This window comes from Flavobacterium sp. GNP011 (assembly GCF_056428925.1).
Genome location: NZ_JBWJVJ010000023.1, coordinates 1 through 47,962, shown reverse-complemented (window position 1 = coordinate 47,962; position 47,962 = coordinate 1). Strand labels below are relative to the sequence as shown.

Genomic DNA, 47,962 nt, shown 5'->3' with positions numbered 1-47,962 from the left:
ATGGGCAGTCGGTGATCTAAGCCATAGGCGCCCGGTTCATCGAGCACGAATCGATCTTTTGCAATTAAATCTTTAACCGATGATACGCTTAAAGATTTAATTGCAAAAGAGGAAAAAGTGGTAGTGCAATTTTCTGCTTCTTGGTGTGGAAACTGTCGTATCATGAAGCCTAAGTTCAAAAAATTAGCTTCAGAAAATGAAACTATAACTTTCGCTCTTGTTGATGCTGAAAACTTTCCAGAATCAAGAAAACTAGCTAATGTGAGCAATTTACCAACGTTTGCAACATTTGTAAATGGACAATTGGTAAACGAAACTCAGACCAATAAAGCTGAAGTTTTAATAGAATTGGTAAACGAAATAGTGTAATTATTTTTTTTAGTTTAAAGTTTAAAGTTGCTATACTTTGTAAATAAGTTTAATGTAAATGCAATTCAAAACCTTAAACTGTTAAAAACCTAAACTTTAAACTTAAAACAAATGAAACTACCTGTAATAAAGCATTTAACTCAGTTTATTGAAGAAAATGACGAAGACTTTATAATTGAAACTATTGACGTTCTTGAGTCAATGACCGAAATTCCATCTTTGAAAGATGAAGAACTGGATGTAATTGGTGAGCTAATATCAAATATGTATGGTGCACTTGAAGTAAACAAATTAGTGAAAAATGGTACTGAGAAAAAAGAAGCTTTAAACTCCTTTATGAAACGAGTTTTAGGTTCTATTGATAAATAATCAGTATAACAATAAGAATATAACGCACGCTTTTTAGGGTGCGTTTTTTTTTGTTTTTTAGTCAAAAAAGCATAGTACTATAAAATTTTAATCTGCCTGTGTTTATTTTAAATTTTATAAATAAATCTAGGTTCAGAAAGAGAGTTTTAAGATTTCTTTGAATTAAAAAAAACATCAATTTTAGAACGGTTGTTACCTCATTATTCTTAAATAAATTTCATACTTTTGAACTTCATAAAAAAAAATAAACATGGCTACAATAACATTAGGGGGAAATCCAATACACACTTCGGGCGAATTACCAACTATAGGAAGTAAAATCGCTGATTTTAAATTAATTAAAACTGATTTATCAGTTGTATCATTACAAGATTTTGCAGGTAAAAAATTAGTTTTAAACATTTTTCCAAGTATTGATACAGGAACTTGTGCAGCATCTGTTAGAAAATTTAATGAAAGTGCAAGTGCTTTAGATAATACAATAGTTTTGTGCATTTCTAGAGATTTACCATTTGCGCAAAATCGTTTTTGTGGTGCTGAAGGTTTAGAAAATGTAGTAAATTTGTCTGACTTTGTTGAAGGAAACTTTGGTAAAACAAACGGCTTAGAAATCACAGATGGCCCACTTGCAGGATTACACTCAAGAGTTGTAATTGTTGTAGATGAAAATGGTGTTATTACCCATACAGAACAAGTAGCTGAGATTGCTGATGAACCTAATTATGAAGCAGCTTTAAGCGTTCTATAAAATTAATTTAATGGAGTTCAAAAAAGACAATACTTTTTTTACAGGGCGATTAAAAAGTTTTCGTTTTGCTTTTAATGGCGCAATCAAATTAATACGAACAGAACACAGCATTATGGTGCAATGTTTCCTTGGAAGCATTGTAACCATTGCTGGTTTTTATTTTGGTATATCAAAAACAGAATGGTTAATACAAACTTTAGCTATTGGCATGGTTATAAGCATTGAAGGGTTAAACACTGCAGTAGAAAAAATTGCTGATTTTATTCATCCTAATTTTCATGAAAAAATTGGGTTTATCAAAGATATTGCTGCTGGCGCTGTTTTCTTTGCAGCAATCACAGCAATTGTTATTGGGCTAATTATTTACATCCCATTCTTTTCTAGGTAATTTACAAATACATCAATGGCAAAAAAAACAAAAGCCCCTATCAATAATAAGAAGGACACTTCTTCTAGCAATCAAAAAATCCAAATCTCTAAACAACAGAAAATAGTTATTGGCACTATGCTTGTTCTTTTTTCTGTAGCCTTGTTATTAGCATTCATTTCTTTTTTTATCTATGGACAACAAGATCAAAGTGCAGTTCAAGAGATAACGAATAGAGAAGAACTTGTTCAAAACTGGCTTGGTAAATTTGGAGCATTATTAGCAGACACTTTTGTTTACAAAGGTTTTGGGGCAGCTTCTTTTATATTTGTGCGATTATTTTTCTTATCGGGTTTGTATCTTGTCGTAGGGATTCCGGTTAAGAGATTGAAGAATATTTGGTTTTGGGACTTATTTGCAATTATTATACTTTCAATTTTATTTGGTTTTTTTGCCACTTCATTACCAGAATTAGGAGGAATTGTTGGATATGAACTCAATTTATTCTTACAAGATTATTTGGGTAAAACAGGAACCTTTTTGGCCTTACTTTTCGGATTAGTGATTTATATCATTTTCAAAATGAAACTTTCACCAGAAACCATTCAATCCTTTTTTAATAGATCTAAAGAAAGCACACTAGACTCAATAAATACTTCAACAAAAAATGAAACTAACAGTAATTACAACTTGGAGGAATTTGCTGTTGACGAAGAGGAAAAAGATGATATTCATTTAAAAACCAATGGAAATCAATTTGAAATTAATAAAGAAGCGCTTAAACCTACTATCAACAATGCATCTGATCTAATAAGAGAACCTGTAACAAAACCACTTTCAATGGTTGTTTCGCCTCAAAGAGAACCTGAAATCATTAAAAATACCGAAGATACTTTTGTGATTGAAAAAGCTGCTGAAGAAGATATCATTGAAGAGAATCTTGCTTCAAGACTAGTGGCTGATTTTGGGTTATTTGATCCAACTCTTGATTTATCAAATTATAAATTTCCTGTAATTGATTTACTAAAAGAATATTCAACAGGAGGAATTACAATCAACCAAGCAGAGCTTGAGGAAAATAAAAATAAAATTGTTGACACTTTACGCAATTATAAAATAGAAATTGCACAAATAAAAGCTACCGTAGGTCCATCGGTTACATTATATGAAATTGTACCTGAGGCTGGAATTAGAATTTCAAAAATCAAAAGTCTTGAAGACGATATCGCCTTGTCTTTATCCGCTTTAGGAATACGTATTATTGCTCCTATCCCAGGAAAAGGAACTATTGGTATTGAAGTACCAAATAAGAACCCTACCATGGTTTCTATGAAAAGTGTCATTGGCTCAGCCAAATTTCAAGAGGCTGAAATGGAATTGCCTATCGCACTTGGAAAAACAATTTCTAATGAAACTTTTGTTGTGGATTTAGCCAAAATGCCGCACTTATTGATGGCAGGTGCCACAGGACAAGGAAAATCAGTTGGGCTAAATGCAGTTTTAACATCATTACTGTACAAGAAACATCCAGCAGAAGTAAAATTTGTGTTGGTTGATCCAAAAAAAGTAGAACTTACTCTTTTTAATAAAATAGAAAGACATTATTTAGCAAAACTCCCAGATATGGATGATGCTATTATCACCGATAATGCTAAAGTTGTTAATACATTAAACTCTCTCTGTGTAGAAATGGATAATCGTTATTCCTTACTTAAGGATGCGATGGTGAGAAATATCAAAGAATATAACGATAAGTTCAAGGCTAGAAAATTGAATCCAGAAAATGGACACCGTTTTTTACCTTATATTGTTCTTGTAGTAGATGAATTTGCCGATTTGATCATGACTGCAGGAAAAGAAGTTGAGGTCCCTATTGCACGACTGGCTCAATTAGCACGAGCTATTGGTATACATTTAATTATAGCAACTCAGCGTCCATCGGTAAATGTAATCACCGGTTTAATAAAAGCCAATTTCCCTGCGAGAATTGCATTTAGAGTAACTTCAAAAATTGATTCAAGAACAATTTTGGATACGCAAGGAGCTGATCAGTTGATTGGACGTGGAGATATGTTATACACAAATGGTAATGATGTAGTTCGTGTACAATGTGCTTTTATTGACACTCCTGAAGTAGAAAAAATAACTGAATTTATAGGCGCTCAAAAAGCCTATGCTACTGCTTATTTACTTCCTGAGTTTGTAGGAGAAGAAAGTGGCATTAATCTTGATGTAGATATTTCTGAAAGAGATACACTTTTCAGGGAAGCTGCAGAGATTATTGTTAATGCGCAACAAGGTTCGGCTTCACTACTTCAACGAAAATTAAAATTAGGATACAACAGAGCAGGTAGACTTATTGATCAATTAGAAGCTGCTGGTATAGTTGGACCATTTGAAGGTAGTAAAGCACGAAGCGTAAACATACTTGATATGAGTTCTCTAGATCAATTTTTCAATAATGAACAAAATAATTAAACCATGAAATTAAACGCTTTGAAAACAAAAAAGATTGAGATGAAAACTTTTAGTTCAACAATTATTACTTTTAGTTTACTTTTTTTACTCACACTTTCAGTTAATGCTCAGGATAAAAAAGCCAAAGATTTACTAGATCAAGTTACTGCTAAAGTTAAAAGTTACAATAATATCGCTATTGATTTTAAATATTCATTAAATAATGCAAAAGAAAATATCAACCAGGATAGTAAAGGAAATGTTACCATGAAAGGGAACCAATACGTTCTAAATTTCATGGGAGTAACTAAAATATTTGACGGAAAAAAAACATACACCATTGTCCCAGAGGACGAAGAAATTACCATTTCAAATCTTAATGAAAAAGATGATAATGCCATCACTCCGTCAAAAATGTTGACTTTTTTTAATTCTGGATACAAATACACAATGGATATTGTTCAAAATGTTAAGGGTAGAAAAATTCAATATATAAAATTAGTACCTGTAAGTACAAAAGATCAAAGAAAAGAGGTTTTATTAGGCATTGACATTCAAACAAAACACATCTATAATCTCATTGAAATTGGAAAAAAAGGAACAAAAACCACATTAACCGTTAATTCTTTTAAAACCAATCAACCTTTGTCAAAAAATCAATTTACATTTGCGTCAAGTAAATATCCAAATTACTACATCAACAAATTAGATTAATGCACTAGGTGAAAATTCTTGACAAATACTTATTAAAAACGTTCCTGACTACATTTACCACGGTATTTGTAATCTTATTTTTTATTTTCATTTTACAAACCGTTTGGTTATTTATATCAGAATTAGCGGGTAAAGATTTAGACCTAGTAATGGTTATTAAATTTTTAGCCTTTGCAATGCCGCGTATAGTTCCGCTAGTATTACCATTATCTATTTTACTAGCTTCCATAATGACTTTTGGGAATCTTGCTGAAAATTATGAATTTGCAGCCATGAAATCCTCTGGAATATCACTACAAAGAGCCATGAGAATGCTGACAATTTTTATAATATTGTTAAGTGTCATGGCCTTTTTCTTTGCAAACAATGTAATTCCGTATGCTGAATATAAGTTTATTAATTTCCGTAAAAATATTGCTCAAGTAAAACCCGCACTTGCTATTGCTGAAGGACAATTTAATGACGTAGGGTTTTACAACATTAAAGTCAACAAAAAGTCAGGAAAAGAAGGTAATGAACTTACTGGCATTACCATTCACAAAAAATCTAATATTGGTGATGGAAGTAAAACAGTAATAAAAGCCAAAAACGGTTCGTTGAATAGTAGTGAAGAATCTAGTATTCTACAATTAGTTTTAAACGATGGGTATTATTATGAAGATATTGTTCCAAAAAAATATGAAGATAGAAGCAAAATGCCTTTTGCTAAAAGTTCATTTAAAAAACAAATTATAAACATTGATTTAACAGAGTTGAATAAAACTGACGTTAACGATGCATCGGTAACCAATACTAATACGATGTTAACGATAAATGAACTATCTTACACACTTGATTCTTTAAACAAAAATATCAAAACAGATATCAAAAGTTTTACAGACAACCCTTCTGCAAGGATTAATTTTCCAAGCGCTAAAGTTTTTACTAAATCTAAAGTTAAAAAAGCTTTACCAAATGATATTTTGAGTTTGTATACCAATCAACAAAAATCAGAAATTTTAAAAATAGCTAGTAGCAACATTACCAACACCTCCTACTCTATTGAATCAATAAGAAATGAAATTCTAAATAAACAAAAAAACATCAATAAACACTTAATTGCATTTTACGACAAATTTGTAATTGTTTTTGCTTGTTTTTTAATGTTTTTTATTGGTGCACCCCTAGGAGCAATAATTAGAAAAGGTGGTTTAGGATTGCCTATTGTTTTTGCTGTACTTATTTTTATAACTTACCATTTCATTAATACTTTTGGAAAAAGACTTGCTCAAGAAGATGGGATGACACCTTTCCTTGGAGCTTGGCTATCTTCTATTATACTAACGCCTTTTGCTATATTATTAACCTATCGAGCAACTAACGACATAGGTCTTATTAATATGGATGTCATTCTTTTACCTTTTCAAAAGTTATTTAAAAAATTATTTCCAACAACACAAAACTAACACACACATGAGTTCAAATACAATACAACTTAACACTATTGAAGAAGCAATAGAAGACATTAGACAAGGTAAAGTAATTATAGTTGTTGATGATGAAGATCGTGAAAACGAAGGTGATTTTTTGGCAGCAGCCGAAATGGTAACACCCGAAATGATAAATTTTATGGCTACTCACGGTCGTGGATTGATATGTGCACCACTTACAGAAAACCGTTGTAAAGAATTAGGCCTTCATGTTATGGTAAGTAATAATACGGATCCCATGGAAACTGCTTTTACAGTTTCGGTTGACTTGCGCGGGAACGGAGTTACAACTGGAATATCAGCTTCAGATAGAGCCAAAACAATACTTTCCTTAGTAGATCAAAACACAAAACCACATGACCTAGCTAGACCAGGACATATTTTTCCGCTAATAGCCAAACAAGGTGGTGTATTGAGAAGAACAGGTCATACAGAGGCTGCAATTGATTTTGCAAGACTTGCAGGATTTAAACCTGCTGGTGTTATTGTAGAAATAATGAATGAAGATGGAACCATGGCTCGTCTACCTCAATTAGTAGAAGTTGCCAAGAAATTCAATTTAAAATTAGTCTCTATTGAAGCCCTAGTAGCTTATAGAATGCAACATGATAGTTTAATTGTAAAAAAAGAAGATTTCAATATAGAAACTCGTTTTGGTACTTTTAGACTGAGAGCTTACCAGCAAACTACTAATAAACAAATTCATATTTCCTTAACTAAAGGAACTTGGAATTTAGGTGATTCTATACTCACGCGAATTAACTCATCATTAGTGAATAATGATTTATTGGGGACCTTAACAAATAATGCCGACCAACAATTAGATGACATGTTTAAGGTGATTAATGAAGAAGGAAAAGGGGCATTAATTTTCATAAATCAAGACATACAATCTTTAAATTTCTTAAATAGGTTGACTGAGTTAAAAATTTTGCAGCAAAATGGAACTCTAAAAGCACCAAAAATCATTATTGATAGCAAAGATTTTGGTATCGGAGCTCAAATATTACATGATATTGACATTTCGAAAATAAGATTAGTAACCAATACCGAAGGCACAAAACGCGTGGGAATGATTGGTTATGGATTAGAAATAACAGAACACGTAAGGTATTAGTTTGTTTTGAAAAAAAGTAAAAATAAATTTATTTGTAACCATAAGATTATGAATATTTTATAAAATAAATCAAAATTATCTTTATTTTTTTTCAAAAATACACTTGCATAACCCAAAAAGAGCCTTACATTTGCAGTCGAAATCAGCTAATGAGATCGACTTACTGGAGAAATGGCAGAGCGGTCGAATGCGGCAGTCTTGAAAACTGTTGACTGTAACAGGTCCGGGGGTTCGAATCCCTCTTTCTCCGCAAGGAAAGCCCGAAACGCAAGTTTTGGGCTTTTTTATTTCATGAAAGCCTTAAAAATTATCTGTTACAAATGTTTTCGATTTCATTACAACACTACAATTCTGGAATCTCGTTGGCAATTCTGTATTCTTAGCTAAGTATAAAGACACAAAATTTGTGTTGTATTTTGTCTTAAAAAATTGATCTATATTCTAATTTTTTTTTTAAGATTCTTTTTTTTGTAAAACATCAAAAGAATATTGTAGATTCGAAAAAACTTGTTATATTTGCACTCGCAATCAGATAATGAAAGTGAAATACTGGAGAAATGGCAGAGCGGTCGAATGCGGCAGTCTTGAAAACTGTTGACTGTAACAGGTCCGGGGGTTCGAATCCCTCTTTCTCCGCCAGCTGGAAAGCAAATTGAATTAAAACCCTTAAAATCGTATGATTTTAAGGGTTTTTTTTATCACATATAAAATATTCATTCTTGAACCTAAAGGAATAAAATCGGTTACCCTAAACAATCCATATTTTGGGTAACCGATTTTTATTTCAGACTATTATTCACACGGTTTTCAGCCAGTTCAACAACCAGTTTAAAAATTGTACATCTTGTGGATTAGTCATATTGAAGTTAAATTTAATAACAGCTAAAAGGTCAACACAATGAAAATAAAAGTTTCAATTCTCTTTTATGCAAAGAAAGCGAAAGCAGCTGCAAACGGTTTAGTTCCTATCTACACCAGAAATACAATCAACGAAAAAGGTATCGAATTAAGTACAAACCGATTTGTAGAAATATCTAAATGGTCTACAGAAGAAAGTAAAATGAAAGGTACTTCAGAAGAAGCTCGTTCAATAAATAACTATCTTGATATACTGAAAAGTCAAATAAAAGATACTGAAATGGAATTAATCCATAAAAAGATAGTTGTAACTACCGAAACAATTAAGGCAAACTATTAGGAGTTGATGAATGAACAAGAATGCTAGTCCCTATCTTCCAAGACAACAACAACAAAATAAAAGAGCTTGTTGGAAAAGAATACTCTCCAGAAACATTAGAACGATATACAACTTCGTTGAAACATACTATTGAATTCATGCAATGGAAATACAATGTTTCATATATCGATATTACAAAGATTGATCATGCCTTTATAACCGATTACGAATTTTGGTTACAAAGCGTTAAAAATTGTGCTAATAACACAGCTGTTAAATATCTAAAAAAACTTAAATAAAATAATCAAGCTTTGCTTGGCCATTGATTGGTTAGATAAAAATCCATTTGCAAACTATAAATCCAAAGTCAAAGATGTGGAACGAGTTTATTTATCTGAGGTTGAAATTCAAAACATCATCAATAAGCATTTCAAGACAGAGCGACTGAGACTAGTACGCGATATTTTCCTTTTCAGCTGCTTTACCGGCTTGGCATACATTGCTGTCAAAAACTAACAAAATCGCATATAAGTATTGGGATTGATGTAGAAATAGATATTTACCCACAGACAAAAAAAAATCAGTTTCAAAGATTCCCATCCTTCCCGATACACTAATGATCATCGACAAATATGAACAACATACTGATTATATCAACCAAAACAAATTGATTCCTATTCTAAGAAATCAAAAAATGAATGCCTATCTAAAAGAAATTACTGCCGTTTGCGAGATTGAAAAAGAATTAACCTTTCAAATTGACCGTTACACATTTGCAACAATTGTAACACTCAAAAAAGCTATACCTGTTGAAATTAAAATTCTAATAAATAAAACTTACAAAATACAAAGTGTTATTGCAAATGCCTCCTAAATCATTAAAATATTTTAACATGAAATTATCTGAAAAAATACACTTAATCTATTAGTTGATTATTCAGTACTTTTAGGTTAATCCTCAGAATACTTTCCTATACATAAATAAAACAATCACTACTAGTATTTATTGAAATAATAATGGGTAGTTTCCATTTCCACTTAATTCATTCAAGATATCCATAAGGAGGATTGCAATATTCAGCCTAAAGTTATGCAAAAAGACAAAACCCGCTAGTTATAATTAAAAGAAAACACCCTCAATGCATTAATAAAATCACAAACTATTTTTTATGCTTTGTTTCTTAATTTTCATGTAATCATTTATTTCCTTTTCTGAAATCTGAGGATTAGCTCCTTCTTGTCCAGCTACTAAAGCGCCAATAGCACAAGCAAAATTTAACGCTTTTTGAGGTGATTTTCCTCTTAATAATCGTACTATTAATGTAGCTAAAAAGGAATCCCCTGCACCTACAGTATCAACTACTTTTATAAAATAACCGCTGTTATAATAAAATTTATCATTGTAATACAAGACCGCTCCAAAAGCACCTTTTGTTACACAAACATGTTTTGTATTTGTCTTTTCAGCGATAAATTTAATATTCTGTTCAAAGGAATTATAAGGTGATTCCAATTGCTGACTTATCTCAATTAATTCTTCATCATTGAGCTTAATAAAATCAGCTTTTAACATCAGCTCAGTAAGTACGTCTTTGGTGTAATAAGGAGCTCTTAGATTTGCATCCAAAACTTTATATTTAGCTTTATCCAAAAGGCCATACAAAGTAGATCTGGAAACTTCATCACGACATATTAAACTCCCGAAAACAAAAACATCTGATTCCGAAACTTTCTCATCCATTTTTTTTGTGGGTACAATTTTGTCCCAGGAAGACGGGTAATGAATATCATAGGAAGCATTTCCCTTTTCATTAATCATCACATTAACCACGCCTGTTTTATAATCTTCCCCTATTTGGATAGAATCTGAACTTACATCCTGATTATTTATAAAAGATATAATTTCCTTCCCATCTTCGTCCATACCGACACGACTAATAATTGTTGTTTCTACTCCAAAAGAATTCATTCGTAAAGCGACATTTAATGGAGCTCCTCCAATTTTTTTATGTGTTGGAAAAATATCCCATAAAACTTCCCCAAAACATACTGCACTAAAAGCGTATTTTGCATTCATAATAAGTTTTGCTTAAAATTAATAATTAGGTAGAAAAAAACCTATTCAATAAAAACAACTATAATTCTTATATTTTAGACCAATACAGAAAAAAACTACCCCATCAGGATTAAGTAAAGAATAATTTTATGTTTTATAATTTAGTTAGTTTAGTTAAAATTTAGTTGGTTAATAATTAAGTTTTCAATTGTATACTCCGTATTAGCTTTAGAAACTGAAAAATATTCCATTGGTTTATCAGGGAAAAATATTTCTGTCATGACTGTTTTTCCATTGTTATAAAAAATTTCTATTGAAGTTTTATCTACAATTATTCGTACATCCATTTTATCAAAGTCACCCTTAAAAGGAGCCTTTGAAATATTTTTTGCAAAAAGGTCAGAGAAAGTTATTTTTCCAGATTTTGATCTATCAATAAAAAAGTAATTTTCCTTTTTATTGATTCCAAATTGAATTGTATTCTTAGCATCATTAGATAAAGAAAAGGTATAAATATCTTTTTTAAGATTCTTTAAAGAAAAGTGAATGTCCAATTTAGTTAAATCGACTACTTTTTTATCTACCAAAATCGTTTCCTTATCTATTTTAAGAGATTCTTTTTTAATGGTTTTAGCAATATAATTTTGTAATTCTTTTACAGGTTTAGAAGACACAATATAGTGACCGTTATCTTTAACAAGTACTAATTCTCTAGGTATAGTCATACTGCTTCTCCATGTTTCTGTTGGTACTTTTTGTGCATAATCCCAATTTGACATCCACCCAATAAATAATTTTCTACCATCCACCTCAGAAATATTAGCCCAAGTAACGCCTGCATAATTATCTCTACCATAGTCAATCCAAAGCCCTTTTTGTTGTTTTACATCTTTTGAAAAAGCTTCATCAATGGTGAATTTTTTTTCGTCAAAATCACCTACGAAGTATTGTGTAGCTGAACCACCATTAGGTCCTCCAGGATTAATACTTGATAACATAACCCATTTGTACTCATCAGTTCCTTCAACTAGCATAGGAAAAAAATCCGGGCATTCCCAAACCCCTCCATGGACTCCAGTATCTTTGCCAAAATCTGAAAGCAGTGACCAATCTTTCAAATTTTTAGAACCATAAAACATCGTTTTATCCCCAGCTGCCAGTACCATTAACCATTGTTGGTGAATCGCATCCCAAGTCATTTTTGGGTCTCTAAAATCTTTAATATTTGGATTTTTAATAATTGGATTAGCCTCATATTTTGTCCAAGTCAGCCCTTCATTTAAGGAATAGGCAATTCCTTGTGACTGATACTTGATCTCACCAGCTTTCTCTTTTTTCATATCATGATACGTAAACATGGCAACCATTGGAGGATTTTTTAAGCTCCCAAATCCTGAAGTATTTTTTACATCAACCACTGCACTTCCTGAAAAAATATATCCTTTTTCATCTGGATAAAGTGCAATGGGTTTTTCAACCCAAGTTATAAGATCAGTACTGATAGCGTGACCCCAATGCATAGGCCCCCAAACATTTGAATCCGGATAATATTGGTAAAAAAGGTGGTAATATCCGTTATAGTAAAACATCCCGTTAGGATCATTCATCCAACCCTTTTTAGGAGTGAAATGAAAATTTGGTTTGTATAATTCTGATTCTGTATAGCTCTTCTGTTCTTCAAATACAGATTGTTTACATCCAACTAAGGTCACTACAACTAAGATGAAACACAAGATCTTGAAAAATTCTTTTTTAATTATTGTCTTCATTCCTATTCTTTTATTAATTTTTTACTTAATTCTTCTAAAGAAATACCTTTAGTTTCCGGCATCATAAATGCAACAAACAAAAGTTGAAAAACCATCATCACTGCAAAAAACAAGAATACAACTCCCGGTCCTACTGTAGAGAATAGATATGGAATTAATGATGGAATAATAGCAGCCAGAACCCAATGTGTAGTACTCCCAAAGGATTGACCTGATGCCCTTAAATGATTGGGGAAAATTTCTGAAATAAAAACCCAAATTACAGCACCTTGTCCTATTGCATGTGCAGCAATAAATAAGAACAAGAAAATGGGAACAGCCATTCCTTCCCAATGAAAAAAGAAAGCCATTGCAACAAGTGATAGTGATATGATATACCCTACAGAACCAATGTACATTAATATTTTACGCCCTAATTTATCGATTAAGAAAACGCCCAATAGTGTGAAAAGTAAATTCACCACTCCTATTCCAATACTACTTAATAAAGCGGTACTTTCACCAAGACCCGCCTCTTGAAATATTCTGCTGGAATAATATAAAAAAGCATTAATTCCAGATAATTGATTGAAAAAAGCCATTAAAAAGGCCAATACTAAAGGCGTTCTGTATTTCTTTAAAAATATAGTATCATAAATCTTAGATGCATCGTTATTATCTTTATCTATCTCTTCTTTTATTTTTTCATAATCAGCTTGTTGCCCCATTAATTGCAACACTCTTCTAGCTTCGTCATTCTTGAGTTTAGACAATAACCATCTTGGGCTTTCAGGAATCGAAATAATTAATAAAATATAAATTACAGATGGAATTGCTTGTACTCCCATCATCCATCTCCACGAATTTTCACCCACATCGTTTAAAAGATAATTAGACAAAAAAGCCATAAGAATTCCTAAAACAATATTGAATTGATAAAAAGCAACTAGCTTGCCTCTATCTTTTGCAGGAGCTATTTCTGATATATATGCTGGCGCTGCAATTGTTGATGCCCCAACACCCAAACCTCCAATAAATCTAAATACGGCAAATACAAATGGATTATTTGCAAAAGCAGATCCAACTGCAGAGAACAAGAATAAAATACCTATCCATAATAAAGTATTCTTTCTCCCTATCTTATTAGTAGGAATCCCTCCAAATATTGCTCCAAGAACGGTTCCCCATAATGCCATTCCCATAACTACTGTGCCATGAAATGTATCAGACGAATTCCAAAGAACTTGCAGCTTTTTATCAGCTCCAGAAATAACAACTGTATCGAAACCAAATAGGAAACCTGCTAATGAAGCAATCAAAGCCCAAACAACTATTTTTTTCATTATCAAAAAATATTAAATTAGATTGCTAAGATACCCACTTAAATTTTGCTTTGATTTAGAGGATGTTACGATTACATTTAATACTGTTTCCATTTAGCAAATAAATCATAAGGTATTTATTATCAGCTAATTAAAATTTAAAACAAATAGATAACTACTTCGTTGTAGTTCGATTATGTTACACGTACTACAATCATGTTACACGCATTTTAAAAAAAATAGATATTCAGGAATAAAAAAGTTACTTGATGAATTTATTCGATTCATAAAATTTTAAATTTATTTTTGGAAGAAGTTTAAAAATAATCGATAAAAAAAATGAATTTATTAAGCAATTCATAAATGATTTATTAAAGTTTTAAAAAAATCAAACTATTAATTATCAACACATTAAATGCATTAAAAAAAAGTAACTATCTTGTTGCAGTTGCTCTTATACTTATTAAAGTACAATTATGTTACGCTATTTTGTTAGGAAAAAATTGTTGCATTGAGAATAATCTACTTTTTACTTTTATATTCTTTAGGTGTAACCCCAAATTTATTTTTAAAGGAAGTTGAAAAATAATTTGGCGAAGAAAATCCTAATGCATAGGCAATTTCCGAAATAATTAGATTAGAATTTAAAAGAAGTTCTTTTGACTTTTCTAATCGAATATTGTTAATATAATCACTAACACTAATTCCCAAAATTGCTTTTACTTTTCGATACAATTGCACTCGAGAAATATTTAAGTCTTTGGCCAATTCTTCAACAGAATATAAAGATTTATCGATGTTTTTTTCTATCAAATGATTTAATTTTCTAAGAAAATCTTGTTCAGAAATGCCAAAATTAACATCTACATTAGTAACAATATTTTTAATATTATTTGTATAATAAAAGCGAACCTTCTCTCTGTTAAAAAGCAAACACTTTATGGATTGTGATAATGATTTTATACTAAAAGGTTTCGATAGAAATAGATCCGCTCCACTCCCCAATGCTTTAGAAAAAGATTCCGGATCATCAGAAGCCGTTAGTATAATTATAGGAATGTGGGATGTCCTTAAATCATTCTTAAGTAGCTCGCAAATTTCGAAGCCGTTTTTATCCGGTAAATTTAAATCACATATAATAACATCTGGTATTAACTCTATTGCGCTTTCAATGGCATTAGTTCCGTCTGAAGTATAGATGGAGTATTCTATTGAAAGCTTAAGAGAAACAAAATCCAATAATTCTTTGTTGTCCTCTATGTAAAGAACGGAGAATTTATCTTCGGTGTTTTGGGGTTTTGCCCCTTGAATATCCTCAGAATCTATATAATCTGGATGATGATCATAAACTAATACAGAATCTTTTATGATTTCTTTTTCTTCTAGATGCTCTTTCCCTAATAGAAGTGTAATTATAAATTCTGCGCCGTTTTTTGAATTAATTTCTACACGTCCTTTATGCAACTCTATGAAAGATTTTGAAAGATGAAGCCCAATTCCGGAACTATTTCTATAATTATTTGAACCTTGATAAAAAGCATTAAAAACTTCCTTCAATTCTTTCTCTGGAATCCCAATACCCGAATCTTTAAAATAAATTTTAACGATTTTATTGAGTTTATCTTCTTTTATTACAATCGAAATTTTACCCTTTTCAGCAGTGAATTTGAAGGCATTTGACAACAAATTAAAATAGACTTTATCCATAAGATTTCGATCCATATAGACTTCTAATTCTGGATTGTTAGTTGTCAATGAAAAATAAATATTTCTCTTTTTAGCCTCCCGTTCAAAATCTGCAATTATATTCTTTGAAAAGTCTAAAATATTAGTTTTTGAAGCTCTTAATACAAACTTTTTATCTTCGGCTTTTCTATAATCCAATAATTGATTGATTAAGCGTAGTAATCTCTTGGAATTATTATACATCAGGCTAATTTCATTATTTACAAAAATCCCTTTATTCTTAAGTTCAATACTCAAAGATTCGACAGAACTTAAAATTAAAGTCAAAGGCGTTTTAAATTCATGAGACAGACCTGTAAAAAAATTAACTCTTGCTTCATTACTTAGTTTTAATTCTTCAGAAAATTTTTCAATTTCATTTCTTTGGCTAACAATTTTTTTATTTGTCTCTTCCAATTCTATCTTTTTACGGCTTATTGCTATACGAGAATAAATACTGAAGAAAGCTAAACCTAGCGCCAACATAAATAGAAAAAACAAAAGCTTTAAAAGGTTACTTTGAGTAGCATATTTCTCTTCTTGACTTCTAATAACATTCTGCTGTTGCTCAATATCGGATTGTTGATTCGTTATTTTATCAAATTGATTGCTCATTATATCTGCATTAAGTGAGTCAATCAATATCGTGTTCAATTTATTATTTTTAGGTACAATCTCTTTATTAGCTATTTTCAATGCTAATTTAATAGCTTCACTACCTCCTGTAGGATATAAAACAGTTGCTTCTAAAATTTTGTCTTGAACATATTGAATTCCTCCGAATGGTCCATTTAGTCCATCAACCCCTATAAATTTTATTTTTTTGTCTAACCCTTTTTTCTTGGCAATTTTCCATGCGTTATAGGCAATTAAATCATTAAAGGCATATACGTAATCAATATTAGACAGACTATCTAATAACTTTACATAATTTGTTTTTGGATTTCCAAAATCATCAGAATCTAAATCAAAAACTTTAATATCTGGATATTGTTTAATAATTTGTTTAAAACCCAAACTTCTCTCTAAACCAGGCGATGTATTTAAATCCCCATAAATTTGAATCACATTGGCATGTCCTTTAGAAATTGAAACAAGATGTTTGCCTGCTAATCGTCCCACTTCAATATTGTCTGCACCTAAATATGCTGTATAATTAGTCGTATTTACTTTTCTGTCTACTACAATTACCGGAATTCCTTTAGTCTTTGCTTTTTCTATAACTGGGACAATAGAATCTGACTCAAATGGAGAAACAATAATAACATCCACTTTATCAGCTATAAATTTTTCTATATCACTGATCTGCTTTTTTGGTTGTCGATTCGCATTATTAATGGTCAAATTGACCTCTGGATGAAGTGAAGCTTCAACTTCCATTGCATGATTCATCGATGTTCTCCAAATATCCTGATCTACACTTTGTGAAAATCCAATTGAAATATTTTTTTTACTATTATCAATTGAATTACAAGAAAATAGCATAGTTAGCACCAATAATATATAAATTCTTCTTAAAATAAAATTTGAGGTATTCATAAAATTTTTATTGAGTATGCTAAGAATTAATTTTCACTAAGAAAAACTTAATTTTCTTATAAATTATTTTATTAGTTGATTTAATGAGTTAAATATGGAGTCAAGTAAAAGTAATTATTTTTAAAATAAATAAACAATATCATATTTAATTCTTTGTTCTTTTCAACTCATAAGCACAACAAACTTAGTATTAAGAGTTTCAATAGAACTAAGGTAATTGAATTTTCTAAAAGGTATATTATTTTTATAATTCTACTTTTTAAATTCTTTTACTATTTACATTTCGAAAATCTGTTTTTTTTGGAAAAAAGCTCGTAATAATACCGATTATATTTTCTACTGTGTCTGTTTCTTGCGAAGTGTATAATTTTGTTAAATAGGCTTTTAAATTTAAAATGTTCGCGATTTAAGTATGTCCAGCGAACTCTTTTCCCATGTTAAATTGATTTTTTTTATTTAGCAGGAGTTAAAATCCAGTTAATATGTTTTGAATCCCATATCCATTTATAGATTGTTTCATAATAAACTCTTAACCTGTTTTCTAGTTTCCAACGTTTTAATATTAAGTCTGTATGCCATTTATCAGATGTCATTTTATTAAATATAGCTTACTTTAAATCACGCAAAATACAAGTGTTTTTAATTTATCAATTACACTTTTAACTTGAATTTTACGTGTGAAATTTTTACTTCAATAATATAATTAAATGAATACAATTTCCTTAATTCTGTAGTAAAGGAGGTGAATAGTTTTTCATGCTTCATTTCCCATTGATTGTTGAGTTATTGTGGGATGAAATTTTTTCACTAAATAACTATCAATGAAACTATTATCTTTATCTACTATCAAACTTTGATAAAAAGTCATTACCAGTTTTTTGCTAGATTCTTCTTTTGTTACTTCTCGATTTGTTTCCTTTTTATCGAAAAAACTAATAAAAGGTAAATAATGGAATAACTAGTAAGGAATTTACAATTATTTTTTTCATGATAGCTTTATTTCATTGCATCATTTACCGGCTGGCTGTCTACAAACTGCTCAAAACTTATTATTTTGTTGTCTTTCAATTTCCAGACGTGTGCCACTCTGGCTATAAATGATTTACCAGTAATTTTATATGTTCCAGAATACGTTCCAAAAGCAACAACTTTGTCATCACTAGCTACATAATCTTCAGGTGTGAATTTATAATCATTCCATTCGCTTCCTAATCGGCTAAAAACATTTTTAGATACGTCTTCTAAACCAATATAGGTTCCAGCATACGGAAAACCTTTGGCTTCTGTCCAAGAAATGTCATCGGCTACATATTTAGCCAAATTTTTACCGTTTTCTTCCGAAGTTTTTCCTTCGTAAGTAATTTTTATAATTTCAAGATTTGTCATCGCTTTTTTGTTTAAAGAACAGCCTGACAATAACAAAAGCATTGTCAAGCTGTATAGAATTGATTTTACCATTTCATTTCTCCTGTATTTACTTTTGCTCCTATTTGTAAGGCGGTTTCAAAAGTAAGTGTTGGGTATTTTGCTTTAATGGCTTTGATTAAATCTTCTGAAGTTTTGTTGGTTTTCAAAGCTTCTTCGTAGAAGTGGATATAATTTTTAGTGTGTTTCACAGCAGAAAGGTCGAATGGACTTGCATTATTTGCGTGAGCAGGAATTACAATTTCAGGATGTAAGGCTTCAATTTTATCTAAAACTGTAATCCAGTTTTTGCGTGCTTCTTGGGTTTGTGCGTCTGCCATCCAAAGATTAAAAGTAGTTCCAAAAACATTAATTCCGCCCACAACTGCTTTGATAGAAGGAATCCAAACGAAGGTTTTTTTAGAGAATTCTTCCAAACCAATAATCTCTAATTTTTGACCTTCCAATTCAATACTGTTTCCTTTTAAAACTTGTGGCAAAACAACGTTTGAAGTTATGGCTTTACCTAATCGTTCTCCCCAAACATCTAATTTTTTTTGAGCTGTAACCTTGATTGCCTCTACTGTAGCTGGCGAAGCATAAGCCACCACATCTGGAAAGTATTTTTTGAATATTTCCAATCCAAAATAATAATCAGGATCTGCGTGAGAAACGTAAATAGCAGTTAATTTTTTGCCACTAGCTTTGATTTCTGCAGCTACTTTTTCGGCATCTGCCAATGTAAATTGGGCATCAATTAAAACCGCATCTGTTTTTCCAAAAACAATTACCGATGCTACGCCAAAACTATTTTCTGATGCGTTGTAAACTTCAAGTTTTAAATCTTTGGTTTCAATGGTTTTGAAACTTTGTGCTTGTGATTCCATATTAAATAAAATTAAAATTGTTAAAAATACTGTAGAGGTAATTGTTTTCATTTTTTCTATTGTTTAAGATTGATACTGCAAAGTTGCAACCTTATACAGACTCAAAACATTAAATTAGTTTAAAAAATAATACTATCGATTTGTTTTTCAATAGTTTCAAATGGAGCATATCCTTGTTCTACAATAACTAATTTACCGCCTTTTTCTATTAATAATGTAGGATAAGAATTGGCATATTTTTGGGCTAAAGCAAAAGTTTTTTGTGCTTCTAGTTTGCCATTTTCTGAATGAAATTCTTTTAGAAATTCTTCTTTGTTCAATCCAAATTTTTCGCAAATGTTTAAATACGTTTTATCTTGATTCAAGTCTAAACCATACCAATATCTTGCTTTTTGAACTTCAATAGCAAAAGGAATGGCTTGTAATGGCCAAAGATTTTTTACAGTTACAATAGCTCTTGAAGGAATTTCACTATCCAGAACAATGGATTCATTTTCGATAAATTCAAAGTAGTCTTTACCAAATGCTGTACCTGTAGTTTGTTGCACTTGGGGATCGTGTTTTTTGATAAATTGTGCCATTTGTTTGGATTGTTTGCGAGCATTTTCGCCAACCCACATTCCAGCAGGGAGAATTTCAAAATCGATCTGATTTTTATATTTTTCAAATAGTTTTTGAGTATTGCTACTATTTCCATAGCACCAGCCACAAAGAGGATCCATTACATAAATTAATTTACTCATTTTTTTATTTTTTAGTTCTTGTGAATTTCCATTACAACCTAATAATAGCATCGCTACAACGGTAATGATTAAGGTCTTTTTCATTCAATTGTAATTTGATACTGCAAAGGTGACAAGAAGGGAAATGAAAAACATTAAACTAATTTAATAAATAAGATGCTACAATTATTTTTTAGATGTAATTTTCTTTCGAATATTACTTAAGAAAACATTTGTAATACCCAAATAAGCAGCTACTTGTATATTGGAAAGGCGCTGAATAAGTTGTGGATACCGCTCTGAAAATTCAACATAACGTTGCTCAGCCGTTTTACTTAAATTATCTATCATTCTTCGTTGCAGTGCTACGTGTGTTTTTTGAGTCATTACTCGAAATAATTTTTCGGTTTTAGGCAATTTGGCATAGGCAAATTCTTTGTCTTTTTTAGAAATAACAAGTATCTCACTATCCTCAAGAGCTTCTATAAAAAGTTGTGATGGTGTTTCAGTCGTAAAACTATCAATATCAGTAATCCACCAATTTTCTATGGCAAAATAAAGAATTTGTTCATAGCCATTTTTGTCAATATGATAGACTCGAAAAAGTCCTTTGGTGACAAAACCTTCAAATTGGCAAACTTCGCCTTCTCGCAACATAAAACTTTTTTTTTTGATTGTTTTGTGTTCAAATAAATTACAGAATGATGCCATCTCTGTATCTGAAAGTGAAATATGTGCTGCGATGTTATTTTGGAGAAGTTTTACCATTTACTAATTTTTTGATCGTAGTGAAAACAAAAGTAAGAATGTTTTTAATGGCTTTTAAATAAAAACTATTTACTTTTAACCCGTTGGGTGTAATTATTTGCAGTAAAATAAATTGATTAGATGTTGGTCAAGATACTGAAATTAAGTATCTTAAAGTCGCTAAACAAAACAATATTTATTTCAAACATAGTAAAAAATTATTTTAGAGTTTTTGAAGTTATAAGTTCTTTTAATTTTAAACTAGAATATAAATCGGATGTTAGTAGAAAACAAAAAATATCTGATTTAGAATAAGTTGCACTAAGTCTAACGGCTGAATTTATGTTTATTGACAGTGAAAATTTTTTATTTAAAGAGATTAATAAGTAACAAATACCTAATTTAATCGACAGAAGTCAGTTCAATAAAAGAAGACGAAAATTGTTTTTATTTTTAGAAGAATTAAGAACAAAATTATCATTTCGGTTTTTAGAATTTGAAGATTACTTCATCGTGGATAGTATACCTTTGGAGATTTGTAAATTTGCACGTCATAGAAGAATTAAAATCTATAAAAATGAGTTTGAAACTGCTCCTTCAAAAGGGTTTTGTGCTACTCAAAACAACTGGTTTTACGGATATAAATTGCACGGAGTTTGTTCTATAAATAGAATTTTCCATTCATTGGATATTACAAAAGCAGAAGTCCACGACGTTCATTTTTTGAAAAATACAAAACAAAAAATATCTGATTGTATGCTACTTGAAGATAGAGGTTACTTGTCTCAAAGCATTCAATTAGATTTGTTTCAAACTCTAAATATCAAATTAGAAACACCAAAAAGAACTAATCAAAAAGATTATAAGCTACAACTTTATATCTTTAGGAAATCAAGAAAAAGAATTAAAAATTTATTTTCACAACTATGCGACAAGTTCAGAATTAGAAACAATTATGTTAAACTTTTGAAGGTTTTAAAACAAGAATTTTAGCAAAAATAACAGTATTAACATTTGTTCAATATATCATTAAATTCGTCTTTGATAGGCATATAAACAATATTAAAAATCAAACAATTTAATTACACCCAATGGGATAGTAATATTTTAGAACTAAGATTAATATTATTTGAATTATCAAACTTTGTAACGAATCATTTTGTTCAAGATTAAAAGAAATAACCGTTTGCAGGGTAAACACCTTTGTATAATCGGGTTAATTTTTATAAATGATTCCTTCTCAGCAGGTTTATTTTCAAATCAATGTATTGCAATTGAAGATTATTTTTTACTACTTCAAAATCAGCAGAAAGCGATTGATTTTTCACTGAGGAATATACAATTGCTTCCACTTTACCACTTGTAAATTTAGATTGTGTAGTAGCAAAAGATGCTTTAGCAAACTTTTGCTTCTGGATCAATTTATATTGAAGTTGTGAATAATTCTTCTTGTTTTGTTCTTCTAAGATGACTTGTTTTTCTACTTGTTGTTTTTCCTTTTCTATTAGCAGTTTTGCCTTATCCCCAGCTATTTTTGATACACTAATTTTTTTGTCATTTCTAAAGCCATTGAAAACAGGTATGCTCAATTGCATTCCAACTTGTTGGTTTTTATTGTCTTCTAACTGATGAAAAAAAGAATCTGTGTTGGTATTTACTTGTTTCAGATTTTTATAATAGAAAGTAGAATATCCGTAGTAGGCTGACAATACTGGATAATTACTGGCTTTTTCTAATCGAATTGACTTCAAACTATTTTGATAATTGAGTTCGGCAAGTTTAATTTTAGGATTAAAAAGCTCAGTCTCAAAATCTTTTTTTGCTTCCTTTAAATATGGTTCTAATACAACTTCATCAGTTTTCACATTCATAACATTCATCAAATGAAACAACTCTGTTTTTTTTATAGCATACAATTGTTCTGTTTCCTGATTTCGGATTTCTTCTGTCGAAAAGCTCAATTGCATGTCATACAAATCACTTCGGGGTTTACTCCCAATGGCAACCTCTTTAGTTATTCTGTCCAAGTTGAAAGAAGCCTGCTTGAGTTGTTCTTTTTGGATTTTCAATAACTCTTGTATGTATAGCACTTGATAATAACTTTCTAAAATTTGAAGTTTGTATTCATTTTCTATGACTTCTACATCCGCTTTGGCGAGTGCAATATTTAATTTGTCTTTTTGTGTATTTGCAAAAGCACTAAAATCTATTAAATTCGTTCTAGCATTGAGATAAAAATTATTGTTCTGAATGTTAGAGCTTACCCTTCCGTTAGTCGATGGATCAATGGTAGAACCAAAATTATAGCCTTGTTCACCATATAAATTGATCGTGGGTAACATTCTATTCAAAACTGAGTTTTGGGCCTTTTCTGTTTTTTTTATTTCAAGTTGTCTGATTTTTATTTCGATATTATTTTGCAAAGCTGTTTCCATGCATTTAGTAAGCGTCCAAGAATTTTCCTGAGCACTTACCAAAGCAAAAATTAAAAAAAAGACTACCGTAAAAATTGCATTCTTATTCATATTTTAAATATTTTAAAACATCCGTTTTAGTTGCTTGAAAGGCTTTTGAAAGCACTATCAAAAGTGTTAGTAGTAACAAAATAATAAACCCAAATACGAATGGAAATACTGTCATGTGAATCCTAAAAGCAAAATTTTCGAGCCATTTGTTCAATAAATAATACACAGGAAACAAAGCGATTAAATACCCGATTGTGCAATACAAAATATACTGTTTGGATAATTCTATCAACAAAGAATTGGTTGCTGCACCCAAAGTTTTTCGGATGGCAATTTCTTTCATGCGTCTTTGTATGGAATACGAAGCCAAAGCAAATAATCCAAAAAGCGCAATACCAATTACAACAATATTTAACAATGAAAATAGATTCTTTTGCTTCACATAATTTTCATAGGTTCTGGCGTATTGTTTGTCTACAAAATCGTATTTAAACGGATTTTCAGTATCGACTTTGCTCCATAGTTTTTCAATATCGGCAATCGTATTTTCAATAGTATCTGCTTTTAGTTTTATATATACTTTATCTATGTATTGAGTACTACCAGTTGTTTTAAGATGGTAAAAAACGATGGGAGGCACTTTTTCTTCGGGACTCAAAATATTAAAATCCTTAACAACTCCTATAATTCTTAAAATCTGATTATTGATTCTGAAACTTTCACCAATTGGTTTTTTTATCTTCATTAATTTCACAGCAGTTTCGTTAAGTACAACTGAATTAATTGTGTCTGAAGCAATTTTTAAATCAAAATTTCTTCCGTTTGTTACCTTAACATTTAGCATTTCAAAAATCCCAAAATCTATAGGAATACCTCGCTCCTTGAAAAGTTCGTCATTATATAAAACAGGAACTATAGCATTATTTGAGCCGTCAAATGAAATAAGACCAGTAGATATTGCATTGACTCCATTTATTTTAGATAATTCTTGTTTGATTGTACTGTATTTGTTATAAATGTGTTGTCCCGGATTTTGTACTTCAAAGTCAGAGTTAGAAAAATTTAATGGTATAGTAATCACTTGGTCACCTTTAAAACCTAAATCTTTATGAGTTAAATAGTTGATTTGTTGATATACAATATAAGAACCTACAATAAAAAAAGTTGCAACTGCATATTGAAAAATTAGCATTCCATTGCGCAGCCAAATTCCGCTTTTACTTCTGCCAAAATTTCCTTTCAACACATTTAAAGTTTCAAAATTAGCGACATAAACCGCTGGAAATATTCCTGCTAACAAAACGGAAATAATAAAAATGAGTAGCAATTGAAGATAAAATTGACTCCCAATAATATGTAAATTTTTGCTTAAAAAATCATTGTAATATGGTAACGACAACTCCACAATCACTAAAGCCAATAAAATAGAAAACAAACATAATAGGACACTTTCAAAAATAAACTGAATTACAATAGCACCTTTTGAAGCGCCCACAACTTTACGGATACCCACTTCTTTGGCGCGCTGTATGGCATTGGCAGTAGCCAAATTGATATAATTTACAAGAGATAAAATGAGAATTAAAACGGACAATCCAGCCATAATTACTAAAAACTGATAATTTCCTCTGCCTTCAGGATAACCATCTGTAATAGAATGTAATCTTGCTTTTGAAAGTGGCTCCATAACAACATTAAAGTATCCTATTTTTTTAGCCATTTCTTCTTGAGTAAATCCTTCAAGTTTAGCTATTCTTCCAACAAAGCTTGTATTGTACTCTTTTTCAAGACTTTTTCTAGTAAGTTCAATTTTTGATGGGTCTTTGACTTTTACTACTAATTTTAATAAAAAAGGAGCTGTTACATTTGTTGTTGTCAATTCCTTCATTCTGTTTACTATAACATTAGGAGCAATTGATGAATTTCCAGGAATTTGATACACCGCACGAACTACAAACATGTGATTTAAACATTTTATTTGTTTTTCAATTGGATTTTCGTTCCCAAAAATGCGTTTAGCAATAAGGTCTGAAATAGCGACACTGGAATCATCTTTTAATCCTGAGATTGCATCTCCGCTAATTATTTTGAAAGGGAAAAACGAAAAGAAATTGTTTTCAACATTAATGATTTTAGTTTCAACTATTTTCTTTCCATTATAGATGATTTTATCTTTCTGATACCAACTGTCAGCATACAATATACTTTTAACATTTGGGTCTTTGGCTAATACAGGTTTTAAAAACAAAGAACATTCAGACCAAATAGGCATATCACTCAATTGTATCAAAACCTTATATACGTTGTCCTTCTCAGGATTCCACTCATCATAACTTTGTTCGTCGTTCCAATATAGTAGAGCAAAAATTAATCCTGCAATTCCTATGGCTAGTCCGAAAACATTAAGAAATAAAAACAGTTTGTTTTGCTTTAAATGATAGAGGAATATTTTAATATAGTTTAATAACATGATTTGGGTTTTGGTTAGTTAAAAAAAGGGTTTAAATCTTTTTAATTATTCGTATTTTAAATATTTTAAAACATCCATTTTGGTTACTTGAAAAGCTTTTGCCAAAACAATTATTAATGTTAAGAACAGTAAAGACAGAAAAGCAATTGCAAAAGGAAAAATTTGAATTGTAATTCGGTACGCAAAATTTTCGAGCCATTTTTCTAATAATAAGTAGGCAGGAACTACGCCGATTACAAAACCTATTAAACAGAAAACAACATATTGTTTTGATAATTCTTTGAGTAAAACATTGGTTTCGGCACCTAAGGTTTTTCGAATAGCGATTTCTCGTAATCTTCGCTCCATCGAGAAAGAAGCCAAAGCGAACAAACCGAAAATGGCAATAAGAACAACCACCGCATTCAGAATTGAGAATAGATTTTTTTGTTTTACATATTCCTTAAAAGATCGTGCGTATTTTTTATCTACAAACTCATACGAGAACGGATATTCGGTATCCACTTTAGTTTTCCAAAATTGTTCAATATCGCTCACCGTCTCTTCAATATTTTCTCCCTTTACTTTTACAAAAATTGAATTTATACCTTGCAACATCAATGGCATTGTCTTTAAATGCGTAAACACCATTGGTGAGTTTTTCTCTTGAGGCCCTCTTAAATTGAAGTCTTTTACAACGCTGATTATTTTGGATTTCTCACCATTACGAGAAACAATTTCTTTTCCTAGTGGCTGTTTGATTCCTAATATTTTTACAGCTGTTTCATTTACCATTATATTATTAATGGTGTCTGAAGCGTATTGAGAATTGAAATACCTTCCTTCTAATAATTTGATATTCATCATTTCCATCATTCCAAAATCAACAGCCATGTTCAACCCTTGAATATTATTATTTTGATACACATAATCGCTTGAAGAACGTGCACCATTTCCAAAAGAGAAATTTCCAGTAGCCACTTGATTAACGCCTTTCATTCTGCTCAATCTATCTTTTACTGTCAAATAGTTTTTAAAAAAATCATTCTTATAACTTGCTTCAGACTGTTTGTCAAATTTTTTCAGAAAATCAATTTCAATAACTTGATCACCTTTAAATCCAAGGTTTTTGTTGGTTAAGTAATTTACCTGTTGGTGGACAATTGTTGTACCGATAATAAAAAAAACAGCTATAGCAAATTGAAAAACCAACATACTGTTGCGCAACCAAATTCCAGTTTTACTTCTATTAAAATTTCCTTTTAAGACTTTCTGTGCTTCAAAACTTGAAATATATAGCGCTGGGAATAATCCCCCTAATACAACCACTATTCCGAAAATTAATAACAATTGTAAATAGAATTGACTACCATAAATTTTCAAATCCTTGTCTAAAAGTTCATTATAATAAGGCAATGAAATCTCGACGATTACTAATGCGAAAAGAATAGAAAGGAGTACAATTACTACTGTTTCTGAGATAAATTGAAATGTGATATTCCTTTTGCTTGCACCCAATACTTTGCGCACTCCTACCTCTTTCCCTCTCTTAATTGAACTGGCAGTAGCTAAATTGATATAATTAATAATGGAAAGAATCATTATTAAAATAGACAATCCTGCCATTATGATTAAATATTGATAATTCCCAGCTCCTTCCGGATATCCCCAACCTCCTACTAATACCGAATTAAGCCTAGCATCTTTAAGTGGTTCTAAATTTATAGCAACAATCCCATGTTCTTTTATTTGCTGTTCTAAACTAATATTGGCTTCTTTAGCTTCGGGTTTAATAACATTGTCAATAAAAAGTTGCTCAATTTTTCGTTCAACTAACTCTCTTTTAGAATTATCCTTAAGTTTTATAAGCAAACAAAAATTAAAAGATTCCCATTGGTCTACACTCTGTGTTATAACTTTTTTAAAGTTATCTGTCATCACAACATCTGGAGCAACAGAACTTTTCATTTCATTTTTATAAACACCACTAACGGTATAAAAGTTTTCTCCAAATTTTATTTGCTTACCTATTGGGTTTTCTTTGTCAAAAAAAGCATTGTAAATTTTCTCAGAAATAGCGATTGAAGAATCATCTTTTAAAGCATTTTTAGCATTTCCGAAAATAAAAGGAAAGGGGAAATAATCGAAAAACTTGTTTTGAGTATTAAATCCTTTCTCTATTTTTTGCTTTTTTCCGTTGTAAATAAACAAATCTGAATTATACCAATTATAGCAGTAGTTGTAACTTTCTACATTAGGATCATTTTTCAGATATTGTCCTATGGGAGCAACAGTATAAGGCCATTTATTATTGTTCAACGTGTTTATAACCATGTAAACGTTATCCTTTTCAGGATTCCATTTATCATAACTATGTTCGTCGTTCCAATATAAAATGGCGAAAATCAATCCTGCAATACCAATGCTCAAACCCAAAACGTTGAGAAAAGAAAACAATTTGTTTTGCTTTAAGTGGTAAATAAATATTTTAATCCAATTTTTTAACATGATTACTCGTATTTTAAGTATTGTAAAACGTCTACTCTTGTGGCTTGAAACGCTCTTAAAAGAACGACAAGTAAGGTCAATGATAATAAGGCAATAAAGCCAATTAGAAATGGATAGATTGAAATATCAATTCGATAAGCAAAATTCTCTAACCATTTATTTAACAAATAATATGCTGGAAAGACTGCAATCATAAATCCTATAACACAATAAACAATGTATTGTTGGGATAATTCTTTGAGTAAAACATTGGTTTCTGCGCCGAGTGTTTTTCTGACTGCAATTTCTTTCATGCGTCTTTCTATAGAAAACGAGGCTAGACAGAATAAACCAAAAAGTGCAATAAGGATCACCACAATATTGAGTATTGTGAACAGGTTTTTTTGCTTCACATAACTGCTATACGATCTTTTATAATCTTTATCTACAAAATCGTATGCAAACGGATAATCAGGATCTACTTTTTTTAGCCAAAAATTTTCCAGATCAGCTACTGTTTGATCCATAGTTTTTGAATCGGCATCAATGTAAATATTGTTTAAAGCAAATGTCAACCACGAATTTGTTTTAAAATGGAATATTGACATTGGCGGAATAGCTTCGGCTGGATTACCTATGTTGAAATCTTTTACAACCCCAACGATAATTAACTCTTTACCATTCCAATTTATCTTTTTTCCAATTGGATTTTTCTCTTTTAGTAGTCGCGCGGCAGTTTCATTTATTAACATCGAATTAATAGTATCCTGAGCAAATTTTGGACTCAAGTATCTTCCTTTCATAAGTTTTATTTGCATCATTTCTAACATTCCAAAATCAATTGGAATATTGTCTCCATCTACACTTAAATCTTTATATTTATATGTTATTGTTGATTTTGCAGATCCTCCAAAGGCAAATCCACCTGCTGCAACTTGTTTTACACCGGGAATGCGTAATAATTCATTTTTGATTGTTAAGTAGCGATCAAATCTAAAATTGTCGGTTATTTCTTCTCCGTATACGTTACGATAAGAAATACTTAATATTTGATTCGCCTTGAAACCTAAATCCTTTTTATTGATATGGTCTATTTGCTGATAAACAATATAGGATCCGATGATAAAAAATGTCGCAATTGAAAATTGAAAAATCAACATTCCGTTGCGTAACCAAACGCCACTTTTACTTCTTCCAAAATTGCCTTTCAATACCTTTAATGCTTCAAAATTAGAAACATATATTGCTGGGAAAACTCCTGCCAGACAAACCGTGATACTAAATATGATGATAAGTTGTAAATAAAATTGACTGCCTTGCACAACGATCGTTTTATCTAAAAAATCATTAAAATAAGGTAACGACAGTTCCACAAGTACAAGAGCAATTAAAATTGAAAACAACGATAGTATTGCTGTTTCAAAAACAAATTGCTGAATTATATTAATTTTTGAAGAACCTATAACTTTTCTTACGCCAACTTCTTTGGCACGTTTTATAGCATTTGCTGTTGCAGAATTGATGTAATTTACAATTGAAAGTAGCAGAATTAAAACAGATAATCCTACCATAATCATTAAAAACTGAAAATTGCCATTTTCCTCAATTAGACCACTCGTTTTAGTGTGTAATCGAATAGTAGACAAAGGCTCTAAAGAGGGTTTGGTGACTCCAAATTTTTTAATATACTGCTCAGGAGAAATTCCGTTTTCTTTTGCATAACGAACGATCATGTTATCGTAATAAAGTTTTTGCAAATCATTTTCGATAAACGAAACTTTACTAGGATTTTTAACTTTAAGAAATAATACAAAGTGAAAATTTCCCCATTGATCAATAGTTTTTCTAATTCTTAAATCAATGAAATTAACAACAGCAGAAGGATTGTAAGAAGATTTTTTATCCATTTTATAAACGCCTCTTACAGTGAGTTTTTTATTCTGAAACAGAACTTCTTTTCCTAAAGCAGTTTCTTTTCCAAAAAGCTGCAAAGCTAAATCTTCTGATAAACTGATACTATTTTCATCTTGCAAGCCTGTTTTTGGATTGCCATCTACAAATTCATAAGGAAAAAATTCAAAAAAATTCTTTTGTGCTAATATGATTTTACTCGATTGCACTTTTTTATTTTTAAACCGAATTGGATCGCTTTCATAATTTCCACTTAAATAACAATACGATGCTACTTCTGAACTTTTCTCTTGTATCGCAGCCCCTATTGGAGCTGAACTAGATGCCCAGAATGTATTCTCGCTCATTTGATTAGCGACCAAAAACACATTTTCTTTATTGGGATTCCAAGAGTTGTAACTTTGTTCGTCATTCCAATATAAAATGGCGAAAATCACTCCCGCAATACCAATACTCAAACCCAAAATATTGAGAAAAGAAAACAATTTGTTTTGCTTTAAGTGGTAAATAAATATTTTAATCCAGTTGAGAATCATAACTTTTTTGATTGATTTAATTTTGATTTGATTGATGAAAATTCAAGATGTTTACAAAAGTATTTTGCAAAGGATCTCAAAAATGATTGTGGCGATTGATATGAGGATGGTTATCATTTTTATACTTTAAAAACATCAACATTTCTTTGATTTGCTTTTTCTGAAATGACAACTCCATCTTTCATCAAAATGGTTTTTTGGGAAAAAGAAGCATCATAATCAGAGTGAGTCACCATCAAAATTGTCGCACCGCTGGCATGTAAATCAGTTAAAAGTTCCATTACTTCGTTTCCGTTTTTACTGTCCAGATTTCCTGTAGGCTCATCGGCAAGAATGATTTTTGGGTCGTTGATTAAAGCTCTCGCTACCGCTACACGCTGTTGCTGTCCTCCGGAAAGTTGTTGCGGATAATGTTTCAATCGGTGGGAAATTCCTAATTTATCAGCGATTGCGTCTACTTTTTTCTTTCTGTCAGAAGAAGGAACTTTATTGTAAATCAGCGGCAATTCGATATTGTCATAAACCGACAATTCGTCTATCAGGTTGAAATTCTGAAAAATAAAGCCAATATTTTCTTTTCTGGCTTTCGATTTTTCTTTCTCTTTCAGCCCAATCATTTCCTGGTTTAACAACTGATAACTTCCGCTTGAAGCGCTGTCTAGCAACCCAACAATATTCAATAAAGTGGACTTCCCGCTTCCTGATGGTCCCATAATCGAAACAAAATCTCCTTGATTTATGGTTAATGAAATTTCGCTTAATGCCATGGTCTCCACTTCTTCGGTTCTAAATACTCTTGAAAGATTTTTAATTGTGATCATACTATTCGTTTTTTGATTGATGTTATTTTTATCTAATTTTTTACTTTTTTTTCTTATTCTAAATTCAAAACTTCGACTTCTTTATAGTCTTTATACGATGAGGTAATTACTTTTTCACCTGCTTTCAATCCGCCGAGTATTTCATAATATAATGGATTTTCTCTTCCCAATTTGATTGTTCTTCTTTCGGCCTTATTTCCATTCACTACAAAAATCCATTTTCCGCTCGTTTCTTCGTTAAAGCTTCCTTTAGAAAGTACTAATGTCTTAGTTTTTTCTGATAGGTTTAATTTTACGCCAAAACTCAATCCTTGTTTTAAATCTAATTTTTCAGAGGAAACAAAATCCAATTCTACTTGAAACCTTCCGTTTTTAATTTCCGGAATCACTTTGGTTATTTGCACTTCGATGGATTTGTTTTCAAAATCTACTGCTCCTTTTTGTTGCGCTGCAATTTTATCCAAATAAAATTCATCGATGTCAGCTATCAATTTATAGCCTTTCCTATCATCAATAGAACCAATACTTGTATTTTGTGCATAGGTTTTCCCGAGTAGAGGTTCAAAGGAAGAAAGTCTTCCAGAAATTGGTGCTGTAACAAGGAAATTTTTTTTATTCATTCTCAAAATATCCAAACTTTTATTCATGAAACCAATGGATTGATTCAATTGTCCTATCTGGACTTGATTTGCTAATTTTTCTTTTTTGACACTTTTTTTGATAATATTCATACGCTCTTTTTGAAAACGATAATTTTCTTGGGTCTTTTCCCATTCATTTTTAGAAAGTATTTCCTGTTCAAAAAGTTTTTGGTTCAATTCAAATGAGTTTTTGGCATCCAAATAATCGTGTTCAATGGCAATCAAGTCTTTTTCTAAATTCAATTCCTGATTTCTCAAATCGAGTTTGGCTTTATCCAAATTATTAATTTGTTCGATAATGGCCGTTTCCTGTTGCATGTACGACAGTTCTGCATTGGGATTGTACAATCGTGCCAACGGTTGTCCTTTTATAACCATGTCGCCGTTTTCGACAAATATTTCCTGAATGGCTCCGCCTTCAATGATATTCACTAACATTGAATTTAAAGGAACTACTTTTGCCTGAAATGACATAAAATCTTCGAAAAAATTATTTTCAACGGTCTTAATCGTAATTTCAACTTTTTTTACGTTCAAACTTCTTTTTTTGGTAGCTGATGTAAAAACAAAATACCCAAAGAGTAAGATAATTGGCAAAACGATTAAAAGATACTTATTTTTGTTAGTTTTACGTACGATTTTGGTGTCCATTGTTTATTGTTTGTATAGTCTATTAGGATAATCGTACCAGAAAATTAAAAACTATAATAATCTTATTATCAGATTTTTAATTTTAATAAAATTTATACGGTGTCCATAATTGAACACTATTTGTCCGAAACCGAACAATGATTCCATTTTCTGAATAAAAAAATACAGCTATTGCATTAGAATGAAAAAGACAAACGCCTCCATATTAGTCATAGACGACCAAGAAGATATTCTTTTTGCTTCAAAAATGCTACTTAAAAAGCATTTTGAAAATATTTATACCCTTAATAACCCTAAAAATGTTGTGGAACTATTATCACAAAACAACATTGATGTCGTTTTGCTCGATATGAATTACAGAATAGGATTTGAAGACGGCAGAGAAGGTTTGTATTTATTAAAAGAAATAAAAACGCTTTCGCCAAAAACAGTCGTTATTTTGATGACCGCATTTGGTAAAGTAGAAACTGCTGTAGAAGGTTTAAAAGCAGGTGCTTTTGATTATATTTTGAAACCTTGGGAAAATGAAAAATTACTTAGCGTTGTAAAACAGGCAGTTGACAAAAGCCGGAAAGAGCAAAAGAAGTCCAATAATATCGAGATTGTAGACGAGTTTTTTGTTGGTAATTCAGAGGTTATAAAAAAAGCATATTCTCTGGCCGATAAAGTGGCCAAAACCGATGCCAATGTTTTAATACTTGGCGAGAACGGAACTGGTAAATTTGTATTGTCACATCATATCCATTTGCAATCAGAGCGAAAAAAAAGTCCTTTTATTCACGTAGATTTGGGTTCTTTGAATTCCAATATTTTTGAAAGCGAATTATTTGGCTATGCTAAGGGTGCTTTTACAGATGCGAAGGTTGATACGCCAGGACGTTTTGAAATGGCGCAGAACGGCACTATTTTTTTGGATGAAATAGGAAACGTTCCATTGCATTTACAATCTAAACTCTTGCAGATAATTCAAACCAAAATGGTAACCCGTTTAGGAGAATCAAAAGCAAGACCGCTGAATGTTCGCATTATTACAGCCACCAACCTGAATTTAAAACAAGAAGTTACAGATAAGAATTTCCGTGAAGATTTGTACTATCGCATCAATACGATGGAAATTGTGTTGCCTCCATTGCGCGAGCGAATCGAAGATAAAATTCCTTTGGCGCAGTATCTTTTGCAAAAAATGATGACAAAATACGGACGAGACACAATTACTTTTGACGAAAAAGCATTGGAACAAATCTCAAAACACGCATGGAATGGAAATATTCGTGAAATGGAAAACCGAATAGAACGTGCCGTGATTCTTTGTGAAAACAATTACATTACCGTTTCGGATTTAGATTTGGAACAAATAACGGCTTACGAAGACAATCAAGATGACATTCAACTTTCGACCGTAGAAAAAACGGCTATCGAGAAAATCCTGTTGAAAAATAACAACAATATTAGTAAAACTGCCGAGGAACTAGGATTATCCAGAGGTGCATTGTACCGACGTTTAGAAAAATATAACATCAACTAATATGTTTACATCTTTAAAAATATACCAACTCCTTTTTCTTAGATTAATTTTTATTCTTTGCCTTTCTGCAGTTTCCTTGTTTATTTTTCAAAAAGGATTGGTCTTTACAGCACTTTTTGGACTACTCGTACTTTTTATTCTCTTCGTCGAAATGTATTTTTACATTAAAAACACGTTTCAGCTTTTCGACAGAACAATCACTTCAATTCTGCAAAATGATTTCACCTCCGATTTTTCGAAACATAAATCGTATCAAAATTATTCTACTTTATTCAAGCTATACGAAACGCTAAAAAACAAAGAAAACGAGCAGGTTTCAAAAGATATTGTTTACCGTTCTATTTTAAATACTATCGAAACAGGAATTATTATCTTACAAAAGGAAGAAAGTGACTGGAACATTTTTTTGATGAATGATTTTTTTTCGAAACATTTTGATGTCCCAAAAGTATCTAAATGGAAGTATCTGAAAAATCATTTGCCTGCGTTGTGTGAAATTATCGAAAAACAGGATTTTCAGGAAATTAAAACATCTTTAGAAATTCGTGTCAATCAGCAAGACACGCAAACATTTGTGATGCAGTCTTCTAGAAGCGAAATTTACAATCGGGATTATTTTATTGTTTTACTGGATTCAATTCAAAATGTAATTGAGAAAAAAGAGAAAGAAGCTTGGGTCAATTTAATGAAGGTCATCTCGCATGAACTCTTGAATTCGATAACTCCCATTCGATCGCTTTCTCAGAATTTACAAGACTTGGTGCAGCAGGAAACCATTTCGGCAGAAGATTTAGACGATATGAAAAGTAGTGTTACCACGATGTTGAGACGAAGTGACCACTTACAGCAATTTGTAGAAAGTTATCGGAAACTGGCCATGTTGCCATCGCCCAAAAAACAAATAATGGAACTATCAAAATTGATTGACAACAGTAGTCAAATCATGAATCCATTGTTTAAAAAGGCACACATAGAAGTCATAAATACTATTGCTTTTGACCGCAGACTCCATATTGACCCACAACAGATGGAGCAAGTAGTCATAAATCTTTTGACAAATTGCATCTACGCATTATCTAATTCAGAAAAAAAACAAATTATCATATCGGCAGAAGTCAAAGAAAAGAGAATTTTTATCATGATTACTGATACAGGGCAAGGCATCGAAAAAGAAATAGAAAATAAAATATTCTTGCCTTTCTTCACCACCCGAAAAGAAGGTGCCGGAATTGGTTTAACTTTATCTAAAAGCATAGTTGAGGCTCACGGTGGCTACTTGGCGTATAGAAATGATGAAGGAATAACTACTTTTGTGATTTGTTTGATTGAAAATTGATCTTAATTTAGATATGAATAAAAATTAGAGTTTAAGTTAAGCGTAGTAACTTATCAAGTACAAAAGCTCTCTTTGCTTTATGAATACATTTCTCTATAAAATAACTCAGAACTTTAAAAACTGTGTAGATTTTTAATGCAAATTGAAAATATTTTCTTTTTTTCAACATCTGGCACCAATACTATTTATTGGAACAGACAAAAAGGGACTAATGTAAAACCAGTAGTATTAGTCAGTCAAATCTATTAATGGCTTCACTCCTTTTTCATCTTGTTTAGTCAAATAAATTTAACATCCTTATTTTGTAGAAGGATTATCTCTTATTCTAATGCTGTAATTTAATTACTTCTGCTTGGTGAAGGATAGTAATAGAAAGCTCGTGGCATGACACAGGAAGTTCCCCGACTTGTAATGCACATACTAACCTAGCACAGTTTTAGTAAGACTATTGATTAAAAAAAGGTTAAGCCTCAGGTAATGGGCATAGCGGGAACAAACCAAAAAAAAAAAAAAAGCAGGTATTTATACGTGATCGTATCTGCTTGGCTTGTCTTATTTTTGGTTAAACAATTGCTAAAAAAAATAATAGTAACAAAACCATCACTCCTCATGAAAAAAACAATCACCAGATTAAGTATCGCAGCCTTATTAGGGCTCACCATTTTTATAGCTTGTAAAACTCAGGAAAAAACAGAAGCTTCAAGCTATTTACCGCTCAATGTTTTACCTTCTTGTGTGGTCACTCCTACTGAGTTTAAGACTTGGTTTGTAGGTGGTAATCCTACTGAGAATGGTGCTGTGAAGCCTGCTAATAGTGTAACTTTTGGTCATGCAGACAATTGTGATTTTTACCGATGGTCTGAGCAAATGTTTTTGTGGATTACTTCTCCAAGCTCAGGTATTTATGGACAAAGAAAGACCGTTTTTGAATCACCTGTTTTCTTTACCGTTTCACCAGAATTTGGTGCCAATGAAAGAAAATTAATTCCGCATAAACCTGGTATATTATTGAATGCACTCCCTAGTTTAGAAAAAAGTATAGGTGTTGACAGCGAGGAAGGACAAGCCACAGGAGATGCTTTGATGTCAAAAGATGGTGCCCTACTCTATTATATTACTATGGTAAATGATGTGTATGCGCAGTTTATAGCAGCAGTTAATGCAGGCAAAATGAAAGGCAAGCAATTTCCAACTACTCAAGCTGAACTAAATACTATTGTAGCTTATGCAAAAAGCCAAAATATTGTTTTACCAGATGCCAATGCCTTAGCCATCGAACTTAAAACTTCGTGGGTTGATGCCAGTACTGTGAAAGATCTGAGTAATTACATTACAACAGATGCACTTGTACCTACCTACATTAAAACAGCAAAAAAGTGGACTATCATTCCTAATAAAACACAAAAAATAAAATTAGCCTTGTTGGGTGTGCACATTGTGGGTAGTACGGCTGGACATCCAGAGATGGTGTGGTCCACTTTTGAACATAAAAACAATGCTCCTAATTTAAGTTATACCTATTTAGATACCGCAAAGAAGCAACAGAAGATTGCGGCAGATACTAAAGGCCTTTGGGTTTTGAATTCGGCACCAGCAGATACGACCAACATTAATATCTCGCACATGAAGTTTAAAAACGATACTATTTCTGCGAATTGGAAGCTCAAAAATACTCCACCTCCTCCACCCAATAATACCATTAGCCCGAGTAATACTACCAGAACCAAGCCTTGGGGTGTAGCGAATAAAGGAGTTCCAAACCCTGAGAATGAGACTGCAGCGGCTTCCAATAGTCAGATCATATCGATTAACAATTCGGTGCTATCTCAATTGGTTGGTAATGACATCCGAAAAAATTATCTTTTTATAGGATCCACTTGGACGGATGGTGGCGCAGCACCTAATGGTCAAAGTTATTCAGCTAACAATACCACAAGCGGTGTGGCAATAGGTACAAGTCAGTTGGCCAATAGTACAATGGAAACCTATGATCAAAGTACGGCCTATAACCCAAATGGTTCTTGTTTTAGTTGTCATCATGATTATAAGTCGCCTAAACCTACTTTAGACCCTAATTTTTTAAGTCACGTGTATGCTGATATTAGAAGAGGCGATTCTATTTCAGGCAAAAAAAAGGTTAAGTTAATTCAGTAATAGATTGAAAAAGAGTTTAAAAGTGTAAGGTTTCCATAGATCAATAGTTTATGGACAGCCTTACACTTTTGGCTTATTCAAACCCCATCGGTGCAATTAAATAAAAAACATTTTAAAATTGATTGTATCTATTTCAATCAGAGCCAAAAAAGAGGTAACTATAGGTCGATAATCATCGGCTTTTTGTATTAAAAGAACTAATTTTGCTCAAAGCACAAAAAAGAGGCAAAACCTACAAATTTTTAAACTGTTAAAGAGTCCGTTTGAAATTTTTTTGATGAGCTTTGGAATACTTCCATGGCTCCTATTATTCAAAAAAATAATATAAGTAAATACTTCATAATAAGTCAGATTAAAAGCAAATGTAAATGGTGAAATTACATTTAAGGAATTGTCAGAGGGTTAACCTAATTATCAAAAGTTTATGATTACTCTTAATGAACCTAAAGATTTTGCTGTTAAATAGTTAACTCCAGAAGCTAGAAAAAGACAAGATGAAATAGCAATAGAAATATTACAAAAAATTTCTAGAAGAAGATAAATGATATATAGATCTCGAAAATAAACCTCCGAATCCAAATTGGATTAATAAGGCAGCTGCTATTATAGTAGAATTAATTGAAGATAAACAAGGTTATTGATGACAAATCTAAGCTTTGGGGGAGTTAAAAGACTTTCTTCCTGCATTAAGCCATGAAAAATGTTGTTAAACTGAACCTAAAAATGCGGAGCTTATTGTCATGTAAATCATTTTAGACCCAAAAAGAAGCTATTGATGAAATGCGAAAAGATATTGCTGCTTATTCCTAGTTGGCATTTGATTGGATGAACTATCGCTATTCTGGACCAGCAACAAATATTTTAAAAAAAAATTATCTCATTTAAGACAATGCAAATAAATATGGGAATAATAAAAAAAATCAAACCTTATTTCTTGACCTAATTAATTTTACAGATCCTGATTATCTAGCTTTTGATAATGAACGACTAGCATGACCTAAATCTTCTGATGAAAAATCCTTTATTCATTAATCGCATCCATTACCGATTTAGAAATCTGTAAACTCTTTAATTTATCTTGATGGTCAAAAATAGGACTGGTAATCATCAATTCATTTATGCGAGTATATTGAATAAATTCTTTTAAATCTTTAGTCAGTTTCTCTTTGCTTCCTGTAAAGGTGCAAGCAGTCATTTGATTCACATGAAAGCGTTCTTCCTCATTCATCATTTCATCAAGAGATGCTAAGGGTGGTTGCAAAGCTTTTCTATCGTTTCGTATTAAATTCAAAAACATTTGATACAAACTAGTCGATAAAAATTGCGCTTCTTCATCAGAGTCGGCTGCTATGATATTCACGCAAGCCATTGTTTTGGGTTCGCTCAAAAAGGTTGAAGGTTGAAAATTTTCTCTGTAAAATTCAAATGCCTGTAGCATTTGTCTGGGTGCAAAATGTCCTGCAAAAGCATACGGCAAGCCATATTCAGCTGCCAATTTTGCACTATCCATACTAGAACCTAAAATCCAAATGGGCACATTCATCCCTTCGGCCGGAAAAGCCCTAACTTTTTCTGTAGCATTGGCTTCAGAGAAATATCTTTGCAATTTGGATACATTGGAAGGGAATTGTTGGGCTTCTTCAAAAAAATCTTTTCGAATGGCTTGCGCTGTCAACGCATCAGTCCCTGGCGCTCTTCCAAGACCTAAATCAATTCGGTTAGGATACAAAGTAGCCAAGGTGCCAAACTGTTCCGTAATGATTAATGGCGAATGATTGGGCAACATGATCCCACCTGATCCTACCCGAATATTTTGAGTTTGACTGGCAATATAACCAATCAAAACCACCGTTGCCGTACTGGCCACGTGAGCCATATTATGATGCTCTGCCAACCAAAACCGATTGTATCCCAAATGATCTGCCAGTTGCGCCAACTCTTTGGTTTTTTGCATGGTCTCACTGGCATTGCTGTTTTCTGTAATCAAAGCCAATTCTAATAAAGATATAGGAATAGCGTTTTTCATAAAAATTTATTTGTAGTACAAAATTAGGGCATTAAGATGATGCGTCTATATTTTGAGATGTTAATTGAATTATAATGTTTGAATGGAAGTCTAACCAAAACCAGTAAGCTGAGTTTGATTACTAATTTTTATAAAAACACTAATAGAATTGGGTCATAGGCCGTTTTTTAAATGCGTTTCTGGTTGGTTTTCGCTGATAATTAGAGTTTTTTGGTGAAAATAATGAAACTTAGGTGGTAAAGTAATTGGTTAAAACTGTCAATTAAATTTAAAAGCAAACTTTAGTTTCATACGTTCACATTTCCAATAACAATATATTATTTCTTGCTCATTTAATTTTACATAAGTTATACTAAAATACCAACAATCAATCTCCCTGAGCTTAAAAGAAACATAAAATGAGCTTTACAGCAAAGTAATTTTGAGAATTAAACCTGTATTTTGTATATTCATAAAGCAATAATAAAAATTATGGAAGTACAAGAAAACGATAAACTCAAAACATTAAACTATTCAGGGATATTTTTATCCTGCTTTTCTGATTATAGCGAAAAGTGCATTCATGCAACACCTGAACATGTTTTGGTTTATTTGTATTCAGGTGAACAAGTGATTGAAGATAGAAATAAAACCATAAAAATACAAGCGGGCGAATGTGCTTTTATACGTAGAGATCACCGCTTAAAAATGTATAAAAACAGTAAAGGCGATGATTTGTATAAAGGAATTTCGTTGACCTTTAAACGAAATGTACTGCGGGATTTTTACAATAAAATGGACAAATCTGAAATTCCGACAAATGTTAAGATTTCGGACAAAACGGTTTTCAAATTAGAGTCAAGTCCTGCCATAGAAAGTTTGTTTCAATCGCTTACCCCTTATTTTGAAAGTAATATAAAACCTACCGAAGGTGTTGTCCATTTGAAATTACTAGAAGGCATTTATGCTTTATTGAATAGTAACGAAGAACTTTACCCCATACTTTTTGACTTTGCCGAACCTTGGAAAATTGACCTTTTGGATTTTCTAAACAGTAATTATGAAGAAGAACTTTCGATGGAACAAATTGCCATTTTTACAGGAAGAAGTTTGGCCACTTTCAAAAGAGATTTCAAGAAAATAAGCAGTCTCACTCCACAAAAATGGTTGATAAAAAAACGCTTGGAAATGGCTTACATCAAACTAAAAGAAGAAAACAAAAAAGTACAAGATGTTTACATAGAAGTTGGTTTTAAAAACCCTTCTCATTTTTCAACTGCTTTCAAAAAACAATACGGAATTTCGCCCACCGAAATCTAAAATTGAGCTTTAAAGAAAAGTAATTTGAGCCTCGTAGTAAAGTCACTGCGAGGCTTTCTGTTTAATTTTGTTTCACCAACAAATAGTTTTAGAAACAAATGGAAGCCATGGCAAATACTATTTTCAACAAATTGAAAGCGGGCGAATCTATTTTGCCAAACGACCCCGAAGCTTATAAATTAATAGAAGCTTCTTTTGATACCAAAAAAATATTGATTGAGATGAATAACGCATCCAATCCAAATGAAATCAGAACATTATTAAGCCAAATTACAGCAACTGAAATTGACGAAAGCGTAACAGTATTTACGCCTTTGTACATCAATTACGGAAAGCACACCAAAATTGGTAAAAATGTGTTCATCAATTTTGATTGTGTGTTTTTGGATTTGGGCGGTATCACCATCGAAGACAACGTACAAATAGCTCCCAAAGTAAGTTTGCTGTCTGAAGGGCATCCCGTTTCTTCGGAAAATAGACATTCTTTATTGGTAGCACCTATTCATATCAAAAAAAATGCTTGGATTGGTGCAAATGCCACCATTTTGCAAGGTGTTACTGTTGGCGAAAATGCTATTGTAGCATCGGGTTCTATCGTTTTAAATGATGTTCCAGACAATACCATCGTAGGCGGAATTCCTGCAAAAATTTTAAAAACAATTTAAATTAACAATAATGAAAAAAGCGCTAATAATTGCAATGACGTTGCTATTGACAGTACCATCATTTGCACAAAACAAAAAAAAGGAATCAAAGAAAAACGATAAAATGGAAAAAACAGAACAGTTCACTTTTCAATTGAGTGATAATGTAACCCGAGAAAAAGTAAGTTTCAAAAACCGTTATGGCATTACAATTTCAGGTCATTTGTATGTGCCAAAAAATAGCGATACATCAAAAAAATATGCTGCACTTGTATTGAGTGGCCCTTTTGGAGCCGTTAAAGAACAATCCTCTGGTTTGTATGCTAACGAAATGGCAAAAAGGGGTTTTGTTGCCTTGGCTTTTGATCCATCATTTACGGGTGAAAGTGGCGTTGAGGTTAGAAATGTAGCTTCAGCTGATATTTTTACAGAAGATTTTAGTGCTGCTGTAGATTATCTTGGCTTGCAAACCTATGTTGACCGAACTAAAATTGGGGCTTTGGCCATATGCGGTTTGAGCGGAATGGCAATTACTGCCGCAGCAAGTGACACCCGAATAAAAGCTGTGGCCACGGCATCTATGTATGATATGTCCAGAAGTATCAGCAAAAGTTATATGGACAGTTACACCAACGAACAACGCCATAAAGTTATTGACTATCTAAGCCAACAGCGTTGGGAAGATGCCGAAAAAGGGTCTTACGGGTTGGGTTTTCACGAAATCCCGTTTGATGAAAAAGGAAATATTGTAAAAGGCGAAAAATTGTTACCTGATAATTTACCAGCAAACCCAAATCCTGTATTGGCAGATTTTTATTCGTATTACAAAACGAAACGTGGGTATCATCCAAGATCTATTAATTCCAATTCGGCTTGGACAGCTACTACTCCAATTTCATTTTTTAATTTTCCAATGCACGCCAACATAGCCTTGCTATCGCCACGACCTATTATGCTCATAGCTGGTGAGAAGGCACATTCTCGTTATTATTCCGAAGATGTTTACAAATTGGCTTCCGAACCAAAAGAATTAGTAATTGTTCCAGGAGCAACGCATTGTGATTTGTATGACAAAGTTGATCTGATCCCTTTTGACAAACTAGCAACTTTCTTTACCACTAATTTAAAATAAGCACTGAATTCAAATAATAAGTCATTGTTTTTCAGTAAATTAATGCAGTAAAAAGTTAAGATCACCATTTCTCATAAAAAAGCATCATTTGGCAGTAACCCTTTTGTTTGAAACATAGCTTTATAAATTATGGCCAAGTTTGACATCATAAAATAATAGCAATAAATATTAATTCACTAATTGCAATTGTATCATTCAGTTGTGCAAAGAAAAAAGATATGAAAAAAGAAGAAAAAAATACAATTTTTGAAATTGGTGAAGTTGCATCAAAGGAATATTTCACAGGTAATGTGAATGCCAAAGTGTTATTGTCGGACATTGAAAATTTTCAATGCTCAATTTTCAATGTGATTTTTGAAAAAGAAGCAAGAACCAATTGGCACAAACATCCTAGCGGACAAATTTTATTAGTTATCGATGGCATCGGTTCTTATCAACGCAAAGGTCAAGCGGTTCAAACTATGAAAAAAGGCGATGTAATAACCTTTGAACCGAATGTAGAACATTGGCACGGTGCATCAGAAAATAGCGGTATGACACACATAGCTATAAACCCAAATACAGAAAAAGGATTGGTGGAATGGATGGAAAAAGTAACTAATGAAGAATTTAAAATCTAATAAATCAGAACAATGAAATCCGAAAATAATAATTCTAAAAAAGGAAGAAGAGAATTTATACAACAAGCAACACTGGCGGGTACAGGTTTGCTACTAGCCACTCCATTACAATTATTTTCAAACGAAAAAAACACAAAAACGATGAGCACAAATATCAAATCAAGAGGTTACGCAGGTAAAAACACAACTGATCCACTAGTTAAATGGGAATTTGAACGTCGTGCCGTTGGCGATGATGATATTTTAATTGAAATTAAATTTTCGGGGATTTGTCATTCCGATATTCATACTATCAAAGGACATTGGGGGCCACAAAAATACCCTCAAGTGCCAGGACACGAAATTGCAGGTATAGTAACTGCCATTGGAAAAAACGTAACTAAATTTAAACTTGGCGATCAAGCAGGAATTGGCTGTATGGTAGATAGTTGTATGAAGTGCGAAAGCTGTAAAAATGGCGAAGAGCATCATTGCGAAACGGGTATGACAGGAACCTATGGCAGTCCAGAAAAGTCGTCACCAACGGAGATTACCCAAGGTGGTTACGCTAACAACATTGTTGTAAAAGCACATTTTGCTATCAAAATTCCAAATAATCTAGATTTAAAATATGCCGCACCCTTATTATGTGCGGGTATAACCACTTATTCTCCTTTAATGAGGCAAAACTTTAAAAAAGGAGATAAAGTTGGAATTATTGGAATTGGAGGTTTGGGACATATTGCGGTAAAATTAGCAGTCTCTAAAGGAGCCGAAGTCTATGCTTTTACCACCACTGCTGATAAAAAAGCGGATATTTTATCATTTGGTGCCAAAGAAGTAATTGTGGTTGATGCCATGGAAAAACTAAATCCATATAGAGGAAAATTGGATTATATGCTTTCCACCGTTCCTTATGATTATGATTTGGCTTCGTATGCGAATTGCGTAAAACCGTATGGCAATTTCACTCAGGTTGGTATGCCCATTAACGGACATTTATCATTGAATAATTTTCAGATGATTTTCAATAGGGTGAATTTCAACGCATCGTTAATTGGTGGAATTCCAGAAACGCAAGAGGTGGTAGATTACTGTGCCAAAAACAATATTCACCCTCAAATTGAAATGATTAATGCGACTGAAATAAATGCAGCTTGGGACAAAGTGGTCAATAAAGAAGCACGATACCGATTCGTAATTGACACTAGTACATTCTAAATCAAAGCACTATGAGATATTTAGTTTCGGCAGCTATGGTTCTCACTTGCTTTTTATTGAGTAGTGCCAGTTGCACTACCGATAAAAATATGGAGCCAACCACAACTCAAACAAATAACACGAGCAATCAAACAAATCGAACTATGAAAATAACAATTGGATCCTCTGTTTATTCGGCAACACTCTATGACAATGCAACAACTAAAGCATTTAAAGCGATGTTGCCAATAACCCTTAATATGAGCGAATTAAACGGCAATGAAAAGTTTTTTTATTTTTCAAATACCTTGCCCACAAATTCTGCTCCAGGAGGGAATATCCAAAATGGTGATTTGATGCTTTATGACGATAACTGTTTGGTATTGTTTTACGAAAGTTTAAATACAACGTACAACTACACCAAACTTGGCAAAATCAGTAATACCAATGGATTAGCCTCAGCATTAGGAACAGGAAACGTAACCCTTAAATTTGAGTTGGAATAATTTTTTGATAACTAATCAGTTTTTAATTTTTCATGAAAAAACCTTATTTTAGTTTACATAAAAACTAATGATAAGCTCTTTTATAAAAAAAGAATTGTAGTACATTAGTAACTCAGGTCTTAGATTCTTAACACCTAAACAGAAACAAAAATATTAATTAAGTATGGACAGAAAAAAATTCTTAAAAAATGGTATTATAGGTTTAGGTGCCATAGTTGCTTTACCTACTGTTGTTACATCATGCTCAAAGAACGATAATGAAGATAACACAAATAATACTCCCAACAACAATACAAATAGTTGCGCCGTTTCACCAACTGAAACTATAGGGCCTTTTCCAATACTAACTCCTTTAGAATACATTCGAGCCAGCATTATTGGTGACAGAACAGGCGTACCGCTTTTAATGACCTTAACCATTCAAGATCAAAGTAATGGCTGTATTCCCTTAGCAGGTGTGTATGTAGATGTTTGGCAATGTGATAAAGACGGCAACTATTCTCAATATGGGGGTAATCAATTACAAGCAACAAATTATACCAACCAAAATTTTCTTAGAGGCAGACAAACTACAAATGCAAACGGTCAAGCATCCTTTATCAGTATCTTTCCTGGGTGGTATCCTGGCAGAGCTCCGCATATACATTTAGAAGTGCGCACAACCGCTGGGGCGTCTCTTTTGGTTACACAAATTGCGTTTCCTACCACTATATATAATGCAGTTTATGCCACCAGTGGCTATAATGGTGCTCCTGATAGATCCAACACCCAAGACAGCATTTTTTCAAACAGTCTAAACCAAAACATGGCTGATAGCGTTACAGGAAATACCGTTGATGGCTATACCCTTTTTAAAACAATTACAGTGCAATAAATTTCAATACAGTAGCTATGAAAAAAGAAAATTCAACAAATGCTATCAACGAGGCCTATCTAAAAGAAATGTGTGCAGTGCAAGAATCCTTAAACTTGATAAGCAGTAGATGGACTCTTGCGGTATTATACGCCATTGATAAGGGAAATAATAGATTTAGCTCATTGCAAAAAGAATTAGAAAATATTTCAAAAAAAGTATTATCAGATAGAGTGAATCTTCTTTGTGAAAGCGGCATTATTCAAAAAGAAATTATTACTGAGAAACCGCTAAATATAGAATATCAAATAACAAAAAAAGGGCAAGAACTTATAGAAGTACTTGCCCCAATTAAACTTTGGGCTAAAAATAATAGGTAACTATTAAAACAAAGTGGCTCCACCATCAACCCGAATGGCACTACCAGTAATATGCAAACTGCTGAATAAAAATTCAACAGCCAAAGCGACATCTTCGGCAGTTGCTACTCTTTTTGTAAGCAAACTTTCTTCTACCGATTGGTAAATACTCACTCTAACCTCTTCCGAAAAACTGTTGCGCATCAACGGCGTATCTACCAAACCAGGCGAAACTGCATTAACTCTAGTTGGAGATAATTCAACCGCCAAAGCTCTTACCAATGATTCTATTGCACCATTTGCAGCCGACATTACTGAGGTACCCGCATCTGGACGAAGACCATAAGCTCCAGATGTTAATACAATTGAGCTTCCTTTTTCAAGAAAAGGCACAGCACTTTTTACAACTTTGTATTGTCCCCAAAATTTTGAATTAAATTCATCTTGTGCTTTTGAAATATCTGCACTGCCAACAGGTACAAATGATGGACTGCTGCCTGTAACAAATAAATGCTTGAAAGCCCCAATAGATTCAAAACCTTTTTTTACAGCCTCTTCGTCATTCATATCAAATTGTAGCGTGGTTACCTCGCCTCCAATTTCGTCTTTAGCACTTATTAATTTATCAAGACTTCTACCAGCAATAACAACACTTGCACCAGCAATTGATAAAATTTTGGCAGTAGCCAATCCCATACCCGAACTGCCACCAACAATAACTACTTTTTGACCTTTAAACTTTTCCATAAAATTATTTTTAGATTACAGGTGCAAAGCTAGTGCATGGACAAAGTACTGTAAAGTAGTAACTAAATTGTAGCCAGCATAGCGGCATTAAAATAAGAAGCAATTCATTCCAATATTGAACCAATATTTTTGAGTAAACGACCTTATTGCTGCCTTTGTTGCATCCCAATAAATTATCGTTAACAGCAGCAGAAAACTTCTTTCTTGCAATTTTAGCTATTGTAACAAAAATAATTATGACAATAAATCAACTAGAACGGTCTTGATTTGTGTTTTTGAATTTTAATTGTGAAGTAAACAACTATTTAAAATAATTTCAGTTTTTAGCTTTGAACAGGGACAATTAAAATAACTACCCCATACTATTATAAATTTACAAGATTATTCTTTATTTAATCTATCTTCTTTTCGGAATTAATATTCTCTGGGTGGTGTAACAATTTTCCAAGGAATTTATGTTGAGCTAATCTTAGTCAATGTAACTTTATCACTAGTATTACTTCGGTTTATGTATCATTGTAAAACCTATCCTTTTTCCAAAGTCATATTATTATAAGTACGTCCCGGAAATTCCAGTCCTAAAACTAATTTATTAATATTATTAAAAAGCATCTTAATAGAATAAACATCAACATAGTCATTATCTTCGTTATCTACAAGTTTTAATATAGCTAGCTGTTTATT

Annotated in this window: 38 protein-coding genes, 2 tRNA genes and 1 pseudogene; 25 read left to right on the top strand and 16 right to left on the bottom strand. The window is 31.9% G+C overall.

Annotated elements, in window-relative coordinates:
• Positions 1–63 precede the first annotated feature (63 nt).
• The 13 genes from AC061E_RS15315 to AC061E_RS15255 all read left to right on the top strand — a co-directional run bounded on the left by AC061E_RS15315 (position 64) and on the right by AC061E_RS15255 (position 9,661).
• Positions 64–369 carry a thioredoxin family protein gene (locus AC061E_RS15315; RefSeq protein WP_478287028.1) on the top strand — a complete coding sequence of 102 codons (306 nt, stop codon included), beginning with the start codon at positions 64–66 and terminating at the stop codon, positions 367–369.
• Positions 370–480: 111 nt separating this feature from the next.
• A complete protein-coding gene (locus tag AC061E_RS15310) occupies positions 481–738 on the top strand; it encodes a DUF6952 family protein (protein WP_478287027.1) in 258 nt (85 codons plus the stop codon).
• A 250-nt stretch (positions 739–988) separates the two neighbouring features.
• On the top strand, positions 989–1,486 hold the full coding sequence (gene tpx / locus AC061E_RS15305) for a thiol peroxidase (protein WP_478287026.1): 498 nt from the start codon (positions 989–991) through the stop codon (positions 1,484–1,486).
• Between the two features lie 10 nt (positions 1,487–1,496).
• Positions 1,497–1,874, top strand: coding sequence for a diacylglycerol kinase family protein (locus AC061E_RS15300; protein WP_478287025.1), 378 nt, complete (start codon positions 1,497–1,499; stop codon positions 1,872–1,874).
• Between the two features lie 15 nt (positions 1,875–1,889).
• Positions 1,890–4,331, top strand: a complete 2,442-nt coding sequence (locus tag AC061E_RS15295) for a DNA translocase FtsK (protein ID WP_478287024.1) — start codon at positions 1,890–1,892, stop codon at positions 4,329–4,331.
• A gap of 39 nt (positions 4,332–4,370) precedes the next feature.
• Positions 4,371–5,024, top strand: a complete 654-nt coding sequence (gene lolA1 / locus AC061E_RS15290) for an outer membrane lipoprotein periplasmic chaperone LolA1 (RefSeq protein ID WP_478287023.1) — start codon at positions 4,371–4,373, stop codon at positions 5,022–5,024.
• 8 nt (positions 5,025–5,032) lie between these two features.
• Positions 5,033–6,469 carry an LptF/LptG family permease gene (locus AC061E_RS15285; protein ID WP_478287022.1) on the top strand — a complete coding sequence of 479 codons (1,437 nt, stop codon included), beginning with the start codon at positions 5,033–5,035 and terminating at the stop codon, positions 6,467–6,469.
• 7 nt (positions 6,470–6,476) lie between these two features.
• On the top strand, positions 6,477–7,610 hold the full coding sequence (ribB, locus tag AC061E_RS15280; protein ID WP_478287021.1) for a 3,4-dihydroxy-2-butanone-4-phosphate synthase: 1,134 nt from the start codon (positions 6,477–6,479) through the stop codon (positions 7,608–7,610).
• Positions 7,611–7,775: 165 nt separating this feature from the next.
• A tRNA-Ser gene (locus AC061E_RS15275) sits at positions 7,776–7,860 on the top strand.
• Positions 7,861–8,161: 301 nt separating this feature from the next.
• Positions 8,162–8,249 (top strand) — tRNA-Ser (locus AC061E_RS15270).
• A 259-nt stretch (positions 8,250–8,508) separates the two neighbouring features.
• A complete protein-coding gene (locus AC061E_RS15265; RefSeq protein ID WP_478287020.1) occupies positions 8,509–8,808 on the top strand; it encodes an Arm DNA-binding domain-containing protein in 300 nt (99 codons plus the stop codon).
• A 20-nt stretch (positions 8,809–8,828) separates the two neighbouring features.
• Positions 8,829–9,086, top strand: a complete 258-nt coding sequence (locus AC061E_RS15260; protein ID WP_478287019.1) for a phage integrase SAM-like domain-containing protein — start codon at positions 8,829–8,831, stop codon at positions 9,084–9,086.
• A gap of 317 nt (positions 9,087–9,403) precedes the next feature.
• On the top strand, positions 9,404–9,661 hold the full coding sequence (locus tag AC061E_RS15255; RefSeq protein WP_478287018.1) for a site-specific integrase: 258 nt from the start codon (positions 9,404–9,406) through the stop codon (positions 9,659–9,661).
• A 279-nt stretch (positions 9,662–9,940) separates the two neighbouring features.
• Here AC061E_RS15255 and AC061E_RS15250 read toward each other — a convergent pair whose 3' ends face one another.
• The 8 genes from AC061E_RS15250 to AC061E_RS15215 all read right to left on the bottom strand — a co-directional run bounded on the left by AC061E_RS15250 (position 9,941) and on the right by AC061E_RS15215 (position 20,958).
• A complete protein-coding gene (locus AC061E_RS15250; RefSeq protein ID WP_478287017.1) occupies positions 9,941–10,864 on the bottom strand; it encodes a carbohydrate kinase family protein in 924 nt (307 codons plus the stop codon).
• Between the two features lie 149 nt (positions 10,865–11,013).
• Positions 11,014–12,612: a glycoside hydrolase family 32 protein gene (locus AC061E_RS15245; protein WP_478287016.1), complete on the bottom strand. Its 1,599-nt coding sequence runs from the start codon at positions 12,610–12,612 to the stop codon at positions 11,014–11,016.
• Positions 12,613–12,614: 2 nt separating this feature from the next.
• The gene (locus AC061E_RS15240; RefSeq protein WP_478287015.1) at positions 12,615–13,934 is read right to left on the bottom strand and encodes a sugar porter family MFS transporter; all 1,320 of its coding nucleotides are present in this window, start codon (positions 13,932–13,934) and stop codon (positions 12,615–12,617) included.
• Between the two features lie 501 nt (positions 13,935–14,435).
• The gene (locus AC061E_RS15235) at positions 14,436–17,177 is read right to left on the bottom strand and encodes a hybrid sensor histidine kinase/response regulator transcription factor (RefSeq protein ID WP_478287014.1); all 2,742 of its coding nucleotides are present in this window, start codon (positions 17,175–17,177) and stop codon (positions 14,436–14,438) included.
• A gap of 996 nt (positions 17,178–18,173) precedes the next feature.
• Positions 18,174–18,563, bottom strand: a complete 390-nt coding sequence (locus tag AC061E_RS15230; RefSeq protein WP_478287013.1) for a nuclear transport factor 2 family protein — start codon at positions 18,561–18,563, stop codon at positions 18,174–18,176.
• A gap of 65 nt (positions 18,564–18,628) precedes the next feature.
• Positions 18,629–19,519: an MBL fold metallo-hydrolase gene (locus tag AC061E_RS15225; RefSeq protein WP_478287012.1), complete on the bottom strand. Its 891-nt coding sequence runs from the start codon at positions 19,517–19,519 to the stop codon at positions 18,629–18,631.
• Positions 19,520–19,587: 68 nt separating this feature from the next.
• The gene (locus tag AC061E_RS15220; RefSeq protein WP_478287011.1) at positions 19,588–20,295 is read right to left on the bottom strand and encodes a DsbA family protein; all 708 of its coding nucleotides are present in this window, start codon (positions 20,293–20,295) and stop codon (positions 19,588–19,590) included.
• Between the two features lie 81 nt (positions 20,296–20,376).
• Positions 20,377–20,958, bottom strand: coding sequence for a Crp/Fnr family transcriptional regulator (locus AC061E_RS15215; RefSeq protein WP_478287010.1), 582 nt, complete (start codon positions 20,956–20,958; stop codon positions 20,377–20,379).
• A gap of 177 nt (positions 20,959–21,135) precedes the next feature.
• Here AC061E_RS15215 and AC061E_RS15210 point away from each other — a divergent pair.
• A pseudogene (locus AC061E_RS15210) lies at positions 21,136–22,019 on the top strand (IS982 family transposase).
• Between the two features lie 141 nt (positions 22,020–22,160).
• Here AC061E_RS15210 and AC061E_RS15205 read toward each other — a convergent pair.
• From AC061E_RS15205 to AC061E_RS15180, 6 genes are all read right to left on the bottom strand, one after another.
• Positions 22,161–23,462: a TolC family protein gene (locus tag AC061E_RS15205; RefSeq protein WP_478287009.1), complete on the bottom strand. Its 1,302-nt coding sequence runs from the start codon at positions 23,460–23,462 to the stop codon at positions 22,161–22,163.
• Positions 23,455–25,872: an ABC transporter permease gene (locus tag AC061E_RS15200; protein ID WP_478287008.1), complete on the bottom strand. Its 2,418-nt coding sequence runs from the start codon at positions 25,870–25,872 to the stop codon at positions 23,455–23,457. The genes AC061E_RS15205 and AC061E_RS15200 overlap by 8 nt, the downstream gene beginning before the upstream one ends.
• Positions 25,873–25,917: 45 nt before the next feature.
• Positions 25,918–28,359 carry an ABC transporter permease gene (locus AC061E_RS15195; protein WP_478287007.1) on the bottom strand — a complete coding sequence of 814 codons (2,442 nt, stop codon included), beginning with the start codon at positions 28,357–28,359 and terminating at the stop codon, positions 25,918–25,920.
• A 2-nt stretch (positions 28,360–28,361) separates the two neighbouring features.
• Complete coding sequence (locus tag AC061E_RS15190; RefSeq protein ID WP_478287006.1) at positions 28,362–30,734, bottom strand: ABC transporter permease; 2,373 nt, start codon at positions 30,732–30,734, stop codon at positions 28,362–28,364.
• Between the two features lie 170 nt (positions 30,735–30,904).
• Positions 30,905–31,606 carry an ABC transporter ATP-binding protein gene (locus AC061E_RS15185; RefSeq protein ID WP_478287005.1) on the bottom strand — a complete coding sequence of 234 codons (702 nt, stop codon included), beginning with the start codon at positions 31,604–31,606 and terminating at the stop codon, positions 30,905–30,907.
• A gap of 53 nt (positions 31,607–31,659) precedes the next feature.
• On the bottom strand, positions 31,660–32,898 hold the full coding sequence (locus AC061E_RS15180) for an efflux RND transporter periplasmic adaptor subunit (RefSeq protein ID WP_478287004.1): 1,239 nt from the start codon (positions 32,896–32,898) through the stop codon (positions 31,660–31,662).
• A 181-nt stretch (positions 32,899–33,079) separates the two neighbouring features.
• Here AC061E_RS15180 and AC061E_RS15175 point away from each other — a divergent pair, with 181 nt between their 5' ends.
• The 3 genes from AC061E_RS15175 to AC061E_RS15165 all read left to right on the top strand — a co-directional run bounded on the left by AC061E_RS15175 (position 33,080) and on the right by AC061E_RS15165 (position 37,913).
• A complete protein-coding gene (locus AC061E_RS15175) occupies positions 33,080–34,423 on the top strand; it encodes a sigma-54-dependent transcriptional regulator (protein WP_478287003.1) in 1,344 nt (447 codons plus the stop codon).
• A gap of 1 nt (position 34,424) precedes the next feature.
• Positions 34,425–35,759, top strand: coding sequence for a sensor histidine kinase (locus tag AC061E_RS15170; protein ID WP_478287002.1), 1,335 nt, complete (start codon positions 34,425–34,427; stop codon positions 35,757–35,759).
• 609 nt (positions 35,760–36,368) lie between these two features.
• Entirely contained in the window at positions 36,369–37,913 is a 1,545-nt protein-coding gene (locus AC061E_RS15165) for a hypothetical protein (RefSeq protein ID WP_478287001.1), read from the top strand.
• 1,021 nt (positions 37,914–38,934) lie between these two features.
• Here AC061E_RS15165 and AC061E_RS15160 read toward each other — a convergent pair.
• Positions 38,935–39,939 carry an LLM class flavin-dependent oxidoreductase gene (locus tag AC061E_RS15160; protein ID WP_478287000.1) on the bottom strand — a complete coding sequence of 335 codons (1,005 nt, stop codon included), beginning with the start codon at positions 39,937–39,939 and terminating at the stop codon, positions 38,935–38,937.
• 471 nt (positions 39,940–40,410) lie between these two features.
• On the opposite strand from AC061E_RS15160, the gene AC061E_RS15155 reads away from it, so the two are divergent.
• The 8 genes from AC061E_RS15155 (at position 40,411) to AC061E_RS15120 (ending at position 46,552) form a co-directional block, all read left to right on the top strand.
• Entirely contained in the window at positions 40,411–41,238 is an 828-nt protein-coding gene (locus tag AC061E_RS15155) for a helix-turn-helix domain-containing protein (RefSeq protein ID WP_478286999.1), read from the top strand.
• Between the two features lie 98 nt (positions 41,239–41,336).
• Entirely contained in the window at positions 41,337–41,903 is a 567-nt protein-coding gene (locus AC061E_RS15150) for a DapH/DapD/GlmU-related protein (protein WP_478286998.1), read from the top strand.
• 10 nt (positions 41,904–41,913) lie between these two features.
• Positions 41,914–43,014, top strand: a complete 1,101-nt coding sequence (locus AC061E_RS15145) for an alpha/beta hydrolase (protein WP_478286997.1) — start codon at positions 41,914–41,916, stop codon at positions 43,012–43,014.
• Positions 43,015–43,232: 218 nt separating this feature from the next.
• A complete protein-coding gene (locus AC061E_RS15140) occupies positions 43,233–43,634 on the top strand; it encodes a (R)-mandelonitrile lyase (RefSeq protein WP_478286996.1) in 402 nt (133 codons plus the stop codon).
• Positions 43,635–43,646: 12 nt separating this feature from the next.
• Positions 43,647–44,834 (top strand): NAD(P)-dependent alcohol dehydrogenase, encoded by a 1,188-nt coding sequence (locus AC061E_RS15135; RefSeq protein ID WP_478286995.1) that lies wholly within the window; start codon positions 43,647–43,649, stop codon positions 44,832–44,834.
• A gap of 11 nt (positions 44,835–44,845) precedes the next feature.
• A complete protein-coding gene (locus tag AC061E_RS15130) occupies positions 44,846–45,319 on the top strand; it encodes a cyclophilin-like fold protein (RefSeq protein ID WP_478286994.1) in 474 nt (157 codons plus the stop codon).
• Between the two features lie 163 nt (positions 45,320–45,482).
• Entirely contained in the window at positions 45,483–46,193 is a 711-nt protein-coding gene (locus AC061E_RS15125) for a dioxygenase family protein (protein ID WP_478286993.1), read from the top strand.
• 17 nt (positions 46,194–46,210) lie between these two features.
• Positions 46,211–46,552 carry a winged helix-turn-helix transcriptional regulator gene (locus tag AC061E_RS15120; protein ID WP_478286992.1) on the top strand — a complete coding sequence of 114 codons (342 nt, stop codon included), beginning with the start codon at positions 46,211–46,213 and terminating at the stop codon, positions 46,550–46,552.
• Positions 46,553–46,555: 3 nt separating this feature from the next.
• Here AC061E_RS15120 and AC061E_RS15115 read toward each other — a convergent pair whose 3' ends face one another.
• Positions 46,556–47,278, bottom strand: coding sequence for an SDR family oxidoreductase (locus tag AC061E_RS15115; RefSeq protein ID WP_478286991.1), 723 nt, complete (start codon positions 47,276–47,278; stop codon positions 46,556–46,558).
• Positions 47,279–47,962 lie beyond the last annotated feature (684 nt).

Bases quoted from the DNA above. Each gene is read 5' to 3' on its own strand.
- AC061E_RS15310 (WP_478287027.1), top strand. From the start codon at position 481: ATGAAACTACCTGTAATAAAGCATTTAACTCAGTTTATTGAAGAAAAT.
- tpx (WP_478287026.1), top strand. From the start codon at position 989: ATGGCTACAATAACATTAGGGGGAAATCCAATACACACTTCGGGCGAA.
- AC061E_RS15300 (WP_478287025.1), top strand. From the start codon at position 1,497: ATGGAGTTCAAAAAAGACAATACTTTTTTTACAGGGCGATTAAAAAGT.
- AC061E_RS15295 (WP_478287024.1), top strand. From the start codon at position 1,890: ATGGCAAAAAAAACAAAAGCCCCTATCAATAATAAGAAGGACACTTCT.
- lolA1 (WP_478287023.1), top strand. From the start codon at position 4,371: ATGAAAACTTTTAGTTCAACAATTATTACTTTTAGTTTACTTTTTTTA.
- ribB (WP_478287021.1), top strand. From the start codon at position 6,477: ATGAGTTCAAATACAATACAACTTAACACTATTGAAGAAGCAATAGAA.
- AC061E_RS15265 (WP_478287020.1), top strand. From the start codon at position 8,509: ATGAAAATAAAAGTTTCAATTCTCTTTTATGCAAAGAAAGCGAAAGCA.
- AC061E_RS15260 (WP_478287019.1), top strand. From the start codon at position 8,829: ATGCTAGTCCCTATCTTCCAAGACAACAACAACAAAATAAAAGAGCTT.
- AC061E_RS15255 (WP_478287018.1), top strand. From the start codon at position 9,404: ATGATCATCGACAAATATGAACAACATACTGATTATATCAACCAAAAC.
- AC061E_RS15250 (WP_478287017.1), bottom strand. From the start codon at position 10,864: ATGAATGCAAAATACGCTTTTAGTGCAGTATGTTTTGGGGAAGTTTTA.
- AC061E_RS15245 (WP_478287016.1), bottom strand. From the start codon at position 12,612: ATGAAGACAATAATTAAAAAAGAATTTTTCAAGATCTTGTGTTTCATC.
- AC061E_RS15240 (WP_478287015.1), bottom strand. From the start codon at position 13,934: ATGAAAAAAATAGTTGTTTGGGCTTTGATTGCTTCATTAGCAGGTTTC.
- AC061E_RS15235 (WP_478287014.1), bottom strand. From the start codon at position 17,177: ATGAATACCTCAAATTTTATTTTAAGAAGAATTTATATATTATTGGTG.
- AC061E_RS15230 (WP_478287013.1), bottom strand. From the start codon at position 18,563: ATGACAAATCTTGAAATTATAAAAATTACTTACGAAGGAAAAACTTCG.
- AC061E_RS15225 (WP_478287012.1), bottom strand. From the start codon at position 19,519: ATGAAAACAATTACCTCTACAGTATTTTTAACAATTTTAATTTTATTT.
- AC061E_RS15220 (WP_478287011.1), bottom strand. From the start codon at position 20,295: ATGAAAAAGACCTTAATCATTACCGTTGTAGCGATGCTATTATTAGGT.
- AC061E_RS15215 (WP_478287010.1), bottom strand. From the start codon at position 20,958: ATGGTAAAACTTCTCCAAAATAACATCGCAGCACATATTTCACTTTCA.
- AC061E_RS15205 (WP_478287009.1), bottom strand. From the start codon at position 23,462: ATGAATAAGAATGCAATTTTTACGGTAGTCTTTTTTTTAATTTTTGCT.
- AC061E_RS15200 (WP_478287008.1), bottom strand. From the start codon at position 25,872: ATGTTATTAAACTATATTAAAATATTCCTCTATCATTTAAAGCAAAAC.
- AC061E_RS15195 (WP_478287007.1), bottom strand. From the start codon at position 28,359: ATGTTAAAAAATTGGATTAAAATATTTATTTACCACTTAAAGCAAAAC.
- AC061E_RS15185 (WP_478287005.1), bottom strand. From the start codon at position 31,606: ATGATCACAATTAAAAATCTTTCAAGAGTATTTAGAACCGAAGAAGTG.
- AC061E_RS15180 (WP_478287004.1), bottom strand. From the start codon at position 32,898: ATGGACACCAAAATCGTACGTAAAACTAACAAAAATAAGTATCTTTTA.
- AC061E_RS15175 (WP_478287003.1), top strand. From the start codon at position 33,080: ATGAAAAAGACAAACGCCTCCATATTAGTCATAGACGACCAAGAAGAT.
- AC061E_RS15170 (WP_478287002.1), top strand. From the start codon at position 34,425: ATGTTTACATCTTTAAAAATATACCAACTCCTTTTTCTTAGATTAATT.
- AC061E_RS15165 (WP_478287001.1), top strand. From the start codon at position 36,369: ATGAAAAAAACAATCACCAGATTAAGTATCGCAGCCTTATTAGGGCTC.
- AC061E_RS15160 (WP_478287000.1), bottom strand. From the start codon at position 39,939: ATGAAAAACGCTATTCCTATATCTTTATTAGAATTGGCTTTGATTACA.
- AC061E_RS15155 (WP_478286999.1), top strand. From the start codon at position 40,411: ATGGAAGTACAAGAAAACGATAAACTCAAAACATTAAACTATTCAGGG.
- AC061E_RS15150 (WP_478286998.1), top strand. From the start codon at position 41,337: ATGGAAGCCATGGCAAATACTATTTTCAACAAATTGAAAGCGGGCGAA.
- AC061E_RS15145 (WP_478286997.1), top strand. From the start codon at position 41,914: ATGAAAAAAGCGCTAATAATTGCAATGACGTTGCTATTGACAGTACCA.
- AC061E_RS15140 (WP_478286996.1), top strand. From the start codon at position 43,233: ATGAAAAAAGAAGAAAAAAATACAATTTTTGAAATTGGTGAAGTTGCA.
- AC061E_RS15135 (WP_478286995.1), top strand. From the start codon at position 43,647: ATGAAATCCGAAAATAATAATTCTAAAAAAGGAAGAAGAGAATTTATA.
- AC061E_RS15130 (WP_478286994.1), top strand. From the start codon at position 44,846: ATGAGATATTTAGTTTCGGCAGCTATGGTTCTCACTTGCTTTTTATTG.
- AC061E_RS15125 (WP_478286993.1), top strand. From the start codon at position 45,483: ATGGACAGAAAAAAATTCTTAAAAAATGGTATTATAGGTTTAGGTGCC.
- AC061E_RS15120 (WP_478286992.1), top strand. From the start codon at position 46,211: ATGAAAAAAGAAAATTCAACAAATGCTATCAACGAGGCCTATCTAAAA.
- AC061E_RS15115 (WP_478286991.1), bottom strand. From the start codon at position 47,278: ATGGAAAAGTTTAAAGGTCAAAAAGTAGTTATTGTTGGTGGCAGTTCG.